The organism is Pontiella desulfatans, assembly GCF_900890425.1.
GTDB lineage: Bacteria > Verrucomicrobiota > Kiritimatiellia > Kiritimatiellales > Pontiellaceae > Pontiella > Pontiella desulfatans.
The window spans coordinates 3,056,053-3,113,723 of record NZ_CAAHFG010000001.1 but is presented as its reverse complement, the minus strand read 5'-3'; the positions used below and the strand labels follow the sequence as shown (position 1 = coordinate 3,113,723).

At 53.7% G+C, this 57,671-nt stretch carries 32 protein-coding genes and 1 pseudogene (1 of these 33 running past the window's edge); 32 read left to right on the top strand and 1 reads right to left on the bottom strand.

Annotation, left to right across the window (positions count from 1 at the left end):
- The first annotated feature begins 284 nt into the window (after nt 1-284).
- Complete coding sequence (locus E9954_RS10885) at nt 285-1,244, top strand: hypothetical protein (RefSeq protein WP_136079195.1); 960 nt, start codon at nt 285-287, stop codon at nt 1,242-1,244.
- A 308-nt stretch (nt 1,245-1,552) separates the two neighbouring features.
- On the opposite strand, the gene E9954_RS10880 is transcribed toward E9954_RS10885, so the two are convergent.
- Nucleotides 1,553-2,680: an ATP-binding protein gene (locus tag E9954_RS10880; RefSeq protein WP_168442165.1), complete on the bottom strand. Its 1,128-nt coding sequence runs from the start codon at nt 2,678-2,680 to the stop codon at nt 1,553-1,555.
- Nucleotides 2,681-3,251: 571 nt separating this feature from the next.
- On the opposite strand from E9954_RS10880, the gene E9954_RS10875 reads away from it, so the two are divergent.
- From E9954_RS10875 to E9954_RS10735, 31 genes and pseudogenes are all read left to right on the top strand, one after another.
- Entirely contained in the window at nt 3,252-5,528 is a 2,277-nt protein-coding gene (locus tag E9954_RS10875; RefSeq protein WP_136079193.1) for a PEP-CTERM sorting domain-containing protein, read from the top strand.
- A gap of 56 nt (nt 5,529-5,584) precedes the next feature.
- Nucleotides 5,585-7,594, top strand: coding sequence for an autotransporter outer membrane beta-barrel domain-containing protein (locus E9954_RS10870; RefSeq protein ID WP_136079192.1), 2,010 nt, complete (start codon nt 5,585-5,587; stop codon nt 7,592-7,594).
- A gap of 109 nt (nt 7,595-7,703) precedes the next feature.
- Nucleotides 7,704-9,182 (top strand): sulfatase family protein, encoded by a 1,479-nt coding sequence (locus tag E9954_RS10865; protein WP_168442164.1) that lies wholly within the window; start codon nt 7,704-7,706, stop codon nt 9,180-9,182.
- A complete protein-coding gene (locus E9954_RS10860; RefSeq protein ID WP_136079190.1) occupies nt 9,182-12,682 on the top strand; it encodes a glycosyl hydrolase in 3,501 nt (1,166 codons plus the stop codon). Before E9954_RS10865 ends, E9954_RS10860 begins: the two co-directional genes overlap by 1 nt.
- Nucleotides 12,683-12,726: 44 nt before the next feature.
- Nucleotides 12,727-14,457, top strand: coding sequence for a sulfatase (locus tag E9954_RS10855; RefSeq protein ID WP_222847147.1), 1,731 nt, complete (start codon nt 12,727-12,729; stop codon nt 14,455-14,457).
- A gap of 269 nt (nt 14,458-14,726) precedes the next feature.
- Entirely contained in the window at nt 14,727-17,003 is a 2,277-nt protein-coding gene (locus E9954_RS10850) for a PEP-CTERM sorting domain-containing protein (protein ID WP_168442163.1), read from the top strand.
- 238 nt (nt 17,004-17,241) lie between these two features.
- Entirely contained in the window at nt 17,242-20,064 is a 2,823-nt protein-coding gene (locus E9954_RS10845; protein WP_168442162.1) for a CBM96 family carbohydrate-binding protein, read from the top strand.
- A 153-nt stretch (nt 20,065-20,217) separates the two neighbouring features.
- Nucleotides 20,218-20,574, top strand: coding sequence for a hypothetical protein (locus tag E9954_RS10840; protein WP_136079186.1), 357 nt, complete (start codon nt 20,218-20,220; stop codon nt 20,572-20,574).
- A gap of 370 nt (nt 20,575-20,944) precedes the next feature.
- Nucleotides 20,945-21,763 (top strand): hypothetical protein, encoded by an 819-nt coding sequence (locus E9954_RS10835; RefSeq protein WP_136079185.1) that lies wholly within the window; start codon nt 20,945-20,947, stop codon nt 21,761-21,763.
- Between the two features lie 53 nt (nt 21,764-21,816).
- Entirely contained in the window at nt 21,817-23,778 is a 1,962-nt protein-coding gene (locus E9954_RS10830; protein ID WP_136079184.1) for a fibronectin type III domain-containing protein, read from the top strand.
- A gap of 15 nt (nt 23,779-23,793) precedes the next feature.
- Nucleotides 23,794-23,940 (top strand): hypothetical protein, encoded by a 147-nt coding sequence (locus E9954_RS32435; protein ID WP_168442161.1) that lies wholly within the window; start codon nt 23,794-23,796, stop codon nt 23,938-23,940.
- A 242-nt stretch (nt 23,941-24,182) separates the two neighbouring features.
- Nucleotides 24,183-27,884 (top strand): glycosyl hydrolase, encoded by a 3,702-nt coding sequence (locus E9954_RS10825; RefSeq protein WP_168442160.1) that lies wholly within the window; start codon nt 24,183-24,185, stop codon nt 27,882-27,884.
- Nucleotides 27,885-27,892: 8 nt separating this feature from the next.
- Nucleotides 27,893-29,377, top strand: a complete 1,485-nt coding sequence (locus E9954_RS10820) for a sulfatase family protein (RefSeq protein ID WP_168442159.1) — start codon at nt 27,893-27,895, stop codon at nt 29,375-29,377.
- A gap of 117 nt (nt 29,378-29,494) precedes the next feature.
- A complete protein-coding gene (locus tag E9954_RS10815; RefSeq protein ID WP_136079181.1) occupies nt 29,495-32,959 on the top strand; it encodes a glycosyl hydrolase in 3,465 nt (1,154 codons plus the stop codon).
- A 48-nt stretch (nt 32,960-33,007) separates the two neighbouring features.
- On the top strand, nt 33,008-35,764 hold the full coding sequence (locus E9954_RS10810; protein WP_136079180.1) for an HzsA-related protein: 2,757 nt from the start codon (nt 33,008-33,010) through the stop codon (nt 35,762-35,764).
- Nucleotides 35,765-35,774: 10 nt separating this feature from the next.
- Nucleotides 35,775-37,262 (top strand): sulfatase family protein, encoded by a 1,488-nt coding sequence (locus E9954_RS10805; protein ID WP_136079179.1) that lies wholly within the window; start codon nt 35,775-35,777, stop codon nt 37,260-37,262.
- Entirely contained in the window at nt 37,259-38,593 is a 1,335-nt protein-coding gene (locus E9954_RS10800; RefSeq protein ID WP_136079178.1) for a sulfatase-like hydrolase/transferase, read from the top strand. Before E9954_RS10805 ends, E9954_RS10800 begins: the two co-directional genes overlap by 4 nt.
- Nucleotides 38,594-38,838: 245 nt before the next feature.
- Nucleotides 38,839-40,083 (top strand): IS4 family transposase, encoded by a 1,245-nt coding sequence (locus E9954_RS10795; protein ID WP_136079177.1) that lies wholly within the window; start codon nt 38,839-38,841, stop codon nt 40,081-40,083.
- A 144-nt stretch (nt 40,084-40,227) separates the two neighbouring features.
- Nucleotides 40,228-43,107, top strand: a complete 2,880-nt coding sequence (locus E9954_RS10790; RefSeq protein WP_168442157.1) for a glycosyl hydrolase — start codon at nt 40,228-40,230, stop codon at nt 43,105-43,107.
- A 1-nt stretch (nt 43,108) separates the two neighbouring features.
- Nucleotides 43,109-44,326, top strand: coding sequence for a hypothetical protein (locus tag E9954_RS10785; protein WP_136079175.1), 1,218 nt, complete (start codon nt 43,109-43,111; stop codon nt 44,324-44,326).
- Nucleotides 44,327-44,445: 119 nt separating this feature from the next.
- On the top strand, nt 44,446-45,744 hold the full coding sequence (locus tag E9954_RS10780; RefSeq protein ID WP_136079174.1) for an FAD-dependent oxidoreductase: 1,299 nt from the start codon (nt 44,446-44,448) through the stop codon (nt 45,742-45,744).
- A 38-nt stretch (nt 45,745-45,782) separates the two neighbouring features.
- Complete coding sequence (locus E9954_RS10775) at nt 45,783-47,933, top strand: sulfatase (RefSeq protein ID WP_136079173.1); 2,151 nt, start codon at nt 45,783-45,785, stop codon at nt 47,931-47,933.
- A gap of 111 nt (nt 47,934-48,044) precedes the next feature.
- Nucleotides 48,045-48,917 (top strand): alpha/beta hydrolase, encoded by an 873-nt coding sequence (locus tag E9954_RS10770; protein WP_136079172.1) that lies wholly within the window; start codon nt 48,045-48,047, stop codon nt 48,915-48,917.
- Nucleotides 48,914-49,795: a TolB family protein gene (locus E9954_RS10765; protein ID WP_136079171.1), complete on the top strand. Its 882-nt coding sequence runs from the start codon at nt 48,914-48,916 to the stop codon at nt 49,793-49,795. The genes E9954_RS10770 and E9954_RS10765 overlap by 4 nt, the downstream gene beginning before the upstream one ends.
- Nucleotides 49,796-50,059: 264 nt before the next feature.
- A complete protein-coding gene (locus E9954_RS10760; RefSeq protein WP_136079170.1) occupies nt 50,060-51,697 on the top strand; it encodes an arylsulfatase in 1,638 nt (545 codons plus the stop codon).
- Nucleotides 51,698-51,709: 12 nt separating this feature from the next.
- Nucleotides 51,710-52,879 carry a family 43 glycosylhydrolase gene (locus E9954_RS10755; protein ID WP_222847146.1) on the top strand — a complete coding sequence of 390 codons (1,170 nt, stop codon included), beginning with the start codon at nt 51,710-51,712 and terminating at the stop codon, nt 52,877-52,879.
- A gap of 11 nt (nt 52,880-52,890) precedes the next feature.
- On the top strand, nt 52,891-54,312 hold the full coding sequence (locus E9954_RS10750) for a sulfatase family protein (RefSeq protein WP_222847145.1): 1,422 nt from the start codon (nt 52,891-52,893) through the stop codon (nt 54,310-54,312).
- A gap of 26 nt (nt 54,313-54,338) precedes the next feature.
- On the top strand, nt 54,339-55,310 hold the full coding sequence (locus tag E9954_RS10745; RefSeq protein ID WP_136079169.1) for a glycoside hydrolase family 43 protein: 972 nt from the start codon (nt 54,339-54,341) through the stop codon (nt 55,308-55,310).
- A 38-nt stretch (nt 55,311-55,348) separates the two neighbouring features.
- Nucleotides 55,349-55,492, top strand: coding sequence for a hypothetical protein (locus tag E9954_RS32430; RefSeq protein ID WP_168442156.1), 144 nt, complete (start codon nt 55,349-55,351; stop codon nt 55,490-55,492).
- A 728-nt stretch (nt 55,493-56,220) separates the two neighbouring features.
- Nucleotides 56,221-56,544: pseudogene (locus tag E9954_RS33660) on the top strand (glycoside hydrolase); the annotation flags it as partial.
- Between the two features lie 174 nt (nt 56,545-56,718).
- Nucleotides 56,719-57,671 carry the 5' portion of a sulfatase family protein gene (locus tag E9954_RS10735; protein ID WP_136079168.1) on the top strand. Its footprint extends 502 nt past the window's final position, so the window shows 953 of its 1,455 coding nt (coding positions 1-953); its start codon is at nt 56,719-56,721; its stop codon lies off the right edge, out of view.

Sequence of the window (57,671 nt, the reverse complement as noted above, 5' to 3'; positions counted from 1 at the left end):
CCAGGTCTTTGTGCTTCTTGTGCCTTTTCGTGGCTATACTCACAATATTTAATCGCCTCATCTATAATCTCCCCGGTTTAAATCTGATTTAATGAACGTTTCCGTGTCCAGATTGATGGCCCCCATCTGAAGAGAGGGGGGCGACATCTGTTACAAAAAAAACATTCATTATCAGTTGTGTCAAGGTGCATGCTGTTTTATATTACAAAAAATAATATGATGCTGTTGTTTGTGGGCGTAGTCTGCAATTCTTGATCCGTGGAATTAGCGAAATGGAAGCTTTAATGATGAAAAAGACGGTTTGTGGTTTCTTATATCTGTCTGTCATGTGCACCTGTGCATCGGTGTTGCTGGAGGAATCGTTTGAGAATGTGACCGTCGGTTCCATTGCTGGACAGAACAGCTGGACAGTGGAACACGGATTGGGCTCTGTGCAGACCAACGAGGTGTTCAATGGTTCGCAGGCACTTCAGGTTCAGAATGGGGCGGTTTCGCATTCCCTGACAAACCATGAGTCCGCCCTTTGGACCCGCTTTCAGGTATTCGTTACCGGCGCACCGGAAGTCAACCCGGTGGTCGCTGCCGAAAACGCCGGCGTTGCCTTTTTTGTGAGCACCAACCTGATGCTGGCCGTCTACAGCAACACGGTTCCGGTTGAGTTGGAGGTGCCGGTGGCCACCCAGGTTTGGACGCGCTTCGACGTCTATTGTGATTATGATTCCATGAGCTGGAATCTCAGCATGGACGGAACGACCGTTGCCGCCGGCCTGCCGTTGTCTGCCGGTTCCGCGGACATTGAGCAGGTGCAGTTCTCCAACGATAACCCGGATTCGGTGTTCGTCGACGATATCGACATCCGGAACCATGAGCTGGCATTCGATGCGCCCGACATTGACGGCAATGGAATGCCCGACTGGTGGGAACAACAATATTTCGGTTTGATCACCGGTAATGATGCCCATGCCATGTCGGGCAATCCCGGCTGGACCTATCTGGAAACCTATATTGCCGGAATCAGCCCCGTTTCGGCCGAACCGTTTGAGATTATCCGCACCGGATCCCGCAGCCTGAGCTGGGATGCCAAACCCGCCCGGGTTTATGATGTCCTCTGGACGACGAATCTGCTGAGCGGATTTATGCCGGTGGCCTCCAATCTGGTTGCCGAATCCGAATTTTCCGACACCTCCTCCAATACCAATCTCCCGTCCGGGTTTTATCAAGTTCAGGTGCGCCTTGAACCCTGAAGGCTCGGTTCGGTTCGCCTCGGAGGAGTGGTTCGAAATGATGGTGTTCGCCTGCGAAGAGGCAGGGCGTCTCGATATGGATATTGGCTTGAACAGTACCGCGGGCTTTAAAGGCACGTTGTTCCGCCTTTAGGCGGTTTGGTTGAGAGGCACTGCTGAATAGCCGCCTAAAGGCGGAACAACATGCCTTTTCAAAGGCGAAACGCCACGCATATTTATGCGGGTTACCGGAAATCGGTAAGTCGTGCCGTATCGAATTCTTCCAGGCATTGGAGCTTTTTTTAAGAACCATCGTTGTTTTGCAGCAACTATTCGAAGATTTCCCCGGCCCATAGTTTTTTCAGGAAATCCATAACCGGGTGCACATGAACCGAGCCGAGTTTTGCCGGACGGCTTCCGCAATAGACCCCGTGCAGCACTGCATTGGCGGGAGACAGTTCGTTTTGAATCCGTACAAGCCCTCTGGAGTAGCGCCGTTCCCACGATTCGGATGCTTTGATTTCAATCGCTGTAAATCCGTTCCTGGTTTCGCAAAGAAGGTCGACCTCTGTGCCGTCGTAGTTTCTCCAGAAATGGAGCGGATAGCGGATGTTGTTGTATGCAAAGAATGCCCTGACTTCGTTGAGAATAAAGGTTTCGAGCAGTGCGCCTTTTTCTTCCTGTGTCGGGGGGTATGGAAGGCGTCCCGAAAGCGCCCGCGCAATGCCGCAGTCGAACAGATAGAATTTTGAATGGGCCACCTGCTTGGTTGCCCGTTTAAGTTTCCACGGGGTAAGCCAATGGCCCAGCAGGGTGTCGTTCAGGATTTCAAAGTAGTTGGCAACTGTTTGACGCGGAACCGCGGCGTCTCGTGAAATTCCCGACAGGTTGGTCAGTTGGGCATTTTGCCGAGCCGCTATTTCAAGGAAGCGGCTGAACCCGCCAATGTTTCGGGTCAATGCTTCGGCTTGTATTTCCTCCCGAAGGTAGGCATCTGCATAGGCGCTTAAATATTCCTCGGGGTCGTCTCCCGTAACCGAAAGAGGCAGCGAGCCGTATTGAAAGATGGACTCGGGATCGAAGTCAAAATTCATTTCCGCGCTGGTGAGCGGAAAAAACTGTTTGATCGCCGCTCTCCCGGCAAGAAGGTTGCTTCCACCGTGGCGGAGTTTTCGTGCACTTGATCCCGAAAGGACAAAGCGCAGTTTTCGTTTTTCAATGAGTCGGTGGACCTCATCAAGCAGGGCGGGGACTTTCTGGATTTCATCGATGACCACCCATGAGGTTTCCGGGAGAAATTCCGTTTCCTGGAAAAGTACCGAAGGATCACGCGTGAACCGCAGAAAATCTTTTGAGTTCAGCAGGTCATAGGTGGTTGCATCCGGAAAATTTTGCTCAATCCAGGTCGATTTCCCTGTGGCGCGAGGCCCCAGAAGGAAGAACGATCCCTTAGGCATTTTTAGTAATCTTGTAAACATAGTTGGCATATTTGCGGTAAAAGCGCCAATTAGCAAGACGGAATTACCGGGTTATTTGGAGGGTCTGAAGAGATGCAATAGCCGAAACACCACGCATATTTATGCGGGTTGGCGGAAATTTTGAGACCGAGTCTAATGGTCGTCATATTTAGGGGAAAAGTTTCCGGTCGCGGGAATCAGCCCGGTCTCCGCCGAGCCGTTTGAGATTATCCGCACCGGATCCCGCAGCCTGAGCTGGGAGGCTAAACCCGCCCGGGTTTATGATGTCCTCTGGACGACGAATCTGCTGAGCGGATTTATGCCGGTGGCCTCCAATCTGGTTGCCCAATCCGAATTTTTCGACACCTCCTCCAATACCAATCTCCCGGTCGGGTTTTATCAAGTTCAGGTGCGCCTTGAACCCTGATCACATCGCCAGACGTGACCATCTAAACATATTGCAGATTGGGATTTGACAATGGCAAAAGATAGTGGTAGAAGTAATTTTTAATCATAGGGCGCGACGCTGAGTCGTTGTGGTTATCCTGATCAAGGCAGAAAGCGAGGCATCATGAAAAAAAGAGTCGCAGTTATGGCCGCCGTATTGATCGGCTTAACCCTCGGCGCGTCCGCTGAGCAGGTGCGCTATTATGATGCAGATCCCGGGACGGATATCCTTTGGACCAATACCCTGAACTGGCAATACAAGCCCGACAGCAGCTGGACCAATTACGCACAGCTTCCTGAATCGGATGATCAGGTAATTATTTCCTTTGGTGATTCGGTTGAGATTGATGCCGCCGGTTTGGCGGTGGCAAACGAAATCGATCTCGGAAAATATGGAGTGCACGGAAGCTTGACGACGACGTCCGACGGAACGCTTACAACGACGGCGGATATAATGATGAACGGATCCATCAAAAAGACGGGTAATTCTGAGATTGGCGATCCAACGAAGTTGATCAATTACGGAACCAATACGATCAGAACCATACTGAATCTGGCTTCGGGTTCGAATCGTGTGTACAACGCCGGTCAGTTTTCAGCCAATGCCATCTCGCTGGCGACTGCGGCCGAGACCGATGTTGGCGGTGGCACTATGATGGCATCCACAGCTCTGTTTACGAATGACGTCACCGGGGTGGTCGATGTGACGGCTAATTTTACGATGGCCAGTGGAGATAATTCAGTTGCTGTGTTGCAGAACCAGGGCGACATGAACGTCGGTGGCGACGTTGAGACGAGTATCGGCACCAGCCGCATCACCAACGAAGGCACGCTCGATGCGGCAAATATGTACTTGGGCGCAGGCGCAAACGGAACCACTTTCTTTGCCAACACGGCGGACGGAACCGTAACCACGACGGGCGCGATGAAGCTCAGCGAAGGGGCAGGCGCAGCGGTTACCATGCTCAACCAGGGCGATATGAATGTCGGCGCGGGTTTTGAAACCCACATCGGCACAAGCCGCATCACCAACGAAGGCACGCTCGATGCCGCAAATATGTACTTGGGCGCAGGCGCAAACGGAACCACCTTCTTTACCAACACGGCGACCGGCGTCATCAATGTGGCGGGCGCGCAGCAGTTCGGCAACGGCGCGGGCTCTTCGGTCACGTTCGTGAACGCCGGAACCAACCTGGTTACCGGCAATATCGAAACGATGGGCAACGGGTCGGTCACCATCAACAACTCCGGCTTGATGGAGAGTACCGCTAACAATATCAATATCGGTGCCGACACGGTGGTGAACAACAGCGGAACCATGACGGCGCAGATTGATTTTAACCTCAGCGGCGGAAGGGTTGTGAATGATGGAACCATTTCGACTGTTGAAGGCTCAGCGACCAAGCCCGCATCTGTGTTTGACAACGGGTTTGCCTTCGAAAACACAACGAACGGGGTGCTCGATCTGGGGTGGCAGCTGAACCTCGATGCCGGTACGTTTACGAACCGCGGAATGGTCACTATGGGTAAATCGATTTATATTGGGGCTACCGCTTCGGGCGGCGAGCTTACGGTCTACAACGCGAAAGACGCGACGATTGACCCCGGTGGTTCCCTGATAATGGGAAATAAAGCCGGTTCCGCAACGGCAACCTTGATCAATGAGGGTGATATTCTCGCCGGCGCGACATCCGGGATGCAGTTGAATCATGGAACGCAAACCATCCAGAACAAAGCGGACGGGTATATTCAGGCCGGTATTTTGAAGACGGCGATGCAGGCGGATTCGGTGAGCATCATCTCCAACGAAGGGGAAATCCTTGTAACCCGCGGCGATCCTTTCGGCTATTTCACCTCCGTAGCCGGAACGACGCTGGTTCATAATGCCGCTAGCGGAACATTTACGGTTAGGCATGATATGACCCTGTCCGAGCAGTCCACCGCATTCACCTCCATCACCAACTCGGGCACGATGTCGGTGGGCGGCGATCTTTCTCTCGCGCTGCTGGGCAAAACCGAGCTGGTCATGGACGCCGGAACCTTGACGCTTGGCGGGGCGCTGGTCATGACCAATGGCGGAAGCGGGCTCATCGATCTGAACAGCGGGCTCCTCGACCTCGGGGCCCTGGCCATGAATCTCGAAGACGAAAACGTCTACGCCAACTATTCCGTGCTGATGAGCGGCGGCGAAATCTGGGTGGATGGCGATGTCTACGATGACTGGACCGATGCCATTGCGCTGGGCGTGTTTGAGTATGACGGCACCGATCTGGACGGTGAGCTGGCGGTGACCTTCGATGGTGATCACACCAAGCTCTATGTCATTCCGGAACCGGCGACGCTCGGTCTTATTCTTTTAAGTGGAGCAGTGCTGCTCATTGGGCGCCGCATACGCAAGTAGTCCGGGAATCGTTTTTTGGTTGAAACAGAAGACCTAACAAGAAAAGGAGAATAGAAATGAAGAAACAAATTACATGGTTCGGATTCGCAGTACTCTTCTGTGCTGCAACCGCATCGGCTGAGCTGGTGCGCTATTATGATGTAGATCCCGGGACGGATAACCTTTGGACCAATACCCTGAACTGGCAATACAAGCCCGACGGTAGCTGGACCAATTACGGAAAACTTCCTGAATCGGATGATCAGGTAATTATTACCTATGGTGATTCGGTTGAGATTGATGCCGCCGGTTTGGCGGTGGCAAACGATATTGATCTCGGAAAATATTCAGTGCCCGGAAACTTGACGACGACGTCCGACGGAACGCTTACAACGACGGCGGATATAGTGATGAACGGATCCATTAAACAAACGGGTTATTCTGAGATTGGCGATCCAACGAAGTTGATCAATTACGGAACCAATACGATCGGAACTACGCTGAACCTGGCTTTGGCTTCGAATCTTGTGTACAACGCCGGTCAGTTTACAGCCAATGCCATCAATCTGGCGTCGGCGGCCGAGGTCGAGGCTGTGGACGGCGGCGTGACCAATATCCTGGCCTCTACGGCCCTGTTTACGAATGACGTCACCGGGGTGGTCGATGTGACGACTGATCTGACGCTGGCGGACGGAGTCAACTCGGTTGCCTTGTTGGAGAATCTCGGCGATGTAAACGTCGTTGGCGATATCGAAACAATGGGCAACGGACAGGCCACCATCAACAACTCGGGCTTGATGCAGAGTGTTTCGAACAATATCAATATCGGTGCCAATACCGTGGTGAACAACAGCGGAACCATGACCGCGAAAGTTGATTTTGATATCAGCGGCGGAACGGTTGTGAACGATGGAACGATTTCGACTCTCGCAAGTTCGAGCGCCAAGTCCACCTCAGGATTTGGCGACGGATTTTCCTTCGAAAACACCATGAACGGGTTGCTCGATCTAGGGTGGAATCTGAAGTTTGATGCCGGTACATTTACGAACCGGGGTACGCTCACTACCACCAAAGCATTTTTTATGGGGTATGATGCTAACGGCGGCGAGCTCACGGTCTACAATGCGGCTGGCGCGACGAATATTTTTTCTGGATCTGTCGAAATGGGAAGAATCGACGGTAGTGCAGAGGCAACCCTGATCAACGAGGGCTACTTCCGGGCCGGCTCAACCGGCGGGTTGCAGATGAAGAATGAAACGCAAACCATCCAGAACAAAGCGGACGGGTATATTCAGGCCGGTATTTTGAAGACGGCGATGCAGGCGGATTCACTGAGTGTCATCTCCAACGAAGGGTGGTTAAACGTATCCCGCTCCGATCCTTATGGCTATTTCGCCTCCGTAGCCGGAACGACGATGGTTCATAATGCCGCGAGTGGAACATTCTCGGTTGCACATGACATGACCCTGTCCGAGCAGGCCACCGCATTCACCTCCATCACCAACTTTGGCACGATGACGGTGGGCAGTGATCTTTATCTTGCGGTGGAAGGCGATACCGAGTTTGCCATGCTGGGCGGAACCCTGGACGTCGACGGCACACTGGTGTTGACCAACGGTGGAACCGGGCATGTTGACCTGATGGCCGGAACCGTTACGGCCGCGGATATCGACCTGCTGTCGGATGGAAGCTGCACCATCGATATCTCCGAGGGCGCGGAACTGATCGTCAACGCCGACCGGACGACCGAGCTGAACGGCATGATCAGCGACGGGTATATTACCGGCTCCGGCGGAGCCACCGCGATGGCGTCCTATGACGGAACCAACACCACGCTGTCGGCCGAAGGCAGTTCAGGCGATCCTTTGGTCATCGAAAGCGGTACCATGAACGGTTCCGGGGAGTTCGAAGTCGTAGTCAGCGGATTGTCTTCCGGCACGACCTACTATCTGTGGCGTGAAACCGACCTGACGGCTGCCCCGTCGTTCACCAACGAAGTGGCCAGCATTGCCGCTACTTCGGACACCGAAACGTTGACCGATACGGCTCCGCCCGCCGCCAACGCGTTCTACAAGGTCACGGACTAGCCTGCAGATCGCTTATGTCATGAAGGCCTCCCCGTGCAGGCGGGGAGGTTTTTTTATAATGCTGTTAAGAAATGATATTTTGCGATCCGTACCACTTCGGAGAGGGTTTATGAGGAAACGAAGTATGATCTGTTTGCCGAAATCAACATGGGGTGTGCTGGCATCGCTTTTTTTAGCGGCAGCTTCTTCGGCGGGAGCGTCACGCTCCTCTGTGGATGCAACGTCACGTTGCCCCAATGTTTTATTTATCCTGACGGATCAGTGGCGGGCGCAGGCGACGGGGTATGCGGGCGACCCGAATGTCCGCACGCCGAATCTCGATACGCTCGCGAAGGAGGGACTTAATTTTGAAACGGCGGTTTCGGTCTGCGCGGTCTGTACGCCGTACCGCGCCGCGTTGCAAACCGGCCGTTTCCCGCTTTCGACCGGGATGTATAAAAACGATCTGTACCTCGATCCGAATGAATACTGCATGGCCGAAATTTTCAAGGATGCGGGCTACAACACGGCGTACGTCGGCAAGTGGCATCTCGACGGGCACGGCCGCTCGGCCTACATTCCGCCGGAACGGCGCCAGGGTTACGAGTATTGGAAGGTGCTCGAATGCACCCATAATTACGCCAACTCGAAGTATTACGATAATAATGACCCGGAAGTGAAGGTTTGGGAGGGTAAGTATGACGGGTACGCGCAGACGAAAGATGCGCAGGCCTTCATCCGCAGGCATGCGAAGGATGATAAACCATTCCTTTTTTTCCTCTCCTTCGGCGGTCCGCACTATACGCATAAACTTTCGCCGAAAGATTTGCAGAAAACGTATCCGCCGGAATCGTTGAAGCTGCGCCCGAACATCCAGTTCACGGAGGACTTTACCGAAGCGCAGCTTCGCAAAGAGCTGCAGGGCTACTATGCGCACTGCACCGCCATCGATCAATGTGTCGGCGATCTGCGCGCGACGCTGGATGAGCTGGGGATTGCGGATAACACCATTCTGGTCTTCACCTCGGACCACGGCGAAATGATGGGCTCGCAGGGCATCAAATATTTTGCTAAACGGCATCCCTATGATGAGGCGATCCGGGTTCCGTTCCTGCTCAGCTATCCAAAGGTGACCGAAGGGAACGCGCGGAAAATTTCAACCCCGATCAATACGCCGGATATTCTGCCGACGCTGCTTTCTCTTGCCGGGATTGATATTCCGGACACGATTGAGGGCGACGATCTGTCGGTACTCGTTAAAGAACCGGGCAGGGAGATCGATCGCGCCGCGCTGACCATGCAGGTGGATGGAACCTATGGCCCCGATTATCGCGGCATCCGGACGGCGCGCTACTGGTATTCCGAAGAACCGAATGCGGGTAGGAAGCTGCTCTTCGATTGCGAAAACGATCCGTATCAAATGAACAATCTGGTGGATAATCCCGAGTATGCCGAACTGCAGGAAAAAATGGCGGCGAGCTTGAAAGCGGAGCTGATTAAAGTGGACGACTATCCTTTTGCGGACAAAACGGGGTATCGCCAGCACCTGAAGCGGGTATCAGGAGTGGATAGGAAAGGCGACCGCAAAAAGGGTAAACGGAAAAAGTAATGAAAAAAAGAAAACTGATGGTTGGGGTAATGGCGAGTCTGGCGGCTGCGGTTGCGTTGGGTGCAACGCTCGAAAAAGGGTTTGAAAATCCGCCGGACAAATATCGATCTATCGTGCTCTGGGAATGGTGCAACGGATGGATCTCGAAAGAGGCGATGACCAAGGAGATGGAATCCTTGAAGCGCGTCGGGCTCGGCGGCGCCAAGGTTTTCAACGTCGGCGGTCCCGAAGGGCCGGTCCGGTTTGCCTCGCCGGAATGGTTCGATATTTTCGGGCACACCTTGCGCGAGGCGAGCCGGCTCGATCTTCGGATTTCGATGAATATGACCGAAGGGTTCTGTGCGATTGGCGGCCCGTGGATTCCGCCCGAAAAGAGTATGCAGCACATGGTCTGGAGCGAGACGGAAGTTTCCGGGCCGGGCAACATTTCAATGGAACTGGAGCGACCGGATGATGGTCCGATTATCGCCAAAACCTTAAAGCTGAAAGATGTCGGGTACTACGCCGACGTCCGCGTGCTGGCGGTTCCGCAGGTCGCGAAGGATCAAATCGAGCATTTAGGCGTCAAAAAAGGGTTGCGGGATCATCACGAAAAAAATGAAACCGCAGGGAAGAAAACAAAGGCGAGCTCCGTGAAGGCGGCGGACATTATTCCGCAGGGCAAGGTCATCGACCTGACGGACAAGATGGATGAAAACGGAACGCTCAACTGGAACGCGCCGTCCGGAAAATGGACGGTTCTGCGGATGGGTTCTGCCAGCACGGGCGCCTGCACCCGACCGGGCAGCGAAAAGACGCGCGGGCTGGAGGCGGATAAATTCAGCCGCGAAGCGGTCAAATTGCATTTCGACAGCTTAATCAAACCGATTTTGGAACAGGACGGCGTGAAGCCGGGCGAAAACCTCACCTACTTGGCGGTTGATAGTTGGGAGGCGGACGGACAGAACTGGTCGCCGGTGCTGGCGGCGGAATTTGAAAAGCGGCGCGGATACAGCCTCTATCCTTTCCTGCCGGTTTTGACGGGACGCATAGTTGAAAGCGTCGAAGTTTCGGAGCGTTTCCTGTACGACTTCCGTCGCACGATGGGCGACTGCGTGCACGACAACTTCTTCGGGTACCTGGCTGAGCTGTGCGCAGAATACAATATGGGGTTCGGCTCGGAGCCGTTTTCGCGCGCGTCGTTTGACGGGATGGAAATCATCGAGGCGTTGAGTCATCCATGCGCCACCTTCTGGAACCGGGGCAGCCATTTCCGGGCGTATAATGAATCCAAGTGGGCCGCTTCGCCCGCCCATGTGCTGGGCGGAAGAAAAGTGACATCGGAGGCGTTTCCGGCGGGTCGGTTTGATGCGGCGTGGGTGCATTATCCGTGGACCTATAAGTGGGTGGCGGATTATGCCTATACCGCCGGTTTAACTCAGCTGGGTTTCCACTGTTCGCCGATTCAGCCGTGGGACGACAAGCCGATTCACAAACCCGGCATGGTCTTCAAATATTGGGGTTCGCAGTACAGCCGCCACAATACGTGGTGGGAACAGGGCGTTGAGTGGCAGAACTATCAGACGCGTTGTCAGTACATGCTGGAACAGGGCCTGTTCCAGGGCGAAGCACTCTTTATGACGCCGGAAGTGGTTCCGGGGCTGGAGGGCAGTACGCGGCCCAACCTGCCGCAGGGCTATGACTTTGATTTGGTCAGTGCCAAGCTGGTGCGGAATCAGTTGAGTGTTGAGGATGGAATGATCCTTGCGCCGTCGGGGATGAAATATCACCTGCTGAACCTGCCGCGAATGAACGAGATCTCGGTTGAGCTGCTCAGGAAAATCCAAAAGCTCCTGGCGGATGGCGCGCAGATTGTGGTTTCGAGCAAACCGACCACTTCGCGCGGGCTGGTCAACTATCCGGCGAGTGAAAACGAGGTGCAGAAACTGGTCGCGGAGATCTGGCAGGACCTGAATGGGAAAGGGGTGACGGAAGTTTCGTATGGCAAAGGAAAACTCTACTGGCTTGAGCCGTTCGACGTGCTTAAAAAGCTGGGGGTTGAACCCGACGTGATCGTGGATATGGAAGACGGAACAGAGGAAAAATCTTCGTATCGCGCCAAACTTCCGCTCACGTACATTCACCGCAAAACGTCGGATGCGGATATCTATTTTGTGGCAAGCTCGCTGGAAAAACCAAGCTCGGCCCTGCTTAGTTTCCGCATTACGGGCAAACAGCCGGAGTTCTGGTATCCCGGCAGTGGCCGTATCGAAAAATGCCCCGTGTACGAGGAAAAAGACGGACGCACGATTATCCCGATGGTGCTCGATCCGGCGGGTTCGGTCTTTGTGGTTTTCCGCGGAAAATCGGAATCGGCACCGGTTACGCAGGTTTCTCTGAACGGAACCGAAGTGATTTCCACCGCGAAACGGATTAACCCGCTCGTCGACAGCCGGAAATTCTTCAAAGAGGGCGGGGCGCTGGAAATCAAAACGGCGGACGGAAAAACCCTGAAAACCAACATCGCGCCGGAAAAAAGCGTATCGCTCGATAAGAACTGGATAGTTTCGTTCGACGGGGTGGCCGCGCCGAAAGCGCGTCAATTTGAAACGCTCTATCCGTGGAACGAGAGCGACGACGAGCTGCTGCGCTACTTCTCCGGTACGGGCATCTACAAAAAGACGATTGATGTGAACAAAGATAAGGGCGAAGAGCTCTGGCTCGATCTGGGGCTGGTCGAAGTGATCGCGACGGTGCTTGTAAACGGCAAAGAACTCGCGACGGAATGGAAGCCGCCGTTCCTGCTCGACATGACCGATGCGCTGGAATCGGGTGAAAACGAACTCGAAATCCGGGTTACCAACCTGTGGGGCAACCGCTTTATCGGTGACGAGCAGTATCCGGACGATATCGGGTTCCCTTCCAACGGGGTTTTGGGCACGCTTCCTGACTGGTTTGTGCAGGATAAACCCCGTCCGCAACCGGGACGCAAAACCTTCACCACCTGTCGCTATTATGCCAAAGACGATCCGCTCAAGCCGTCCGGCCTGCTGGGGCCTGTTTCGCTGATTACGCGTTCGAAAAACGCGGATCCGCGTGTGGAACAAATTGCGCGCGACCTGTTTGAGTTCAGCCGCAATCCTGAATTCTTTACCTATGGATGGCACCGCGTCGCTCCCTACTGGAAAGATGTCGCGCGGAAAGGGGATAAGAATAAAGCGAAGTTCGCGAAGAAACCGGCAGACGCTCACGCGCAGCCGGAGGAAAAACCGACCGCTAAGTTGAAGCCGGCTCCGGTGTCCGAGGCGGCACACGCTGGAACGTATGAAGTTCGCCGTTGGGCGGAGGGAAAACCGCAGGCGGCGGATGGCTCTTTTGTTCGGCTGTTCAAGAACCCCAAGGGGAAAAATCTGGTGGAACTGAAGACCCCCGACGGGAAGGTGTTTGCGATCGGGATGAAGTTGATGAGTTTGGAAGATAAAGCGTATCTCAAATCGATTCGGGCTGAATTCAAAAAATAGAAAAGGGAGGAGAATTCATGAGACGCTCGCTTTTTATAACACTCTTGCTGGCCGGTGCGGCCGCTGTTTTGTCCGTTCATGCGGCAGCGAAGAAGGCGGATGTTGTATTTATTGTAGTCGATGACCTGAACGACTGGGTTGGGGTGCTGGGCGGGCATCCACAAAGTAAAACACCGAACATTGATGCGTTGGCAAAACGGGGCGTTTTGTTTTCAAACGCGCATTGTAATGCACCCACCTGTAATCCGTCGCGAAAGAGTTTTCTGAGCGGGTTGTACCCCAAAAGTAACGGGAAGTATTTCAATGGCGGCAACAAGTTAGAGAAGGATCGCCCCCCGTTTTTTTGTGACATGCCCATGAGTGGACCCACCTCCAAATCGGCACCTGCAGAGTACCCGTACATGCATCAGCATTTCAAAAAATCGGGCTACCGGGTGGTCAGCGGCGGAAAAATGGCGCATGGGCCAATCGGACATTTAGTCGGTGAGGAGTCGCTGGATGCGGTTGCGAACCGCAAGTCTGCCGCGTTCAATAACGAGGGCGCGGGGTATGCGAGCGCTCGACGAAATGTCTGGGGACAGTATGGCGCCACCAACCAGAAAGATTCGCAAACCAGTGATTACAAGATTGCCCACTGGGCGATTGATCAGTGGAATACGGTTACGGACAAGCCCTTACTGATGACCATCGGGATTTTCAGGCCTCATACCCCGCTTACGGTTCCGAAGGCCTATTTTGAAAAGTTTCCTATTGAATCCATACAGTTGCCGGAAATGCCGGGTTTTGATGACACGAAGGACTTGCCCGAATACGCCAAATGGATCGCGCGCTATACCAACTTCGATCTAACGTTTGATCCTCGAAGTGTCCATGAGGAGATTCTGCATCGAGGCGGAGAAGAGGAGTGGAAATACATGGTTCAGTCCTACCTCGCCTGTATCAATTATGCGGATACGCAGGTCGGACATTTGCTGGAGGCGCTTAAAAAAAATCCGCGCGGACGCGAAACCATGATTATCCTGACCGGTGATCACGGTTGGCATTTGGGAGAAAAAGGGCATTGGTGCAAGTCTGCATTGTGGTGCGATTCTACGCATGTTCCGTATATTGTCGTTGCGCCCGGGGTCGCCGAGCCGGGGACGGTGAATAACCAGCCGGTATCGTTGGTCGATACGTATCCGACGCTTTGTGACTTTGCTGGAATTCCCAAGCCGGACCATTTGGATGGTGAATCACTCATTCCTCTGCTGAAAGACCCGACCGCAAAACGCGATGCGGCCTTTATCAGTTATGGACCCGAGAACACCGCTCTCCAGACGGAGCGCTACCGCTATATCCGCTACGAAGACGGTTCCGACGAGCTGTACGATCATCGGACCGACCCGCACGAATGGACGAACCAGAGCAATAACCCAGAGTTTTCCGAGCTCAAAGAACAGCTCAAAGCATCGATCCTGGAGTTCCAGGAAACGACGCCGGAATCCAATGCTGACAAACCCAGCGCTAATAAAAAAGCCAGGCCGGAAACGAAGGCGAAGCCTGCGGTGAAATCCGCGCCGACGGGAAAGTACGAGATGCGTCAATGGGCGGTCGGTAAAGCGAAGGCGGCGGAGGGCTCCTTCATCCGCATATCCGTCAGTTCAAAAGGAAAAGATCAGGTGGAATTGAAAGCCCCCGACGGAACACGGTTCGCAATAAGAATGCAGGCGATGACCGCGGAAGATAAGGCTTATCTTGAATCCATTCAGGCTGATGGGATGAAGGCCCTTAAGTGAAAGAACAGATACCGGAATCGGGTTGCATTTTTACTCAGATTAAATCCGTATAACATTTAGATAAATTACCACTGAAAAGCCGAAGGCTTTGCAAGAGGCCCCGTGTAAGCATGAGAATTCCTCCTGAATTTAAATATTACAATTAGGAATTTGACATGACTGCCAGTGGGGGGTATATGTCATTTGTTTAGACTGAAGCATTGTGCTGAGTTGTTATGGTTTCCAGATTAAGACGGAAAGCGATACAGCATGAAAAAGAGAGAATGGATATGATGAAACAACTTACATGGTTTGGATTCGCGGCGCTCATCTTTGCCGCAAGTGCGACGGCGGAAACGGTGCGCTTTTATGATGATGAGGCAGGGTCGGATAACCTTTGGACCAATGTCCAGAACTGGGAATACAAGCCAGCCGGCAGCTGGACCAATTACGCACAGCTTCCTGAATCGGATGATAGCGTAATTATTACCTATGGTGATTCGGTTGTGATTGATGCCGCCGGTTTGGCGGTGGCAAACGAAATCGATCTCGGAAAATATGGAGTGCACGGAAGCTTGACGACGACGTCCGACGGAACGCTTACAACGACGGCGGATATAATGATGAACGGATCCATCAAAAAGACGGGTAATTCTGAGATTGGCGATCCAACGAAGTTGATCAATTACGGAACCAATACGATCGGAACCATACTGAATCTGGCTTCGGGTTCGAATCGTGTGTACAACGCCGGTCAGTTTTCAGCCAATGCCATCTCGCTGGCGACTGCGGCCGAGACCGATGTTGGCGGTGGCACTATGATGGCATCCACAGCTCTGTTTACGAATGACGTCACCGGGGTGGTCGATGTGACGGCTAATTTTACGATGGCCAGTGGAGATAATTCAGTTGCTGTGTTGCAGAACCAGGGCGACATGAACGTCGGTGGCGACGTTGAGACGAGTATCGGCACCAGCCGCATCACCAACGAAGGCACGCTCGATGCGGCAAATATGTACTTGGGCGCAGGCGCAAACGGAACCACTTTCTTTGCCAACACGGCGGACGGAACCGTAACCACGACGGGCGCGATGAAGCTCAGCGAAGGGGCAGGCGCAGCGGTTACCATGCTCAACCAGGGCGATATGAATGTCGGCGCGGGTTTTGAAACCCACATCGGCACAAGCCGCATCACCAACGAAGGCACGCTCGATGCCGCAAATATGTACTTGGGCGCAGGCGCAAACGGAACCACTTTCTTCACCAACACGCTGGATGGCGTCATCAATGTGTCGGGCGTGCAGCAGTTCGGCAACGGCGCGGGCTCTTCGGTCACGTTCGTGAACGCCGGAACCAACCTGGTTACCGGCAATATCGAAACGATGGGCAACGGGTCGGTCACCATCAACAACTCCGGCTTGATGGAGAGTACCGCTAACAATATCAATATCGGTGCCGACACGGTGGTGAACAACAGCGGAACCATGACGGCTAAAGTTGATTTTAATCTCAGCGGCGGAACGGTTGTGAATGATGGAACCATTTCCACGGTTGAAGGCTCAGCGACCAAGCCCGCATCTGTATTTAACAACGGGTTTGCCTTCGAAAACACAGCGAACGGGGTGCTCGATCTGGGGTGGCAGCTGAACCTCGATGCGGGTACGTTTACGAACCGCGGAACGGTCACTACGGGAAAATCGATTTACATGGGGGCTACTGCTTCGGGCGGCGAGCTTACGGTCTACAACGCCAAAGACGCGACGATTGATCCCGGTGGTTCCCTGATAATGGGAAATAAAGCCGGTTCCGCAACGGCAACCTTGATCAATGAGGGTGATATTCTCGCCGGCGCGACATCCGGGATGCAGTTGAATCATGGAACGCAAACCATCCAGAACAAAGCGGACGGGTATATTCAGGCCGGTATTTTGAAGACGGCGATGCAGGCGGATTCGGTGAGCATCATCTCCAACGAAGGGGAAATCCTTGTAACCCGCGGCGATCCTTTCGGCTATTTCACCTCCGTAGCCGGAACGACGCTGGTTCATAATGCCGCTAGCGGAACATTTACGGTTAGGTATGATATGACCCTGTCCGAGCAGTCCACCGCATTCACCTCCATCACCAACTCGGGCACGATGTCGGTGGGCGGCGATCTTTCTCTCGCGCTGCTGGGCAAAACCGAGCTGGTCATGGACGCCGGAACCTTGACGCTTGGCGGGGCGCTGGTCATGACCAATGGCGGAAGCGGGCTTATCGATCTGAACAGCGGACTCCTCGACCTCGGTTCTCTGGACATGAATCTCGAAGACGAAAACGTCTACGCCAACTATTCCGTGCTGATGAGCGGCGGCGAAATCTGGGTGGATGGCGATGTCTACGATGACTGGACCGATGCCATTGCGCTGGGCGTGTTTGAATATGACGGCGACGATCTGGATGGTGAGCTGGCGGTGACATTTGAAGATGGTCACACCAAGCTCTATGTTATTCCGGAACCGGCGACGCTCGGTCTTATTCTTTTAAGTGGAGCAGTGCTGCTCATTGGGCGCCGCATACGCAGGTAGTTCGGGAATGGTTTATTGGGTTGAGAAGGAAGCGCTAAAAGGAGAACGGAAATGAGGAAACAAATTACATGGTTTGGTTTCGCGACGCTCTTCTGTGCCGCAACTGCATCGGCTTCAGTTTTGTTTTAATGCTCTAGCCTGCAAACGGCTTATGCCATGAAGCCTCCCCGTGCAGGCGGGGAGGTTTTCTATGAGGCTGTTGACGTGGCAGAACCCCGGAAAATATGAGACGGGTACGATGAAGAGAACAGTGATGGGATTAATTATGGGTTTGGCTGGCGTGGTGTACGCTGCAACAACAAACCCGTATGTCACTGAGCCGGCCTCAATCGGGCTGTGTGTGTGGAATGAGGGGTTCGACTATGCATTGCGCAACCCGCATCTTAATGTCCGGACCGCCGGCGGCGAAGTGATACAGACCAACGGGACACTCCGAATGAACACCGAAGCAGGCAGTGAATTTTCCCGCGCCATGGTGGTTGCCACGGAGGGACAGACCGGGAGGACCATGCTGGACGGCCATTCGGTGTACGATTACAGCGCGCATACGGTATCGACCCGCTTCGACTTTCATTCCGGAAACATGACCAACGAAATCGGATCGTTTCAGGTGCATATGGGCGAGTTGGCCATCTCCGCGGATGATGCCGGGCGATACACCGGATTTGCGGTGGAATTGGATAAAGTGGTGTCAAACGACGCCTGGCGCATCCGGTTGGGCGAATACCATGAGGGGAGTTTGGTCGGTGCTTACACGGGTTTGGATCTCGCCGGCAAGGCGGATGCATTCGGGTTCGATGTGCTGGGCACGAATCTGACGCTTTGGGTGGAGGGAACCACGTTTGTCGCAGGAGGAACCGATGCTTCATGGAATCTGTCGGGAACCCATACCCCCGCTTCGTACGGCCTGGCGTTCGGTGCGCGCGCCGAGACGGCTGCAGACGTGACGGAGGTTGTGCTGGACTCGTTTGAAGTGACCGCACCTTTTATCCCGGGCGTTCCGGACAGTTATGTGTTTCGGGTGGGACCTTCGCGGTCCGCGCGCCTTGAGGGGGATATTGATGAGTTGTTTGTGTCGCCCAAAGTCGATCAGTGGACCACGGTGGCCAGTCAGATCAATTTCTTCAATCGGAGTTCTCCGACGATGGTTTCCAGCAACTCGGCTGCCGCTACAGCCAACTGGGCGAACCAGGCGAATGTACTGATCGGTTTTGGCGGGGGGATATTCCGACCCACGATGAACAGCGCCGCCCTCTCTCCTTCGATGGATCTCGCGCGGGAGAATTTGAAGCCGATTGATGCGGTGGTTGAAAGTGGGGGCGTGGTGACCAGCTTTGTGTTTGATGGCCCGATCCGGAAGCTGCTCATGGATCTGGAAACCGGCCTGACGTTGAAAGATGCCTACGGGGGATTGACGCTCGAGGAATCGATTTCAAGAATGGTTGAGTGTTGGCAGGGTATTCATGCCCGGTATCCGGAGCTTGAAATCGGGATCGGTCCAAATTTTCTCGCCTGGGACTGGGATGATAACGGTTCCGTCCTGTATAGCCCGGCAAACAACCGGTATACGGATCGTAGCGGATATACGTATGATGTAATCCTCGATCGTCTGTATGCGGCCCTGGCCGCAGTGGGAGAGACCATTGCGTTTGTTCAGCCTGAAACGGGTTGGCATTTTTATGTGCGGACCGAAAGTCCTGACGGCTATCCGGTGGATAATGATTTGAGATTTCTGAAGTTGAAGGAGTGGTGCGACGCACGTGACATAAAATTCTCGGTGCTGCTGGGGGCATGGGATTCGAGCGCCGCCCCGGCTGAAGCGGCGCAGTATTTCTATGATGGTACGATGGCGTATATCACGAGGATGCATGATATCGGGATATACCCGGATGGCTTTTCGCTCAGCTCCTGGTGGGAAGACCCTGAACTGCATGTGCCTGAAACGACATCGAATACCTTTATGAATACGGCGCGGGATGCGATGGCCCTGACTCACTCCCTCTATGATGGAGAGTATGGAATCGGCGGCACCGGGCAGGCGGTAAACCCGGTGATTCCTGTCGCCGCCCAAGCGGCTTCTCCAGCCCCGGCCCATGCCGCCACCGGGCAGTCCTTGACCACGACGCTTTCCTGGATCTGCGACGGCAATACGGTGCGGTCGGATGTATACTTCGGAACAAATTCAGCAGCACTGGAGTATCAGGGATGGTTCACCACGCCTACTGTATTTGATCCGGGCATTCTTCAGCCCGACACCACATACTATTGGCGGGTGGATGTTCATAATTCATCCGGAACAACAACCGGCCTGGCCTGGTCGTTCAGCACCTCTTCCGAGAATAACCTGATGGTGCAGGAACTCGATATAGAGGCAGATACCTATGTTCGGAGTGCGGTTAATAAGCAGGACACCTCTTTTCACACGAGAGAGACGTTGGCGGTATGCACCCTGGGTACCCCCGCAACGCCCAATAGCTTCGAAGCCTATGTGAAGGTGCTGGTTCCTTCAGATATTCGCTTTCCTGTTCGGTCGGCGCGCCTGAGGCTGTACGCCTACAATCCGGTCGCAGACGATATGGTTTCCATTTATCCAGTTGCGGATACCAACTGGACCGGCCCCGATGTGACCTGGAATACAAAACCGGCAAAAGGGGCGCTTATTGCTTCGGAAATATCGGATACCGGAACCGGATGGTTTGAGTTTGATCTCTCCGACCAGATAACCGGGCCGGGGTATTACGCTTTTGCATTGGATTCCGAGGTGGCCGAGGTCACATCGATGTTTTCGATGAACCATGCGGACAGCTCGTTATGGCCGGCGCTGTTCCTTGAGGGGTTTACGGATCAGATTGGCAATATCACCCTGAGCGGGAATGCCGGTGGCGACCTGCTGTTCTCATGGGATACGGCCCCGGGGCAGAGCTATACCATGCTGACCAACGCCGACCTGACCTCAACCGGCTGGGGGATACTGGAGACGATGATCGGAGAGGGCGGAACCGTTACCGTGACGAATCATCCGGATCAGATCCGGTTGTTCTATAAAGTGGAAACACCCTAGCCTGCATTTTTCCCGTAGGCGCCCCGATTTCACTTCGTCAGCTTCGTTGCAAGTGGTTCGCGGTAGACAACTACAGCATCACCACTTATCGCCTTGCTGCCAAAGCAAACTCGACGCGTGAATAGTTCAGGCTAGCTTCGCAGGAATAGAATTATGAAAATCAAAGCAAAGAAACTTCGTAAATCATCATTATTCAAACTGATATTTTTCAGCCAGATCGTTCCTCTGGTTATCTTCATGCTTATCTGCGGCATCTTAGCGTTTTCGGGAGCGGACACAGTAAAAGTAAATGACACCCCTGTAACTGGTGTTGGAGGATTCATCGCTGCCCTGATTATGTACCCTGTTTTTCTACTCTTGTTCTCTTCCTTCATCTGGATGGGGTCAGCATTTGGGCTATGGGCATTTTCATGGTTCAGAAAAATTCAGCTGGAATTTGTTGAAGGAGAAATTATTGAAGAAAATATGCAGAATCAGGAGCTTGAGCCGACCTCATTAGACGCCGATTGATAAGAGTGATCAATGGTTCGGTCGGCTCATCTCAAACGTTCGCGGTTTGGGGACGGGGCCCGGCCCCGGTATCCGTCTTTGGAGGGCTCGGCTGAGCGGCATTCCGGCTAAAGTCGGTACAACGTGCAAATATCCCAATCCCCCGAAGTAAAAAATGATCATGAAAACGCATATCCGCTCCGGTTTTTATAAACTTCAGGTGCGCCTTGAGCCCTAGGCACTATCGTCAGGCCTGAACATCCCGTGTGAATATTTATAATACAGATTGCAATTTGACATTTCTTACGGAAGGGGTTATATGTAATTTATTAGGCATAGGGTATCGTGCTGGGTCGTTGTGATTGCAAGCATTAAGACAGGACTAAGCATCATGAAAAAAAGAATCGCAGTTATGGCCGCCGTATTGATCGGCTTAATCCTCAGCACTTCCGCTGAGATGGTCACGGCCGTGCAGTGGGGGGTAGCAACTAACATTGTTAGCGCCAATCAAAACTTTGGCAGACCTGATAAAACCTTCAGTACCGGTAGCTACTGGACCGATCCTGCGGGACCTGCCTACTATCCGAACGCTACAGGCCGTTCCCCGAGTTTCTACGCTGCCACCGGCATGGATTTAGCGACTGGAGACAATGTCAGAATTGATGGCGGCCATGTGACCGATGGGGGCGATGGTAATGACTACATACGCTACTTCGTGAACGACACGGATATCACCGAGATGCGCTCAATGACGATGTGGAAGTCTGCCGATTTTATGGCGACGGGCGAGCTGGCGAAGATGACGCATACAGGGAGCGTAACCTTTGGTGCCAAGGGCGCCGATAAAGACAACGACTTGCACTTCCTCATCCAAACCGCTGATTCAAGATATTACGTCAGTCAGGATGTGGATTTTGGCGGATCGCTTGATATCTCCAACGCCACTTGGTCCGTCTTCAATCCGATCGTGAACTATGCGGCATCAATTGGTGGCTCCGCCGGAACGATTGACGTGAGCGCGGACAACATTATCGGTGTCGGTTTCTATGGCGTTAGCTACGCAGGCCCTAACGGGGATGACGCGGGAACGAATCTCATGAGTCACGAGACCGAGGGTTTCCTGGTCGAGGTCATCCCGGAGCCGTCCACGATCGGGCTGCTGAGTTGCGCTGCCCTGATCACGCTCTTTATCCGTCGCATCCGCATGTAGTCCGGGATGCTTTAGTAGGTAAAAGCAACAACAAAAGGAGAATAAAAATGAATATGAAGAAATTAGTTCTGACAAGTGCGATGGCGGCTTTCGCCATGCTGGCCCAGGCGGCCATCACGACAAGGGCGCCGACGGAGAACGCGTCGATACTGACGGCTACCGTCACGGATATTGAAACGGCGACACCTACGATTAGCGGCCAGTTCAGCGAAATCAGTGGTTATCTGGATGGCTATGCCCAGATGGCTGCCGGCGCGGAATATACCCTGACCTATACCGCGGCTACAAACTGGAGCTCCGAGATTGCACAGACCCATATTACCGACGGTACGTTCACGAACTACATATCCGGCCTGACTTCAGTAGGTCTGGGCCGTTTAGCGACCACCGGTACAATGGGTGTGATAGATAATCAGATTAGTGCTGGTGAAGTCATTTTCATTGAATTGGGTACCACCAACATTTCCCAGTCGTTGTTTTTTGAAGGGCTTACATGGGGCAACTCAGGCAAAAATGATCGCGCCGACATCCTGATCTATGATGCCTCATCCAATACGGTGACCGAGATTCGATGGGATGGCGTACCGCATACTCCGCTCCCCGGCAGCTATGCCATGGACGCGGGCGATATGATTGTTATTGCCGCGGGGGCGACCATTGGGGACAATTGGTTCCGCAAAGACGCCATTACGTTCAACGTGCCTTTTGTGGAAACGGGCGTTTCCGTGCCATTAGGTCTTGTGGCAACGCTGGGGACGGGAGAAATTCAGCTCGATTGGGCGGATGAACCGTCGGGTGCGTTCGATTCCTACAATGTATACCGTTCGCTGGAATCCGGCACCAATTTCACGTTGTATGCCGACGGCCTGACCAACAGCGCGTATGCCGATACCCATGTCGTGAACGACTTCACTTTCTATTACAAAGTTACGACCGTGGACACCAACGCCTTCGAAACCGACTTTAGCGACGAGGTTTCCGCAACGCCGACGGCGAACCTGATTGTTGAAAACCTGAACACTGCTCTGCAGGGCACGCTAAGGGCGGCAACCAACGGAACCGGCTATGCGTCAACCGGATCAAACCGGTTTTTGAATTCCATCCGGGTCGGTCAGTACTCGACAAACACTCCCTATCTTGGCCGCAGCGTGCTTAAATTTGAACTGGAAGAGCAGGACATCGTCGATGCCGGGAAGACCACGAACGATATTGAGCGTGCGTGGCTTCGTGTATTTGTAGGGTCAACCGTTGCATTGACCAATGCGCCGCTCCCCGGCAGTGCGGTTGAAGTCTACGCCTCCCATACGGAAGCGATCGACAGCTCTATAGTGAACGCCGACTTCGAAGATGCTGGTTTTGATAATTATCAGGGCGCCATCCCGGGTATCGTCAGCGGCGCGGCCACTGAACAATATTATGAAATCGATGTCACCGACGCGGTATTGGCGGATTTGGCTAACGATCGTGCCGGCTCCGCCTTCCGGCTGCAGCTCAACGATGATCTTTCGCTGACCAACCCGGCCTATTATGCGTCGATTGGGATAACGAACTACGCGATCCGCACCGTGTATTTCGATGACAATGCACATGCGAATCCGCCGCGGTTGAAGGTCGAGTTTACCGACGGCCGTCCGCTATATGTGCAGTGGTCGGATCAGTGGTTCCCCGAAGATGTCAGTGATCAGGGTGCGGATGCTGACGATGATGGGTTGAACAACCTCCAGGAATATGGCTTGGATGGCGACCCGACGGATGGCACGCAGGACTCGGCCACCCTGCCGGTCTTCAGCAATGTGGGCGGTTCGTTTACGTATGTCCACCCCATGCGTTCCGATGATGATAGCCTGACCTATACGGTTGAAACCAAAACAGACCTTACGGAAGGTTCCTGGACCAATATCGGCTACACCATTGAGGGTACGAATGTGGTCTACGGAACGCTGGACTTTGTGACCAACAGCATCGATGCCGTGGCCGAAGACCAGCGCTTCATTCGTTTGAAGATCGAAGACTAATACGAGGCAAACCTTGTGAGGCCGGCATGCTCCTCCTCGCCGGTCGCCAAGGTGGACTGCGCGGTGAAGACCGCGCCGGCCACGGTCGGACTGCTGAGTTGCAGTGCCCTGATCGACCCGAATCCGTCCGGCACCAACGCCTTCTACAAGGTTACGGACTAGCGGAAAATCGCTTATGCCATGAATGCCTCCCCTCTGCGCAAGCGGGGAGTTTTTTTTTGACGATATTAAAAAATGAAATTTTTCCATTCGTATCAATAGGGATCTTCAGCTCTGAAATTAATCGACCAGTGGAATTGATATTTTCGATTTAGTATGACAAATTGTATTTTGAAAGTTGCGAGCTGGTTTCAGCACGGCTGCATTACGGATATTGACGGATAATGAGAGCAGAAGGATTGTTGATGAAAAACGTATTTCATGGGTTGGTTGGGTTGTTGGCGTTTGCCGGTTTGCTGCATGCGGAAGAGGGGGGCGGCCTGGAAAAGGGATTTGCGAATCCACCCGATGAATACCGCTCCGGGGTGAAGTGGGAGTGGTGCAACGGCATGCTTAACAAGGACGGCGCGACGGCCGATCTTGAATCGATGAAGCGCGTCGGGCTCGGCGGCGGCAAGATTTTCAACGTCGGCGGTCCGGAAGGCCCGGTTCGTTTCGCGTCGGAAGAGTGGTATGAGATCGTCGCGCATTCCTTACGTGAAGCCGATCGGCTTGGGCTTACGCTTGGGTTGAATATGACCGAAGGCTTTTGCGGAATCGGCGGCCCATGGATCAAGCCAGAGCAGAGTATGCAGCGTGTGGTCTGGAGCGAAATGGAGGTAAGCGGGCCGGGTTCGTTTTCCGTTGCGTTGGAAAGACCGGATGTTGCTCCGATCGACACGACAGTATTTAAACTGAAAGATGTGGATTTCTATCGCGATATCAAGGTGTTTGCCGTGCCGCGGGTCGGGGACGGTCGAATCCGTTCCATCCGGGTTAAGAAAGGGATGATGCCGCATCATTCCGACCCCAAAGACGCGTCGGTCAAAACACCGGAGGATTCCGTGCCCGCCGGCGATATTATTCCGGCCGGCAAGGTAATTGATTTGACCGATCGAATGGATAAAGACGGGAACCTGAAGTGGAAGGCACCAGCAGGGAAGTGGACAATCCTCCGCATGGGAACTGCCAGCACGGGCGCCTGCACACGGCCGGGCAGCGAGAAGACCCGCGGGCTGGAAGCGGACAAGCTGAACCGCGAAACCGTTAAATTTCATTTTGATACGTTCAGTAAGCCGCTCTTCAAAATGGATGGGGTGAAGCCGGGCGAAAACCTGGTCTTTTTTGCGGTCGACAGCTGGGAGGCGGATGGACAGAACTGGTCGCCGGTGCTTGCGGCTGAGTTTAAAAAACGGCGCGGTTACAGCCTTTATCCCTTCCTGCCGGTGCTGACCGGACGGGTGGTGGAAAGCATCGATGTGTCGGAACGCTTTCTCTGGGATTTCCGACGGACAATCGCGGATTGCATTCATGATAATTTTTATGCGTACATGGCCGAGCTGTGTCAGCAGCACGGTATGAAATTCAGCTCGGAACCGTTCACTCGCGCGGCGTATGACGGCATGGAGACGACCGAGGCAGTGGGCATTCCCACGGCTACATTCTGGCAGAGCCCGAACAGTTGGGGGCGTGCGGGAAATGAAGGCAAGTGGGCCTCTTCCGCCGCCCATGTGACCGGCAAGAAAAAGGTGTCGTCCGAGGCATTTCCCGCCGCGAGAATGGAAGCGGCCTGGGTGCATTATCCGTGGACCTACAAATGGCTCGGCGACTATGCCTACGCCAGCGGTATCAACCATTTTTCCTTCCACTGTTTTCCGTTTCAACCGTGGGACGACAAGGCGGTGCATAAGCCCGGCATGATCTTCAAGAACTGGGGCTCACAGTACAGTCGGCACAATACCTGGTGGGAGCAGGGCGTTGATTGGCAGAAATACCAAACCCGCTGCCAGTTTATGCTACAGCAGGGTGCGGGCACGGCGCAGGCGCTCTTTATGACCCCTGAGGCCATTCCGGGGGTGGAGTTGAAAGCCGGGTTTGCGCTGCCGCTCGGATATGATTGGGACATGATCAGTGCCCAGATGGTTCGGGATGAATTGTCCGTTGAAGAGGGGATGGTCTGTGCGCCTTCAGGCCTGAAATACCATATGCTGGTCTTGCCCAAAATTTCCGAGATATCCGTGCCGCTGCTGAAAAAACTGCAGGCTCTTGTTGCGGATGGTGCCCATGTTGTGGTTTCGAGCCGCCCGGAAACATCGCGCGGTTTGGTGAACTATCCCGCCAGCAAAAAAGAGGTCGCAGACATCGTCGGCGAGATGTGGGGCAAGTTGGACGGAAGCCGGTTGAAAGAAAAGGCGTACGGAAAGGGAGCGCTCTATTGGGAAAAGCCTGAAGTGGTGCTCAATAAGCTGGGCGTGAAGCCGGATGTGATTGTGGAGGCGGAAGGTGCTAACACTGGAAAACTCCCGATCAATTATATTCATCGCACGACCCCTGATGCGGAGATCTATTTTGTATCCAGCTCGTCGGAAAAGCCGACCTCGGGGCTGCTCAGTTTTCAGGTGATCGATAAACAGCCGGAGTTCTGGCATCCGGACAGCGGACGCATTGAGCCGTGCCCGGTCTATGAACAGAAAGATGGGCGCACTATCGTTCCGATGGTGTTTGATCCGGCTGGGTCGGTGTTTGTGGTTTTCCGCGAAAAGGCAGCGGCCTCGTCTGCCACCAAGGTTCTGTTGAACGGCGAACCGGCACTTTCCACCTCGGAGCGCATCAATCCATTGTCCGCCACCCGGTCGTTCTTTAAAGCCGGCGGCGTATTATCGATTGAAATATCGGATCAGCAGCAGGTTGAAACAAAGATCCCTGCGCAGGACGTACGCTCACTCAATAGCGATTGGACGGTTACCTTTGACGGCGCAGGTGCTCCGGCGAAAACGACCTTTAAAACGCTGGCTCCGTGGAATGAACATACCGACGAAGCCATCAGCTATTTCTCAGGAACGGGTACCTACCGCAAGACGATTGACATTGCGAAAAAAGCAGAACATCGCATCTGGCTCGATCTTGGTAGCGTCGAAGTGATTGCCACGGTGGCCGTTAATGGCAATGATGTAGGCATCGCGTGGAAGCCGCCGTTCCTGGTGGAACTCACGGATGCGGTGCGTCCGGGTAAAAACACGCTTGAGGTGAAAGTCAGCAACCTGTGGGTCAACCGTCTGATCGGCGACGAGCAGTTCCCGGACGATACAGGCTTTTCATATGAGGGGTTGGCTGCGCTGCCGGAATGGTTCGCGAAAAACAAACCGCGACCGGAGCCGGGGCGCAAGACGTTTACGACCGCCAAATACTACGACAAAAAAGATTCGCTCATGCCGTCCGGGTTGGTGGGGCCGGTTTCGTTAATTACGACGACAGACAACAAAGACCCGCTGGTTCAGCAGATTGTCCGCGACTTGTTTGTTTACAGCCGCAATCCCGACTCGCTTTCGTTCGGGCGGCACCGCGAAAGCCCCTATGCGAAGGATTTAAAGAAAAAGAAGAAGCCGGCGAAGAAACAGGTTATGAAGGAACAGCCGAAACCGAAGGTGTCTGCCGACAAGGCTCCGCAGTCTGCCCTGTCCCTGAAGGCGGGCGGTGCCCGGATCGTTGCAAGCGCGGACGATTCCGTTCAGCTGTTCTTTAACGGGAAATCCCTGGGGAAGACCGGCAATTGGCAAAAGGCAAAGCATTTTCCAATCACCGTAAACTCCGGTGTAAATCAAATCGCGCTGCAGTTTGAAAACGCGAAGGGGCTGGGGGGTGTTCTGATTTATGTCGAACAAAACGGAGCGGTGTATCCGGTGGCCGCACATGCCCGGGGTTCAGATGTTCTTGAAACCGGCTGGCAGGAAACGGGTTTCAATGATTCGCACTGGAAAAAACCGGTCGTGTTTGGAGCGTACGGTATTCCGCCGTGGAAAAAACGGGTGTCCGGGATTCCCGCGGATTGCATGGCGGAATGGATGGGGTACAAGGATAATAAATTTTCCGGAACGGGCTATTTCCGGATTCCGGTAACAGCCAAATGAGAAGGATAATGATGAAGAAGAATGTCGTATTATTACTGGGGCTGGCCTGTTGTCTGACGGGTTGGTCGAAATCCGCCCAGGCGAGTCCGAACATTATACTGTTGTTTATCGACGATCTCGGGGTGGGCGATATTGGCGCGTTTGGCTGCAAAGACATTCCGACACCGCACATGGATCGGCTGGCCAAAGAGGGCGTGACACTCACTCAGATGTACGTCACGAACCCGCCATGCTCGCCAAGTCGACACAGCCTCCTCATGGGAACCTATGCGCAACAAGATGGGAAATTTGGAATGATGCGCGGTTTGCCGCTTCCGGACGAGAAGCCGACGTTTGCCGAAGTCTTCCGTGATCACGGCTACGTGACCGGGCAGGTCGGAAAATGGGATGTAGGCTATCATCAGTCGCCGTCGAGCCGCGGCTTTATGGAAGTGGCGATCGAACCACCGAAAGCGCCAAACGGAAAACTGTTTATGCGCCTGGATGATAACGGCGAGGAAATCTGGCTGACGGAGCTGGACGGGGATCGGCTGGTGGAGTTTGTGGACCGTAACCGCAAAAAAGGAAAGCCGTTCATGATGTACTGGTCGCCGCTGGCGGTGCATTGTCCACACAGCAACACACCGGAAAAATATTGCGAACGCACCTCCGTACCGAAAGGGCAGCCGCTCAATAAGACCTTTGACTCTAACCGTCGTTTGCTCGGCGGTGGAATTGTGGCGCTCGACGATCAGGTGGGCAGACTGCTCGATTATCTCGATGAACACAACATGCGCGAAAACACGCTGATCATATTAGCGAGTGATAACGGGCCGAATGTCGGAGAAGGCGGCACGTCAACCCCGTACCGGGGCGGGAAAGGAAAGGGTCGTGAGCAGGTCGGCTGGACGCTGACCCCCGGGATCGTTTCCTGGCCGGGTGTGATTCCTCAAGGCACGCGTTATGACGGGATGATGTGTACCTTCGATTTTTATGCCACCATGCTCAGCGCCGCTGAATTGCCGTTGCCGGAGCACCTCGACGGGGTCGATGTGATGCCGTGGCTGACGGGAAAGAAGAAGGGCGATGTTCGCGACACCGTCTATTGGTATAACAAAAACTCGAAGACCCGTACGCGGGACATTCAGGCGGTTCGTTTTGGCGATTGGCGGTTATATCGAGCCCAGCAGCAGGAAACGTGGAAACTCTATGACCTGAAGAAAGATCCGCGCGAAGAAAAAGATGTAGCGGCAGCGTTTCCGGAGGTCGTGAAACAGTTGGAGCAAAAGCACAATGAATGGGCGCAAACGCTTCCGCCGATTTACGATCTGGAAAACCGTCCCCCCAGTGGAGGCGGGATTCCGGATCAGGACATATCGCCGAAAGGTAAATGGATTATCACCGATGGAAAACTGGGCTATACTAAGCCTACCGCCGAACAAGCGGAGCAAATGAAGGCTGCCAAAAAAGCGGCAAAAGAAGCCAAGCGAAAAAAGAAAGGGCAGGGGCATTAAGGCGTAATCGCCCCGTTCCGAATCGAGCGGACGCGCCGGCACATTTGGGCTGGTTATTTCATTCCGGGATTCAGGTATAGCGGGTCACGGTTTTTCATCGTTAACAGAGGAAATTAAATGAAGTTTGCATGTTGTTCCGCCTTTAGGGGTAGAGTGAGTTTTACTCTGGTTCTGGGTGCGTTTTGCGCGAATGCCGCGTTAGAGTCGGGGTTTGATAATCCGCCAATGGAGTATCGCCCCGGTGTATTCTGGGAATGGTGCAACGGGAACATAAACAAGGCGAGTATCACGTCCGATCTGGAAGCGATGCATCGGGTCGGGATGCAAGGCGGAAAGGTGTTCAACGTTTCCGGTCCGCAGGGTCCGGTCCGTTTCGCGTCCGATGAATGGTTCGAGATGATGGCGCACGTCTGCGAAGAGGCCGGACGTCTGGATATGGAAGTTGGGCTGAATCTGACCGAAGGCTTTAACTGCGCGGGCGGTCCGTGGGTTACGCCGGATCGCAGTATGCAGGCACTCGCGTGGAATGAAACGAACGTATCAGGCCCCGGCAACATCAAAATGCAACTCGAGAAACCGAAGCCGGTCTACCTTAAATTCAATCCGAAGCTAAAAATTTTTCCGCCGGAGTTCATCAAAAAGATGACCTATGGGTTTTATGAAGACGTCAAAGTGTTCGCGGTTCCGACCGTCGGGCAAGGGCGGATCCTGGAATGGAAAGAGAAATCTGGAATACCGGAAGGACACCATTTCAGTTTGGAAAAAGTGCTCGCACCGACACCGGTCGACTCGGTCGCAGCGAGCGACATTATTGAGACGGCAAAGGTCATCGATATTTCCGATAAAATGGATGCCGACGGAAACCTGAACTGGAAAGCGCCGGCGGGAAAATGGACCATCTTGCGAATGGGCCGGATGTCAACCGGATCGTGTACCCGCCCCGGCGGTCGTGAAACGACGGGGCTTGATGTGGATAAGCTTAGTCGCGAAAACGTGAAATTCCATTTCGACCATATGGCGAAACCGTTGCTGGACAAAAAGAATGTTGTGCCGGCGAAGAACATTAAGTTTCTGGGTATCGACAGCTGGGAGGCCGGATCGCAGAACTGGTCGGTCGTCTTGCCCGAAGAATTTGAAAAACGCCGTGGCTACAGTCTCTATCCGTGGATGCCGGTTCTCACGGGCCGGGTTGTGGGGAGTGTTGAGCTCTCGGAGCGATTTCTCTGGGATTTCCGGCAGACCACCTCCGACTGTATCCGTGATAACTTTTTTGGATATCTCACTGAACTCAGCTCAGAACTGGGGATGAAATTCGAATCGGAAGCCTTTACCCGCTCGACCTTTGACGGAATGGAAGCTGCCGAAGTGGTCACTCGAACCTGTTCGACCTTTTGGCAGGTCGGCCTGAAAGGATTCGGAAAGAGCCCGATGTCGAAATGGGCCTCTTCCGGCGCTCACGTTTCCGGTGCAAAGGTGATTACTGCTGAGGCGTTTCCGGCCGGTGCTAAAAAGAAAAACGGGGTCTGGTTAAAGAGAGACAGTGCCTGGGTTAATCATCCGTGGACGATGAAGCAGAACGCCGATAATCACATGTGTTCCGGTGTGAACCACTTTCTTTTCCACTGCTTCCCGCTTCAACCCTGGGCGGAAAAACAGAATGCGGTGTATAAGCCGGGCATGATTTTCAAAAACTGGGGAACGCAATACTCCCAACACAATACCTGGTGGGAGATGAGTGGTGCGTGGCATCGTTATTTGAGCCGTTGTTGGTATCTGCAGCAGCAGGGAACGTTTGCGGCGGATGTGTTGTATATGACGCCGGAGAGCGCACCGGGTAACGAAAAAGGAACGGCGCGCGGGGTTCGTTTGCCGAACGGATACGACTGGGATCTCTGCAGTAGCAAAGCGGTTAAAGAGAAACTCTATGTCAACGATGGCGAATTTTGCTTTCCTTCCGGAATGCGCTACAAGCTGCTGGTTTTGCCGGAAATGGAAAACGTCACTCCCGCGTTGCTCGAAAAGCTCAAAGAGTTAGTTGCGCAGGGGGGGCAGGTGATGGTTCGTTCACGACCTGAACGAGCGCACGGACTGAGCGGATACCCAAAAAGTGATAAGCAGGTGGCGTCGCTCGTAGACGAAATCTGGCAGGGGCTTGACGGCAAAAAGGTCAAAGAACAATCCTACAAAAAGGGGAAACTCTACTGGGGTTTAACCGAGTCGCAGGTTGTGGACAAATTGGCGCTTCAGCCCGACTTGATCGTTAAGACGGTTAACGGCGATAAGAAAGATTTTCAGCACATTCATCGCTATACAGAAGATGAAGAGATCTATTTTATTGCCGCTAACAGCGACGCAACACCGACCGCAACATTCAGTTTCCGAGTCTCTGGAAAGGTGCCGGAATTTTGGTATCCCGACACCGGGGTCATTGAAAAATGCACGGTCTATAAGGAGGAAAACGGAAGAACCGAGATTCCCATTCTGTTTGATACCTACGGCTCTGTTTTTGTTGTGTTCCGTGAGGGCAAAGCTGAGACCCCCGCTGCGCTCGCATCGATTGGCACTCGCCCTGTTCTTTCCGTGGAAGAGCCGCTTCCCGCACCGACCTATTCGGTTTTCGAAAAACCGGGAAAAGTCAGCCTGACTATGGCGGATGGTTCTAAAGTTGAAGAAGCGTTTGCTGAAAAACCTACGGTGACGCTGAACGAAAACTGGACGGTAACGTTCCCGAAAGAGAGCGATTTGACCGAACCCGTACGGTTCAAAAAGTTGACTCCGTGGAACGAGCATCCCGAAGAACGAATCCGCTACTTCTCCGGCACCGCCGTTTATTCGCGCGAGTTTGAGTGCGACCCGAATGGAAGTGAAGTTTGGTTCGAGCTGGGTCAAGTTGAGGTGATTTCCGAGCTCTACATCAATGGCAAAAAAGCAGAAACGTTGTGGAAGCCGCCGTATCGGGCCAACATCACCGATTTGGTTAAATCCGGTAAAAACCGCGTCGAAGTTCACGTCGCAAATCTATGGCCCAACCGTATGATTGGCGACGAACGTTTCCCACGCGATTTTGAAGTGAACGAGCACGGGCTTATCAATGGGTTGCCGGAATGGCTTGTCGAAGACAAGCCGCGGACAGAACCACGCCGTAAGAGTTTTGCAACCTGCTGGTATTACTCCAAGGATGACACGCTGTTTCCCTCCGGCCTGATCGGCCCGGTGAGTGTGCTTTACACGCCGAAGTTCAAAAATCCGAAATTGCAACAAGTCAGCGATTTTGTGGCGCGTCACGCGGTGCAGGGTGTAGCCGAAGAGATTGCTGCTGCACCGGACGTGAATGCTGGACCGATTCCGGTCAAGATCATCAGCGCCGTGTACGGTACGGATGAGAATTTTTTTGATGTGACCGATAAGCTCGCGAAACTCGCAGTAAAGAATGTCGGAGGCGTGTTGGAGATAGGAAATTATAATAAGGTCTTCGGCCAACCGCATCCACGAAAAGTTAAAAAACTTACGGTTACCTATAGTGTAGATGGCAAAGAAAACACCAGGGTGTCCGCTGAAAACAAACCCATTAAATTTAAGTGATGACGGGGCCAAAGTGCCCCGGCTGACTGAAAAATAGAGAATGATAGAATGAAGAAAAACGCGTTATTATTTGTGATGTTGCTTGCCGCTGTATGGGGTAGGGCGGAGCTGACTCCGCAGCGGGTTCTCGATGAGCTGTTTTGGACACATCACTCGCTGTTGAAACTCACACGGAAAGAGGAGTTTTCGAACGAAAAAAAAGCGGAGTTTATGCAGCAAGTCGAAGCTTTACGGAAACAGGTCGAACAAAATCCTGGATCGCTTCAAGCGGCGTACGATGAACTCCAGCAACTCAAAGCCGAGATCAAAGCGCTGAAGACTACCGATTTCTTTCCGACGATTTCCGCAACGCGTCCGGTCAGCAAAACCGATTCAGAAAAATTGCTGAAAGCCGATTGGCTTTTTCAGGCGAACAGCCAGGTTACACCGGAGCGGATCGAGCAGGAAATCGGCTGGGCCAGACAGCTCGCCACTCGAATCGAAAAAATGAATGGCGCCGGCAAAACGGCAAAAGCCCGAGCCGCCGCGCTTGCAGCCATCGCAAAGCTCGAACGCGAAATTCCGCAAACCAGCGGCAAAGATAAACTCGAAGAACTCTACTTCGACGTACGCCGTGCCAAGCGCAAAATTTTGTTCAGCAATCCGACGGTCGATTTTGACCGCATCCTTTTAATCGACAGCCCGCATCCGGAAACGGTGCACTCAAACCACGAGTCGGGACACCGGAACGGGTCGCAGCAATTCAACTCGGGCAGCAAACTCCAGGTTATCAGCGGACTCAATCCGAACGCGGCGGTACAAAACCTGTTGCCGGACGATTTGGACACCTATCTTTGGCGCCCCGATCTGTCGTACGACGCGGATAAAATCATCTTCTCGAAAAAGGACCACTTCGACCCGTCGTTCAAGCTCTTTGAGGTTAATGTGGATGGAACCGGACTTAAACAATTGACGAACAGCGACTACGACGACCTCGATCCGATTTATCTGCCGGACGGGAAAATACTATTTTCGACCACCCGCGCACATAGCTATGTCCGCTGTCTGCCCACTTCACCCGCTTTCGTTTTGGCCCGTGCCGATGCGGACGGAAAGAATATCCGCATTATTTCCCGCAACAACGAGCCGGACTATCTGCCCGCGATGATGCCTGACGGCTCGGTGATCTATACGCGCTGGGAATATACCGAGCGACCTCTTTGGCGCATTCAGGGGTTGTGGACGATGAACCCTGATGGAACCAATCCGCAAATCTATTGGGGCAACCGTTCGTTTACACCCGATATGCTGATCGAGGCGCGCGCCATCCCCGGAACGGGCAACGTGATGTTTGTCGGACAGGGGCATCATCGCGTGTTCAGCGGCTCGCTCGGCGTGATCAATTTGAGCGAAGGACGCGAGCACCCGGACGGTATCTACAAGATTACGGCCGATGTGGGATGGCCTGAAACGGGCGACCCGAAACCGCCGCATCCGACCTATTCGCCGAACTATCACGCGAGCGGGAACTACGGTGCCTATAAAACGCCGTACCCCATCGGCGAAAATGATTTTCTGGTTTCGATACGAAGCGGAAAAGTCGACAGTGGCGGGAACCGGGTTTCGGTTTTTAATCCGTTTTCGCTCTACCTGATGGATATGGACGGGAACCGTGAACTGATTTATCGCGGTAATCATAATATTCTGTACGCGATGCCGCTGAAGCCGCGCACGGTTCCGCCGATGCGCGCCGATACGGTGGATTGGCCGAATAAAGGCGAGCCTGCGAAAGACGGCGTTCTGTACAGCGCCGACGTGTATGAGGGTATCGACGAAGACCTGCCGCGCGGGACCGCAAAATACCTTCGGATAATCGAAATGGATTCGAAGACCTACACGTCGATGGTCAAATCGTTCCGCCATTCCGGCCCGGCGGTTTCGATTATCCAGGAAGACGGTGTAAAGCGGATTCTCGGCACGGTGCCGGTAGAAGAGGACGGCTCCGTTCACTTTAAAGTCCCGAGCGGAAAAGCGCTCCATTTCCAGCTGCTCGACGAGGACTACCGCTGTTTGCAGATTATGCGCTCGTTCACCGGCGTGATGCCCGGCGAAACGCGCGGCTGTCTCGGTTGTCACGAACAGAACAACCGCACTCCCGTCGCATTCAAAGCCAGCTCAAAAGCGTTGCGCCGCGCACCGTCCGAAATTACCCCGCCGCCGTGGGGCCCGGTCAGCATCAGTTACGAACGTTTCGCCCAGCCGGTGCTCGACAAATATTGCGGCAGCTGTCACCAAGGCGATAAAAACCCGAAAGCCCGCAAAGTGCTCGACCTGACCTTGCGCGGCGGCGTTCCGGAACTCGGTGTGCCGGAAGAACTCTGGCCGTTTAAGGAACCGTATCTCACACTGGTTGGGCCAACGTGGTACAGAGGCCAAAAAGAAGTAAAGGATGGGAAACATAGAGCGCAGCATCCGCCGGTTAAAACGGATGCGCCGGGTGCGGGCATTGCCGGTGCGCTGCAGGTGGAAGCCGATAATGGCATGTTTAATGTGCAGTTGCTTAAGCCGCGCACCATGCTTTCGTACACGAGTCCACTGATTAACATGGTGCGTGAAGGGACCCACAAAGACATAAAGATTGAAGGCGAAGATCTGCGTCGTCTCATGGCGTGGGTCGATGCGAACTGCGTCTATCGCGGCGACGAAGAAATCCGTATGATTCCCGATCCGGTCGGTTCCGAATTTGAACGCTTCGCGGTCAAGCCAACGATTAAAACCGCGCCGGTCATCGACCGCCTGCAGCCTGTGACTGACCCAATGGATTAAAGGAGAAAGGATGATGAAGCGTAGAAGATTTACAACAACAGCCGCAGCGGGCGGTGGGGTGCTGATGATGCCGTCGCTGCGTGCCGCAACGGGTTCGGAAAAGAAGCTCTCTGGTCAGCCGAATATCATTTTAATTTATACCGACCAGCAGCACGCGAATATGATGAGCTGTGCCGGTAACAAGACCCTTAAAACACCTGCGATGGATTATCTCGCGGACAACGGAATGCGCTTTACACGCGCCTACACAACCAACCCGGTTTGTGTTCCGGCCCGGATTTCAATGATGACCGGACGTTTCCCATCGGATTTCCGCGATCAAAAAGGGAACCTTGTCCGTGAAAATTCCGGTGGTGCTAAACGCTTTGGCGGCGCATCCGAGGAGGTCATCAATACCCTGTTGCCGATCACTATGAAAGAAGCAGGTTACGATCTGTTTTACGGCGGGAAAGTCCATTTACCCGAAGTTTTGAGCCCGGCGAAACACGGATTCAAGGTGTATGAAAAAAATCCGAAGATGCCGTTGGCCGAAGCGAGCTCAAAGATTATCCGGGAGCGAAAACCGGACGACAAACCGTTTCTGATGTGGGCGAATTTTATCAGCCCGCACGACATCTGTTATATGGCCCTGCGCGACTACCGATTTGAGGATCGAGCAAAACCCCCGAAGAAAAAAGGACTCGAAGAAACTGATTTAGTCGCACTCATGAACCGCAGTGCGAAAATCGATGCGGATGAGTTTCTTGAAAAGCACTGCCCGCCGCTGCCGCCCAACTTTGCGCCACAAGAGGGGGAACCCGCTGCGATTGATGCGTATCTGAGGATTCGGGCATTCAAAGAGGAAGCGCGCAAAAATTATACGGAGGCCGATTGGCGACTGCACCGCTGGCTCTATGCCCGCCTCACCGAACAGGTCGATGCTGAAATCCAGCTGATTATCGACGCGCTTAAAGAGAGCGGGCAGGAAGAGAACACGCTCGTCATTTTTACCAGCGATCACGGCGATATGGACGGCGCGCATCGGATCGAGCATAAAACCGCGCTCTACGAAGAATCGGCAAACGTTCCGTTTATCGCGATGTATAAAGGGACGATTCCCGCCGGCACGGTCAACGTCGACGCGCTGGTTTCGACCGGACTCGATTTTCTCCCGACCGCCGCCGACTACGCCGGAAACCCGGCAGCCAAAGCCGATCCGCGCGGGCGGAGTATGCGTCCGCTCTTTGAAGGCAGAAACGTCGAGTGGCGCGATACGCTCGGTGTGGAAAGTCAGATTGGTTGGATGGTTGTAAATTCCGATGGGAAAAAGCTGATCGAATATGACTATCCCTACAACGGAAAAACGGAAACACAGATGCTGGATTTAAAAGCCGACCCCTACGAAACGCGCCATTTCCTTCCAGAAGGCGATCGCAAAGCGGCGTGGGATTCACTCGAAAAAGCACTGAACGAATGGTTCCCCGAAGGGCACCGAAGAATGGTAGGAGAAGTAAAATGATAAGATTAATTACAGGTATGCTGATATTGACTGGATTTTGGGCTCAGGCCGCCCAAAAACCGAATGTGGTATTTTTGTTGAGCGACGACCAGGGCTGGATGGATTACGGATTCATGGGGCATCCGGATGTGCAGACGCCGAATCTGGATAAACTCGCTTCCGAAGGCCTGCTCTATGAGCGCGGCTATGTAACCGCGCCGCTCTGTCGGCCCTCGCTGGCCAGCCTCGCGACGGGAATTTATCCGCACGAAACGGGGGTCCGCGGCAACGACCCGGTGATGCCGAAAGGATTCTCCAAGAAAGGCATGAATCAGCCCGGCAACGAAGCAATGAAGGCGCAGTGGGTGCAAATGCGTAATCAGATGACCGCGCCAGTAGCGAAGTGCCCCTCGTTTATTAAAGAGCTCAACGCGAACGGATATGCCACCCTGCAAACCGGCAAGTGGTGGGAAGGCAATCCGCTGGATCACGGTTTTACGGATGCCATGACCCACGGTGATCCTACGCGTGGCGGCCGGCACGGAGACAAGGGGCTGGATATCGGACGCAAGACAATGCAGCCGATCTATGACTTTGTGGGGAAGGCGCAGCAGAACGATCAGCCGTTTTTCATCTGGTATGGTGTATTCCTGCCGCATTCTCCGCATAATGCGCCGGAACGGTTCTACAACAAATACAAGGAGATCGCGCCCGATAAACCGACCGCCAAATACTGGGCGAACGTCGATTGGTTCGACGAAACCTGCGGCCAGCTCGTTGACCACCTGAAAGAAAAGGGACTCTACGAAAATACTATTTTTGTTTATACCTGCGACAACGGCTGGCTGCCCAACCCGGAACGGGTCAACGGATATATGCGCTCTAAACGCGAGCCGACTGAGATGGGCATTCGCACCCCGATTTTTGTGACGCATGCGAAGACGGTTCCGCCACAGCGTGAAAAAGAGATTCTTGCCAGCAATATTGACGTTGCAACCACCATTCTGCGCGCCTGCGGCATCACGCCACCGGATGCGATGAGCGGACTGGATCTGCGTGATCCAAAGGCGCTCGCCAAACGCGGCCGCATTTTTGTGGATGTCTACAAACACGACAGCGACATTGATCAGCTCGATAATCTGGATGACGGTCTGGAGGCGCGTGTGGTGATCGACGGCTGGGACAAGCTGATCGCCCGTCCCGGCAAAAAGGAACTCTATGATCTGAAGAGCGATCCCGATGACCAAACCGACCTGGCCGCGGCAAATCCCGAAAAGGTGAAGCAACTGACGAAGTTGATCGACGAGTGGGTGCAGGCAACCCCGCCCGTTAATTTTAGATCCGGCGACTAAATGTTTTGGTTAACCACAAAATACGCAAGAGACACATAGCTATATTTATAGGCCTTTTGTGAGTTCTGTGCATCTTGTGGTTAATGGAATTCTCAATATTTAACCGCTGAAGAAATAGGAAACAAAAAAACATCAAGTTGTTGTTCAAGGAATAGCGGAATAAACATGAAAAAAAGTCACTGTCATCCCATAGCTTTTAAATAAAAAGGCTGGCTTGTGAGCTCTAAATCCTCCACTCGGAGGGTATGAAAAAACAGAGACAAAAACACAAACCAGCCGGACATAGGTATACAACCTTGAAGCAATTGTGCAATCTGATTCCCGGACACATGGTCACGAACCTTGCGAAGAAGCATGGCGTCGATGCCCGAAGCCGGACGTACACTCCGTGGAGCCATGTGGTTTCGCTCTTGTATGCCCATCTTGCTCATGCGCTCGGGCTTAACGACGTATGCGACGCGCTCCAGATGAATGCAGCAGCGCTCTCCACCATCCGCGGTGCGGTTCCGCCGTCTCGCAACAACCTGAGTCATGCGAATCAAGTGCGTGACGCGAACATGGCTGAAGAACTTTATTGGAGCATGATGAAGCATCTGATGGACACGGTGCCCGGCTTTGCGAAGGGTAAAGTACGCAGTGGATATCTCCGTCGCTTCAGCAAGACGATCCATGCGCTCGATTCGACCACGATACAGCTGGTGGCCAATAGCATGGACTGGGCAAAGCACCGCCGCCGCAAGGCTGCGGCGAAGTGTCACATGCGTCTGGACCTGCAAAGCTTTCTTCCGCGATGCGCCATTGTCGACACGGCAAAATACCATGACAGCCGCAAGACCTTGAGCTTGTGTGCTGACCTTGAGCCCGGAGAAATCGTTGTATTCGACAAGGCTTATATCAAGTTTAAGCATCTCTCGGAACTGACGGAGCGCGGTGTTAATTGGGCGGGTCGAGCGAAAGACAACATGCAGTACACGGTGATACGCTCCCTCGAAACGACTAAACACAAGCGCATCCTTCGTGACGAGGTGATTGAACTCGCGCTCGATAAATCTAAGGAGGCCTACCCGCGCGAATTGCGCAGGGTTGTGGCACTCGTCGAAATCAACGGTCAAGACATCGAGATGGTCTTTCTGACTAACCATCTTAAGTGGAGTGCGTGGACCGTGGCCGAGCTCTACCGTTGCCGCTGGGACATCGAGGTGTTCTTTAAAGAAATCAAACAGACGCTCCAGCTCTCCGATTTCCTCGGCTACAGTGCCAATGCCGTGCGCTGGCAGGTATGGACCGGATTGCTCGTCCATTTGCTGATGCGCTGTCTCAAGTTCATGCACGGATGGGATCACAGTTTCAAGCGGCTGTTCACCGTCGTAAGATCCTCGCTTTGGCGTCGTTGGAACCTGCCCGCCCTGCTGGAATCCTATGGGACAGCCAAACCACCCGGTCGCATCCGAGGAGCACCGGAACAGGCGTATCTGCCGGGGTTCGTCTAAATGCTGTGGGACAGCCAACTGTTTAAAACGGGGAATCATCATTACCCTTCAATAAAAAATCGGAATCGACTAAATGAATCGAACACCAAAAACCTTAACAAAAACGGGCGCTGACATTCCGTTAACGTCCTCTATGGGATGATAATGAAAAAAAGTCTATTTATCAGTATGGCTTGCCTGCTTGCTGCGGGTGCGCGCGGTGAGGTCGAAGGATCATTCAGGAGTCCGCCGGAATCGGCGAGGCCGTATACCTTTTACCATTTTATGAATGGAAATATTTCCGAGCCGGCCATCACCAAAGATCTGGAGGCGTTTGCTGCCAATGGAATCGGCGGACTTTCGCTTTTCGAAATCAATTGGCACACCCCGCACGGCGGCGTCTATTTTGACTCGAAGGAATTTCATTCCGCCGTTGAATATATGCTGGCGGAAGCGAGTCGGCTCGGACTCGATGTTTCCATCAAAAACCATTCCGGCTGGTCGAGCACCGGGGCGGCATGGGTTACGCCGGAGCAGTCGATGAAAAAACTGGTCTGGTCTGAAAAGAAAATCAAGGCCGGACAAAACGGAATCCGGCTCGAGCAACCGAAGGCCTTGCACGACTTTTACCGCGATATTGCGGTGCTCGCCTTTCCGACCCCGGACGATGCCGATTACCGGTTAGCGCACTGGTTTGAAAAAGCGCTCGACGGACATCTGGCAAAAGAGCGGACCGGCGAGAAAAAAATGAGCGACCGCAACTTTCCGCCTTCCTTTGATAAAGCTCCGGCTGATGGGGTTATCGCGCTCGAAGAGGTGCTGGACCTTTCGGGAAAGATGGATGCATCCGGCAAGCTGAACTGGAGCCCGAAGTCGGGAGAGTGGACCGTGATCCGCTTTGGAAGCACCACGACCGGTGAAATGAATCGTCCGGCATCCGACGGCGCGAATGGGCTGGAAATCGATAAGATGAGCCGCGCAGTCGCGGATGTATATTGGGAAAAGTTTCTCGATAAAATCGTCGCCTACGGAAAAGGACACAGGGCGTTCAGCACCTTTCTGATTGATAGCTACGAGGTAGGGCATCAGAACTGGACTGACGGGTTTGACCTGGAGTTTAAAAAGCGGGCGGGCTACGACCTCATTCCGCATCTGGTTTGCGTGACGGGCCGGATTCTGGAAAGCACCGAAACCAGCGAGCGCGTGTTGTGGGATTTGCGCCGGACGGCGGCGGATTTGGTGTACGAAAACTACTTCCTTTATTTCACCGAAAAATGCCACCAGAACGGACTCAAGATGGAGCTTGAATCCTACGGTTGGGGGCCGTTTGAAGCTTCGCGCGTCGCACAACTCGCCGATATTCCGGTAACGGAATTCTGGCAGAACAAGGCGCACGATCCGTGGGCGGATGCACTCGGGTTCCAATGGACGGCGCAGATGATGTCGTCCGCCGCGCATTTAACGGGCAGGAAGGTGGTCGGGGCCGAAGCCTATACGCGGATGAAAGGCGACTGGAAAATGCACCCGTATGTGATGAAGATCCGGGGCGACCGCGCCTTCGCGCGTGGGATTAACCGGCTTATTTTCCATTCGGCGGCGCATAACCCGTTCCCGGATGAGGTGAAGCCGGGGATGACGATGGGGCAGTTCGGCTTTCAGGGTGCCCGCAACAATACCTGGTTCTACGGTTCCAAAGTCTGGAAAGAGTACATTGCGCGCTGTCAGTCGATCTTCCAGCAAGGCGAATACGTGAGCGACTTTCTCTATCTGTATGGGGACGAACGCGGGTTCAACTGCTTCTATAAAGAAAAGGAACTGTCTGAGCCGTGGCTTCCAGGCCATAAATTCAACATGGCGGATATCGGAACGCTTGACCGACTCTTCGTCGATAAAAACGGCAACGTGCGCGTCACTTATAAAGGCAAAACATTACCGAACGTCTATGAAATGCTGGTGATGAAGCGGACGGTATTGATGACGCCCGATACCGCGAAAAAACTCGGTGCGCTCGTCGAAGAAGGCGCATCCGTCTATTGCGATCGACCGATCCGCACCCCGCGTTTGAAGGATGCCGAAAAGAATGATGCGGCGTTGAATGCGCTGCTGAAAAAATACTGGGATTCCGGAAAGATCCGTCCGCTCTCCGATCTCGACGCCGGCATTAAAGCGATTACGCCCGACTGTGAAATGGCGGATAAAATGCAGTATGCGCATCATAAAGTTGGCGATGCCGATTTCTATTTCGTATCCAACCAGACCTACGATTCACGCGACGAAAAAGTGACGTTCCGTATTGCGGGTAGATTGCCGGAACTGTGGAACCCCGAAACGGGCGAAACCATGCCGGCTCCGAACTGGCGTAGAACCAAGGATGGCCGCACGCAGGTCGATCTGGAGTTCGATCCCGCTGATTCAATTTTTGTGGTGTTCCGTAAACCGACTAATCAAACCGAAAAAGTATCTCCGAAAATCGAGTATAAGGAAGCCGGGAAAATTACAGGCGACTGGACCGTTACATTTGATCCGACTTTCGGGCCCAAAGAGCCGCAACCGTTTCGCGAGTTGATTGCGTGGAACGAACATTCGAACGAGAAAATTAAACATTTTTCCGGCACGGCGTCATATCGCAAAACGGTTGCGGTTTCCGATCCGGACGCGGAGCTGGTTCTCGATCTCGGCGACGTGCAGATTATGGCACGCGTTTTGGTGAACGGCAAAGATCTGGGTGTGCTCTGGAAGCCGCCGTTTCGCGTAAGTCTTTCCGGCGCGCTCAGGAAAGGTAAAAACGAACTGGAAATCCGGGTGACCAATCTGTGGGTCAACCGACTGATCGGTGACGCGGCTTTGCCGGAAACCGGCAAGCGCAGCAAATGGAAAAATGAAGCGTACGAACGGTTCCCCGACTGGGTTCTCAACGGCACGGCCATTCCTGAAGGTCACCGCCACACCTTTGCACCGTGGAACCATTACGATAAAGGCGGCGAATTGGTGCCCTCCGGGCTCCTGGGTCCGGTCCGCCTGATGAAGCGCGTTGAGTTGCCGTGACATGATGAAGTTTACTCCAATTTTGATGTTCGCGATGAGCATGGCCGCATTGGGCCATGTAGAATCCGATCAGGCGTACCGTGTTGTTCCTCACCGTATTGTCGTGAAACACCCGGGGATTGATGCGAATAAACCGCGGCCGCACAGCCTTTCCCAGGCCTTGGATGAGCGCGGGTACCCCGTGGGATATTCCATGGAAGTGGATTCTGTTGTCTGTTTAGACGGCCTCTGCAAGGTCGTCAGGGTTATGATGGACTGGGACGCACTGGGGGGCTTTCGGGGCTATTTTGTCGCCGATGGGTCGGTGTTGGAAAAGGCCCTGGTACCGGACAGAAATGCAGCGACGAAGAAAATGGCATGGACTGGATTGCCGGGTGGAATCCCATCAGAGCGGGATCAGGCATGGGCGGCCTTCACGGAGGAAGATCATGCGAAACTTCATCGGATCCTGCGTGATCGATCTTCCGTATTGCGCACACAGCGGATATCCGAGCTGACCGGCTACCGTGACAAAAGCAGGGTGGATGGCATGTCGGGGGCGACGCCGCTTACTTTGCGGGAAGCCGTGGTCGAGGGCGCCGCACTCAGCAGCTACCATCTCTGGCACTGGGCAAATGGCGGCGTTGGCGAGGCCGCCATGGAACTGACACACCAAAACTGCAGTGCGGAACTTCTTGAGAGCTTTCTTGCCCGCGACGATCCGCGTTTCATTCTCTTTGCCCTCGAGCACCTTCAACGGCATCAGTTGTTCGCTCCGTCATTCGTGTCGCAGGTGATTGACGTGATGAGCGGCGGGGATCAGGTCCACATCGATGCAGGGCTGGCATATCTGAGGTCAGCTCTGCCGGACTCGGATGCGTTTTATGAAAAACTTGCCAGGCTGTTCAAGCAAAGCGACGGGGAAACGCGGATCTATCTGCTGGGACTCCTGGGGGCGGAGCTGACGATTTCCGGTGCCCAGCTTGACAAGTTTAGCGAGGGCTTGACGGAAACAGACACCTACTATGAGCTTCATCTTTTCCTCAACCTGATTGAGAAACATCAACATGTTTCCGAGCCATTACTCATGGAAGTGTCACGATTTCTGGAAAACGAAAACTTCTTTATTGCTCGTAGGGCCTACTGGTACCTGGAAAAACAGAGCCTGAACGAGCAAATGGCCGAAACGCTCACGGCCTTTCAGGAAAAGTGCGCCAGGGAAAACAGGACCTTGCACTGATTTGAAACTGGCTCATGGAGCCGATCCGACTGATGAAGCGCGTTGAAAAACAAACCGCTGACAAGAACAGAAGGTTATGAATACTTCAGACCGAAGCCGTTTAAATAAAGGAGAGAAAGATGGGAAAGATTAAAAGACGTAATTGCTTAAGATATTCCGTTACGGGTCTCGCGCTGGCAGCCTCGACAAAGGCGATGCCGGACGGATTGAAGCCTGTTGAGCAGCATCAAGCCGACGGGGCCGTCGAAAACAACGTCGATGTGCTGGTGGTCGGGGGCGGAACCGCTGGAACCATCGCCGCAATCCAGGCGGCCCGGGCAGGCGCAAAGACGCTGGTTGTGGAACGCGGAGCCCAGCTGGGCGGAACCACGACTACCGGTGGAGTGGCCTGGCCGGGGATTTTTAATGCCTGGGGCAAACAGATTATCGCAGGCATCGGTTGGGAATTGGTGAAAGAGAGCGTTGAACTGGATGGCGGGCACCTGCCCGACTTTTCGGTGTATCTGAAACCGCACTGGAAAAATCAGGTTGAGGTTAATCAATTTGTCTACGCCCTTCTGGCGGAGGAAAAGTGTGAACAGGCGGGCGTGGAGATCGCCTACTACGAATTCCCCACTCAGGTGACGGAGACCGCAGGCGGCTGGAGGGTCAACTGTGCCGGATTCGGAACCGAGCGTACGGTAACTTGTAAGCAGATCATCGACTGTAGCGGCGGGGCGGAAACGGTCGGTCTGATTGGTGGAGAACGGCTGCGCGAAGCGGAAGTTCAACCTGGTTCTTTTTTGTTTATGATCGGGAAACATCTCAACCCAGGTCGGGCACAGTGTCAGCGCCTGTATGTCCATGGAGCCGATTCGAGCAACTCCCGCACGGTGACGGCGGCCAACCTCACCGGCAGAAAAGCAGTTCTCGAGCGGTTGCGCAAAACTCTAAAAACGCACAAGGATCGGCAACTTCAGCACATGCAGCCCGAAACCTCGTTCCGCGAGAATTATCGCATTATGGGCGAGGCCTTCATCACCGAGGCGGACTTCGTTTCCGGGAAAATGTATAAGGACTCCATCTGTAACTCCTTTTACCCCATCGACCTCCATACCCGTGGTGAATTGGTGGGTAAAAAATTGAAGCAGGGCATTGTGCCGACGATTCCGTTGGGCGCATTGATCCCGAAAGGCCGTAAGAATATCATGGTGGCGGGTCGATGCGTATCGAGTGATCGTTTGGCCAACTCCGCGTTACGTGTTCAGGCGTCCTGCATGGCCATGGGGCAGGCGGCAGGCGCCGCCGCGGCGCTGGCGGTTGAGAAGCAGACCACGCCGGGCGCGGTTCCGCTCGACGAACTGAAAGCCTTGCTCAAAAGATACGATGCGATTCTGGCGGGCGAATCCAGAGAAGTTTCCGGTTCCCATGGGGCATAGTTATGAACGTACAAGGAACTGGCAGGAACACTGAAATTATGAAGAAGTTGTGTTGTCCTTACTTCCGGCGGCGTGTGATCCTCAGAGTGCTTTATCTAATACTTGCTACGGGCTGTTTCTCTGCGGGTGGAGCGTCACGCTCCCCGAGCGTGTTGTTCATTAATGTGGACGACTGGAACGATTGGAACGAGGTGTTGCAGGGCCATCCGCAGGTGATTTCGCCCCATATCAAACGGCTCGCGGAACAGGGGGTTACCTTCAGCAACGCCATTTGTGCATCGCCTTCGTGCGGACCTTCACGCCCTTCTGTTTTTACCGGTATCGCGCCCGCCCGTTCCGGCAATGTGTCAAATGATAATAGGGGCGGGTGGCGCTTCTATGCGGGCCCGGACGCGGTAACGATTCCGAAACTGTTTTCGCAAAACGGCTGGAAAAGCATCGGTATCGCTAAAAACTTTCACAAGGGGGATGAGCCTGAGTTCGATACCTATATTCCGCCCTTTAAAACGCCGAAAAAACTCAAGAAGGTGGGGATTAAGTTAAACGCCTCCGCCATTTGGGATATCGCCGATATGCCCGCCTCTGAAATGGGCGACTACAAAGCGGCGAGTGCGGGCATCCAAACCATTCAGTCGAATACCGACCCGCTTTTCCTTTCGCTCGGCATTTTCCGTCCGCATGTGCCGTGGATTGTGCCGCAGGAATATTTTGACCAATATCCGCTCGAAACGCTGCAGCTCTCCGAACGACGCGTCGACGATCTGGACGATTTGCCGGAACGCTTCAAGCTGCTCGCCGGTTTTGAGGCTAAGTTTGGCAAGGGCTATCACGACATGCTGGTCGAAAAAGGCTACGACAAACAGTTTGTGCGCGCCTATCTTGCGAGTGTGACCTTTGCCGATGAACAGGTCGGGCGCGTGCTGGATGCTTGGTATGCCAGCCCCTACGCTGAAACGGGCTATGTGGTGCTATGGAGCGACCACGGCTATATGCTCGGCGAAAAAAACGCGTGGTCAAAAATCAAGCCGTGGTACGATTCGTCGCGCAGCAACCTGATTATCGCCGGACCCGGCCTTCCGAAGGGCGCGATGTGCGGCAAGTCGGTTTCGCTGCTTGATATCTATCCGACGCTGATTGAGCTGCTGGGCTTGCCGAAGCCGCCCCAGACGCTGGACGGAAACAGTTTGGTTCCGCTCCTGAAAAACCCGAACGCCGAGTGGGACCGCCCCGCACTGATGACCAGTCAGATGGATGGCATCTTTTTCGAGTCGGTGCTGGATAATGACTTCCGGATGACCCGCCTGATTACGGGCGAAACGGAACTCTACAAACTGTCCAGCGACCCGCATGAATTTACGAACCTCGCCGACAATCCGGAATACGCGCTGGTGATCGAAAAATTGGAAAAGCATCTCTCGTTCAGCTATCCGGAAATCCCGGCCGACGGTTGGGTTGAGGCAGAGTCCATCCCCGCACAGACCTCGGCGGATTATAATCTTCGCGGAAACTTTCATTATCCGCTATCGGATGCGAGCGCATCCGGCGGGCGGATGGTTTGTGCGGATCTGCGTGCCGGCGAGGGGAGCTACATCGATTTCGTGTTGGATGTGCAGATGCCCGGTACCTACCGCCTTGGCGCAACGGTTGCCGCGGGCGGATCCTGTACGGTGCAGGTGGACGATGTAAAGAATGATGCGGCGCAATCGGACACCGGTTATCCGATGACAACCGTTGGCACCCTGGAGCCTTCCTCCACCCTCAAAGACGTGTCCCTGGGCGTGGTTCGGTTTGAGGAGCCCGGCCTTAAAATAATCCGCTTCGTTTCCGCCGTACCTAAACAGAAGCAGACATTCGATCGGATCCGGCTGCTTAAAGATGACGCAGCGCAGGTGACCGGGGCGAAACCCTCCGTCACAAAATCGGCTCCAGCTGTTGAAAACCCGGCTCCGCCGAAACGAACCCCAAAAGCGGAGAAATCCGGCGGGAAATCGGCAAAAAACACCTGGTCTTCGCCAGACGCATGGAGCCGGGATAAACCCGGATTAGAGTGGCTCTTCCCGTTTATCGACCAAAACCGCGACGACCAAATCGATCCGGCGGAATACGAGGCCCTGCAGAACTATAAAAAGAAACATGGCGGGTCATGGAAGGATCAGGCCCGCAAAGACCTTGAGGCCGCGGGGCAGTAGAAGCCGTCTTTGAAAAGGTACGGTGTTCCGCCTTTAGGCGGCTATTCCGCAAAGTTGTTCCGCAAAGCCGACTTAAAACCCTTAAAAAATAAAGCACGGAGCACCAGGATTATGAATAAAACATTTTTACTGAAAACCCTCTCATTCTTCGGCCTTTTGGGCGCGCTTTCTGTGTTGGCGCAAGAGCCGGGGCCCGCTGAAAAGATCGTGTATAAAAAAACGGAGCAAGGCGAATTGGCGTTGCACATCTTTTATCCCGCAGGGCATCAGAAAACCGATAAGCGGTCCGTAGCGGTTCTCTTTCACGGAGGTGGATGGAATGGCGGAAGCCCTGCCATGTTTTATCGGCAGTGCGAATATCTTGCGTCGCGGGGCATCGTTGCGATGTCGGTAGAATACCGGCTCGCAAACAAACATAAAACCACACCGGTTGAATGTGTGAAGGACGCTAAATCGGCCATTCGCTGGGTCCGTCAAAATGCGGATCAACTCGGTATCGATCCGGATCAACTGATTGCCGGTGGGGGTTCGGCGGGGGGGCATATCGCAGCGTCAACGGGTACGGCAACGAGTTTCGAAGAGGAGACGGACGATAAAAGCATTAGTTACTGCCCAAACGCGTTGGTGCTCTTTAATCCGGTCTACGACAACAGCCCAAAGGGATATGGGTACGAGCGCGTCAAAGCATACTGGGAAAAAATCTCACCGATGCACAATCTGACGCAGGCAACCCCGCCGACCGTTGTTATTTTCGGGACCGAGGATAAGCATATCTCCGTCGAAATGGCGGAGGCGTATAAACGCAGGATGAAGGCGCTGGGGGTACGCTCTGAGCTTCATTTGTATGCAGGGCAGAAACACGGGTTTTACAGGTATAAAATGAGCCCCGAGCTCTTTAGGGAAACGATCGGAGATGTGGATATGTTTTTGACTTCATTGGGATACCTTGAGCCAATGAAGCGTAAAAATGGAGAAGTAAAATGAGTAGAATAGATTGTTTCGCCTCATGCCGTTGGCTTGATGAATTTGGGCGGCGAGTGACTTTAGCTTTGTTTTTGGGGCTCTCTTTTTCGGGGGTTTGCGCGGAAGTGGAAGGTGCGGAACAGGAAAAAATGCGCGAAGAGCTGGCGGCGCGTGCGCCTCAAATCCTTTTTATTAAACGGTACCCGGTTACGCCCAGTTTTTACGCTTACACCGAAGGGCAATCGGATGGGCAAAGGGAACGTCATTTTGTTCCCGGTTCCGCGCTCTGTCTGCTCAACGTAAAAACGGGCGAAGTGGAAACGCTGCTTGAAGATAAAACCGGGGTCATCCGCGATGTAGATGTTTCGTTTGATGGAACCAGAATCCTGTTTGCCTGGAAGAAAGGACCGACCATCGATGACGACGATTTCCATCTGTTCGAAATGGATGCGAAAACGCGCGAAATCCGTCAGCTCACCTTCGGGAAAGGGGTTGCTGACTATGAACCCTGTTACCTGCCGAACGGCGATATTGTTTTTGCTTCCACGCGCTGCGTGCAAACCGTCGACTGCTGGAAGACGGAAGTCAGTAATCTGTATATTTGCGACAAGGATGGCAACTATCTGCGCCGGGTCGGGTTCGATCAGGTCCATACGACGCACCCGAGCGTGTTGAATGACGGGCGTATCGCCTATACGCGCTGGGACTATAATGATCGCGGCCAGCTGTATCCGCAGCCGCTTTTTCAGATGAACCCCGACGGAACGGGGCAGACGGAATATTACGGAAATAATTCCTGGTTCCCGACCGTGATCAGTCACGCCCGCGCCATCCCCGACTCGAACAAACTGATCGCCGTTTTGCACGGACACCATACCTGGCAGACCGGAAAAAACTGAAAATGATAACGCTTGAAAAACGCAGGAAGAAGAATGCAATGCTAAACAAGGAAAGGGCCGGATCCGTCTCTTAGCAAAAGGGGCCTATATGTGCCACTATCGCTGAAGACCTACAGTGATCGGGAATCCCGAATACAAAGCGGTCGTGAAATTCCTGCTTGAGCAGGCCAAGAGCGCCGCCGGCGACAACGGTTCAACCCGAAACCCCATTTTATTCCAAGCAAAATGAAAAAAAATAACAACGAAGCCATGCGGCGAATCCGAATGAATATACGTACACTAATCGGTTCACTTGTCGCTACGACGACGCTGGTCGTCAGCGCGACTGAAAAGCCCCTTCAAGGTCAGGACAGGCCGAATATCATCCTTATTATGGCCGACGATATGGGCTTTTCGGATATCGGTTGCTACGGCGGCGAGATCGAGACCCCGAACCTGGACGCGCTGGCGGCGAACGGCCTGCGCTTTAAACAGTTTTACAACAGCGCACGCTGCTGTCCGACCCGCGCGACGCTGATGACCGGCCTGCACCCGCACGAGGCAGGGATCGGCCACATGACAAAACCCCCAGGCGTCCGAAAGGATGAGCTTGAGCATGCATATCAGGGATACCTGAACCGCAAGTGCGTGACCCTTGCCGAAGTACTGAAGCCGGCGGGCTACGCCACGCTGATGACCGGTAAATGGCACTTGGGGATGGCGGAGGAAAGTCAGTGGCCGCTGCAACGCGGGTTTGAAAAGTTCTATGGTTGCCTCGCTGGCGCCACCCGTTTTTTTACTCCATCGCACCCGCGTGGAATTACGTTGGGCAACGATCCAATCGAAAAGCCGGAATCGACCACTGATCGCCGCTACTACACGACCGACGCCTTTACCGATTATGCCATCCAGTTTATCGATGAAGAACAGAAGGGGAAAGACCGCCCGTTTTTTCTCTATCTCGCCTATACAGCGCCACACTGGCCGCTGCACGCGCATCAGGAGGAAGTAAAAAAATACGCCGGGAAATACATGCTCGGCTGGGATAAGCTTCGCGATCAACGACTCGTGAAACAGGTCGAAATGGGGCTGATTGATCCAAGCTGGCAACTGTGCGAGCGTTCCAACGAGTCGTGGGACAGCTTGGATGAACAAACAAAGAAAGAGATGGATTTGCGCATGGCTTACTACGCCGCGATGATCGATCGCATGGATCAGAACATCGGTAAGCTGGTTGACCATTTGAAGCAGAACGGCCAGCTCGATAACACGCTGATTCTGTTCCTGTCCGACAACGGCGGTTGCGCTGAAAGTAAAGGTAACATCAATCCGTTCGACACCCCAAAATGGGAAGAGGGTTATGGCTCGCGGGCAGGTTATGGTCCAGGGTGGGCGAATGCGTCCAATACGCCGTTTCGCAAGTTTAAGCACTACACTCACGAGGGCGGTATTGCCTCCCCGTTTGTGGCGCATTGGCCGAAAGGCATCCAACAGAAGGGCGGCTGGGTGGCCGAGCCTGCGAGTCTTCCGGATCTTATGCCCACTTTCCTGGACCTTGCGGGCGCGAATTATCCGCAAGCATACAAGGGCAACCCGATCCGTCCGCTCAGCGGTCTTTCATTGGACCCGCTTTTCAAAGGCAAACCGCTCGGGCGCATCCAGCCACTCTATTTTGAGCACGAAAACAACGCCGCCATTATTCAGGGAGACTGGAAACTCGTCGGTACGGGCGTATCCGCGCCCGGCGGTCCAGAGCCCAAACTGTGGGAGCTCTATAACCTCAAGGATGACCGTACCGAGCTCAATGATTTGAAGGAGAAGTATCCCGAAAAGACGGCCGAACTTTCCAAACTTTGGAAATCCTGGGCCGACCAAAACGGGGTGTATCCCAAGCCGGTAAAAGGGAAGAAAAAGAAGAAGTAGGAAAAATAGCATATGAAGAAAATATGGATGATAACATTGTGGATGGCTTGTGCCTGTGGTCTTTCGGCTACGGAGAAGCCTGTAATGAGCCGGGCTGAAATTGAAGCCGGGCTGAAATCGCATGACCGCGCCCTTTACATCAAAGGCGGTTGGATCCGCGATCCCTATATTATTCTCGGGCCGGACGATTATTTTTACCTTACCGGGACGACGGGCAACCCCAATGATCCCCTTGAGGTAGCGGACGTATATAATACCGGACTCGGGAAACAAAGCCTCGTCGGCTATCACATGCGACTCTGGCGGAGTCGGGATCTGATATCATGGGAAGATTTGGGTGAACCTTTTAACCTACTCGACGGATATTGGGCAAAGCAGCAGCCAGAAGCATTTACCGGAGACCGGTCTCGCTGGCATCTCTGGGCGCCAGAGGTTCACTACCTGAATGGAAAGTGGCACATCTTGCACACTACGGGCGGTCCCATACGGCACGGATCAAATTTGGCCGTGACCCAAGGCGATAAGATCGAAGGCCCTTTTTCCTTCCCGCTCGGAGAATTGTCTAAGGGGCTTCACGATCCATCCCTGTTCAGAGACGATGACGGAACGGTTTACCTGCTTTGGCGCAATACGTATATCGTGCCGCTGAATGACGAGATGACGAAGTTTACCGCGAAGCCGATGCGTATTGATCCTTCAGGAAGCCGAATGGGCCCGGACGGCAAAGCGATCAGCGTGATAGGGCACGAAGGTGCTACGATGCATAAGATCGGCGATAAATACGTACATTTCGGCACCGCGTGGTCGACGGACCGGCGCCGCAAAGGCTCTTACAACCTCTACTACTGCACCGCTGACAAGATTAGCGGTCCGTACGGTCCGCGTCGATTCGTTGGCCGTTTCCTCGGTCACGGCACGCCGTTCCAGACACGCGATGGGAAATGGTGGTGCACCGCCTTCTTCAACGCCAACGTTCCGCCGTTGTCTCGCGAAGGCATCGAAACGCGTGATTTGTCTAAAACGGCCCAAACCATCAATCCGCAGGGGACCACCATCGTTCCGCTGGAGGTAAAAATCCAGTCGGATGGAGATATCTATATTCGTGCCAGGGATCCCGCCTATGCCACGCCCGGGCCGGACGAGGCGCAGAAAAATTTTGAGGTAATGAAGGAAATCCTCTGAACAGGAAAAAGATGAAAACCAGAAGCAAACCATCCATATCACTCATCATCATCGCGCTGACGCTGGTCATGCAAGCGTATGCGGACGTCAAACAACCCAACATTCTATTCTTTGTCGCCGACGACCATGGTCGTGCTGATTGCTCCGTTTTTGGCAGCAAGGATGCGCGAACACCGAAGATGCAGTCATTGGCTGATGAAGGGATGGTATTTAGCAACGCCTTCATCGCTTCGCCCGTCTGCGGTCCCAGTCGATGCGCATTGCTGAGCGGTCTGATGCCTGCACGCAATGGTGCGGAGGGAAATCATGTGCTTCCCAAACGCGAGAGCCAGACCATGGTCAAGCATCTGAAGGAACTCGGATACGAGGTCGCGGCGATCGGCAAGGTCGCGCATGGAGACTATGGCAGTCTCTGTGGCTTTGACCATCTCAACACGAACAAAAACGGCCTGCGCGACAGTGTGAAAAAATACCTGTCCGCACGGAACTCCGATAAGCCGCTCTGCCTGATTGTCGGCGACCGTCGACCGCACGTCCCCTGGACGAAAAAGAACGTCTACGATCCACAAAAGGTCACACTGCCGTCCTATTTTATCGATACGCCGGAGACGCGAGAGCACTGGGCACGATATCTATCGGATATCACCGGCATGGACGCCGAGATGGCGGCCGTTGATCAGCTGTTACGCGAGCACCTCGGCAGCGACGACTATATCACGATGTATAGCGCCGACCACGGTGGTCAGTGGCCGTTTGGAAAATGGAACCTGTATGATTCCGGCGCCAATGTCGCCTTGATCGTCCGCTGGCCGGGCAAGATCAAAGCGGGGCAGCGCACCGATGCCATGGTGAGTTGGGTCGATATCTTTCCGACATTCATTGACCTGGCCGGTGGACCGGCTCCAGAGAATATCGACGGACGATCATTTGCCGGCGTGTTACTCGGCAAAACCGCCGAGCATCGCGACGTAATCTACACCACACATACGGGTGATAAAGGGATGAACGTCTATCCGATTCGCGCGGTTCGCACCAAGCGCTTTAAATATATTCGTAACCTGCACCCCGAATGGCAGCATTCAAACCATTCTGACATCGGGCGAAAAGACGGTGCAGGCGCCTACTGGCACTCGTGGGACGAGGCGATTAAGAAAGATCCCGCGGCCGCGGCCAAGCTCAACAGGTATTTTGTCCGACCGGCGACCGAGTTCTACGATCTTGAGAAGGATCCTGCAGAACAGGTCAACCTCGCGGAAAATCCTGAGTATCGGCTGCAGATCGAGAAGATGAGCGCTCTGCTTGACGAGTGGATGAAAGCCCAGGGCGACAAGCAGATCTCCGGAAGTGGCACCCCTTATCTCGCCGATGGCCCGCGTCCGTTTGATGCCGTCAGCAAGCGGAAGCAATCGAAGAAGAAACAAAAGAAGAAATAACTAACCGGGGAGAGAACCCAGTGAAGATGAAAATACTACTTTTTTTACTGTGCGCGAACGGGTTTGCCCAATCTGGATCCCAGACCACGGAAAACCTGAAAACCACATCCGAGATCCGGATCCGCGACCCGTTTATCCTGCCGCACAAACAAAGCGGCACCTACTATCTATACGCCCAAACTGGCAATCGGAATGCTCAAACACCTGCAGGGGTTGAGGTGTATTGGAGTTCAGACTTAAAGCACTGGGCAGGGCCTGAACCGGTTTTGGAACTTCCCGAAGGTTTCTGGGGAGCCAAAGGCATTTGGGCTCCGGAAGTCCACGAATACAAAGACAAATACTACCTCTTTGCCACCATGCATCCTACCCGCGGCCTGGCGCATGGATTTAAGTACAAAGGTACCCAGATCTTTGTGGCGGACTCGCCCAAAGGCCCATTCAAACCCTTCGAAAATCGTCCCCACCTCGATCCGGAGTGGATGACACTGGACGGGACGCTTTACGTCGAGGACGGACAGCCCTGGATGGTCTTCTGCCACGAGTGGAAACAGATTCGCGACGGAACCATGGATCTGATCAAACTCAAGAGCGACCTCTCCGCAACCGAGGGAAGCTCGACGGTCCTCTTCGCCGCGTCCGAGTCTCCTTGGACAGCAAATGACAAAAGCGGAAATAAATTTGTTACCGACGGTCCCTTCCTCTATAAAACCAAGACTGGCAAGCTAATCATGATCTGGTCCACGGTCGGTAAGAGCATGGCGTACAATGTATCTATGGCCCTTTCGGACAACGGGAAAATCGCAGGCCCTTGGAAACACATTGGCCCCCCGCTGATTGAAAAAGACGGGGGGCACGGCATGCTCTTCAAGAACTTCGAAGGTGAACTCCTGCTATCGATTCACCAGCCCAACCGTGGCGGCCTGGAACGCCTGCACCTCTTTCATATCGAAGATGCCGGCGACCGCCTGATCCTCGGCGACGAAGTAAAACTGCCTTAGGAGAATCGCTCAATGAAGACCCGCAAACTGTCGCTACGATGGCGCTGGCCGTCGGCGAGGTTGCAGGAGGCGGTAAGTATCCGGAAGTCAGCAAAATGGTGAAGCGCTTTGAAGAACGTTTGCAGGAGGACAAGGGCGCAAAGAAACAGGTGGAACGGTTCGAACAATTACTGAATGTCTAATGTCCAGACCTGACCCTTATGTGCTGAAAGGTTTTTAGGCGTTTCGGTTAAGCGGCTGGCGGAAAGGGCGCCCAAATGCGGGACAACGTACCCCTTTCAAATGGGGAGCAATCCGCTTTTTGCATTCAGGCGGTAGAGACTCGCGGGAAATGTAAGGGAGAAGGTGAAACGATTTCTGCATAATTGTCCTAAATGAAATTTTATATGCGTTATATTAATGATAGTTTGTATTATATTTGTTTGGAAAAGGTTGGGGCGATTGATGGCAGGAAGTTCCGCCTTTTGACCGAGCTGTTTGTTGAAAAGGTGAGAATAAAAATATGAAATTTACCATGTCGATCCTGATTTTAATGGTCGCGCTTTCGGGTTTCGCTGTCGAAAAGAATACCTGGCAGGCACAGTGGATCGGGGTGCATCCCCAGCGTGAAGTGGAAGTGGCTGTCGAACCGCGTCCGGAAAAGATAAGCATACCTGAAATTGTGATTATAAAAGCGATCTACGGGGTGGCGGATGATCCATCGAAGCAGATCGATGTGACCGCGAAATTCCAGCAGTTGGTCGATGTGCAATTGTCGAAGGCTTACGACCCGAGAAAGTTTCGTTTTAAAGTCGACAACAAGTTGGCCGGTCAGGACCCGGCGAAAGATATAGAAAAGGTGTTGCGGCTCGAATATGTGGTTAACGCGAAGCGGATCGAAAAAACCGTAAAAGAAGGCGGGGTCGTTGGACTGCTTCCTGTTCCAAAGAAAAAGAAAGAGCCGGTCGATCCGAATGAAAACCAGTGGAGCTGTTTCCGGAACGTCGTCGCTTTGGATGAAGCGCCCCGAAAAGCGATGGCACGCATTGCGGTTGATTCCAAATACTGGCTCTGGATCAACGGCGAGCAGGTCGTCTTTGAGGGACAGCTTAAGCGCGGACCGACCCCGGACGATACCTACTACGACGAAGTCGATCTGGCGCCCTATTTAAAAAAAGGCGACAACACCATCGCGCTGCTCGTTTGGTATTTCGGCAAAGACGGGTTTAGCCACAAAAGCAGTGGCACGCCCGGGCAGGCGCCGCCGCGCTGGCGGTTGAGAAGCAGACCTCGCCGGGCGAGGTCCCGCTCGACGAACTGAAAGCCTTGCTCAAAATACATGATGCAATTTTGGCGGGCGAAGCCAGGGAAGTTTCCGGTTCCCATGGGGCATAGTTATGAACGTACAAGGAATAAGCAGGAGCACTGAATGATGAAGAAGTGGATTGCAGGACTGTTGGTGGTTGGCGCAGTGGCGGCACATGCAGAGAAGAAGCCCAATATCGTATTCTTTCTGACGGATGATATTCGTTACGACTTTTTCGGGTACAGCGGACATCCGGTCGTTCAAACACCGAACATTGACCGCTTGGCGGAGCAGGGCGCACGGTTTGAACAGGCTTACGTGAATACGCCGACCTGCTGGATCAGCCGCGCCTCGATGTTTTCGGGCATGTACCTGCGCGGCCACCGCTACGGAACGGGCGCAGCCAACGGACGCACCTTCGATCGGCGCTGGTCTGCTTCATCCTATCCGCGCCTGTTGAAAGATGCCGGATATACCGTCGGATATTTTGGAAAAAATCACGTGAATTTCGCGGATGGAGAGCAGGAAAAAATGTTCGACCAGTTTGTAAAAATCGGGCGCAATCCCTATTTTAAAAAACAGCCCGACGGCTCGCTGCGCCATGAAACCGAGCTGATTGGCGATAAGGCGGAAACTTTCATTGATTCCGCACCGAAAGATAAGCCGTTTTCGATGAATCTCTGTTTTAATGCTGCACACGCAGAGGATAGCGACAAGAAAGATCATTTCCCGCATCCGAAGGCGACAGAGCATTTGTACGAAGGCATGGCGATGCCTTGGCCGAAGCTGAACGATCCGGCTGTTTTTACGTCGCAGCCTGATTTTATGCAGAACTCGATTCATCTTACCCGCTACAAATGGCGCTGGGATACGCCCGAAAAATATCAGCACAACATGCGCAACTATCTGCGCATGATTTCGGGGATCGATAACGTCGTTGGGCGGGTCATTGAAAAGCTGAAAGCGGAAGGCCTGTATGAAAACACGATTTTTATTTTCACCGCCGATAACGGATACTACGCCGGAAACCGTGGATTCGCCGGTAAGTGGACGCATTACGACGAGGCGCTGCGGGT

Bases quoted from the DNA above. Each gene is read 5' to 3' on its own strand.
- E9954_RS10845 (WP_168442162.1), top strand. From the start codon at position 17,242: ATGAAGAGAACAGTGATGGGATTAATTATGGGTTTGGCTGGCGTGGTG.
- E9954_RS10835 (WP_136079185.1), top strand. From the start codon at position 20,945: ATGAAAAAAAGAATCGCAGTTATGGCCGCCGTATTGATCGGCTTAATC.
- E9954_RS10830 (WP_136079184.1), top strand. From the start codon at position 21,817: ATGAAGAAATTAGTTCTGACAAGTGCGATGGCGGCTTTCGCCATGCTG.
- E9954_RS10745 (WP_136079169.1), top strand. From the start codon at position 54,339: ATGAAAATACTACTTTTTTTACTGTGCGCGAACGGGTTTGCCCAATCT.
- E9954_RS10850 (WP_168442163.1), top strand. From the start codon at position 14,727: ATGATGAAACAACTTACATGGTTTGGATTCGCGGCGCTCATCTTTGCC.
- E9954_RS10870 (WP_136079192.1), top strand. From the start codon at position 5,585: ATGAAGAAACAAATTACATGGTTCGGATTCGCAGTACTCTTCTGTGCT.
- E9954_RS10885 (WP_136079195.1), top strand. From the start codon at position 285: ATGATGAAAAAGACGGTTTGTGGTTTCTTATATCTGTCTGTCATGTGC.
- E9954_RS10770 (WP_136079172.1), top strand. From the start codon at position 48,045: ATGAATAAAACATTTTTACTGAAAACCCTCTCATTCTTCGGCCTTTTG.
- E9954_RS10790 (WP_168442157.1), top strand. From the start codon at position 40,228: ATGAAAAAAAGTCTATTTATCAGTATGGCTTGCCTGCTTGCTGCGGGT.
- E9954_RS10760 (WP_136079170.1), top strand. From the start codon at position 50,060: ATGAATATACGTACACTAATCGGTTCACTTGTCGCTACGACGACGCTG.
- E9954_RS10765 (WP_136079171.1), top strand. From the start codon at position 48,914: ATGAGTAGAATAGATTGTTTCGCCTCATGCCGTTGGCTTGATGAATTT.
- E9954_RS10755 (WP_222847146.1), top strand. From the start codon at position 51,710: ATGAAGAAAATATGGATGATAACATTGTGGATGGCTTGTGCCTGTGGT.
- E9954_RS10875 (WP_136079193.1), top strand. From the start codon at position 3,252: ATGAAAAAAAGAGTCGCAGTTATGGCCGCCGTATTGATCGGCTTAACC.
- E9954_RS10795 (WP_136079177.1), top strand. From the start codon at position 38,839: ATGAAAAAACAGAGACAAAAACACAAACCAGCCGGACATAGGTATACA.
- E9954_RS10775 (WP_136079173.1), top strand. From the start codon at position 45,783: ATGAAGAAGTTGTGTTGTCCTTACTTCCGGCGGCGTGTGATCCTCAGA.
- E9954_RS10810 (WP_136079180.1), top strand. From the start codon at position 33,008: ATGAAGAAAAACGCGTTATTATTTGTGATGTTGCTTGCCGCTGTATGG.
- E9954_RS10805 (WP_136079179.1), top strand. From the start codon at position 35,775: ATGATGAAGCGTAGAAGATTTACAACAACAGCCGCAGCGGGCGGTGGG.
- E9954_RS10860 (WP_136079190.1), top strand. From the start codon at position 9,182: ATGAAAAAAAGAAAACTGATGGTTGGGGTAATGGCGAGTCTGGCGGCT.
- E9954_RS10825 (WP_168442160.1), top strand. From the start codon at position 24,183: ATGAAAAACGTATTTCATGGGTTGGTTGGGTTGTTGGCGTTTGCCGGT.
- E9954_RS32430 (WP_168442156.1), top strand. From the start codon at position 55,349: ATGGCGCTGGCCGTCGGCGAGGTTGCAGGAGGCGGTAAGTATCCGGAA.
- E9954_RS10815 (WP_136079181.1), top strand. From the start codon at position 29,495: ATGAAGTTTGCATGTTGTTCCGCCTTTAGGGGTAGAGTGAGTTTTACT.
- E9954_RS10800 (WP_136079178.1), top strand. From the start codon at position 37,259: ATGATAAGATTAATTACAGGTATGCTGATATTGACTGGATTTTGGGCT.
- E9954_RS10750 (WP_222847145.1), top strand. From the start codon at position 52,891: ATGAAAACCAGAAGCAAACCATCCATATCACTCATCATCATCGCGCTG.
- E9954_RS10865 (WP_168442164.1), top strand. From the start codon at position 7,704: ATGAGGAAACGAAGTATGATCTGTTTGCCGAAATCAACATGGGGTGTG.
- E9954_RS10880 (WP_168442165.1), bottom strand. From the start codon at position 2,680: ATGCCTAAGGGATCGTTCTTCCTTCTGGGGCCTCGCGCCACAGGGAAA.
- E9954_RS10785 (WP_136079175.1), top strand. From the start codon at position 43,109: ATGATGAAGTTTACTCCAATTTTGATGTTCGCGATGAGCATGGCCGCA.
- E9954_RS10820 (WP_168442159.1), top strand. From the start codon at position 27,893: ATGATGAAGAAGAATGTCGTATTATTACTGGGGCTGGCCTGTTGTCTG.
- E9954_RS10780 (WP_136079174.1), top strand. From the start codon at position 44,446: ATGGGAAAGATTAAAAGACGTAATTGCTTAAGATATTCCGTTACGGGT.
- E9954_RS10840 (WP_136079186.1), top strand. From the start codon at position 20,218: ATGAAAATCAAAGCAAAGAAACTTCGTAAATCATCATTATTCAAACTG.